Here is a 56,223-nt window from a genome sequence, read left to right as displayed (position 1 = left end):
TAGGTCGGGTTGAGACCGCAGGCATCGATTGTGCCCGACGCGGTCGCCATGCACTGGCTGTAATTGGACAACTGGCAGTTGCCAGGATTCTCCCAACGCCGTTCTTGCAGGCAATAGCGATCCTGGATGCCGGTTACCTGTGGCTGGGCAGGATGGCGGTTCTTGCCGAAGGGGGGAGCCGCCGGTCGCGGGGCCCGACGAGATCACGGCTGCGAACAGGAACGCACCGACCACGCGCAGCGTGACACGTTCCCAGCCTTGTGAGGCATAAGCTAACCGGTGCGTGGGAACGCTTGGCGCAATCCTATCGTCAGGTCGCTGGCGCCGTCGACGAATCCTGCCGAGCCCTGCCCAGCAACCAGGCTTTGATTCTAACGGGCCATCGACGCCCGTTACTGCACGCTGACGGCGCCGCGGCGCAGATCGGCTTCGATCTGCAAGCGGGTGCCGCCGCCGAAACGGGCGCGGTAGACTTGAAGGTTTTCCATGATCCGCTGCACATAGTTGCGCGTCTCGGAGAACGGAATCAGCTCGACCCAGTCGACCGCGTCGACCTTGGGGTCGCGCGGATCGCCGTAACGCTCGACCCACTTCTTCACGCTGCCGCGGCCGGCATTGTAGGCGGCGAACGTCATGATGTAGGAGCCGCGATAATCCTCGAGCAGTCCGCCGAGCTCGGCCGAGCCGAGCGTGGCGTTGTAGACGGAGTCGTTCTTCAGCCGCGCGAGGTCGTAGGTTGCGCCGTGGCGCTTGCAGACGTAGCGGGCGGCATCCGGCGTCACCTGCATCAGCCCGTAGGCCTGCGCCGGCGAGACCACCGACGGGTTGAACGCGCTCTCCTGCCGCGCAATCGCATAGATGATGCTGCGTTCGACCTCGGGGCCGATCGGCGTGAACTGAGGGATGCCGTTGACGGGGTAGGCGTAGAAGTCGAACGGGAGGCCGCGGTTGAGCGCGGCCTTGCCGAGCAGCAGCATGCCGCGCGCGTCGCTGTAGCGCTGGGTGAGCTCGCCGAGGCCCGCGAGCGCCTCGGGATCGCCGTTCTCGCCCATGTCGGCGAGCAGCGGTATCGCGAACTCGCGCTCGTCCAGCTCGTAGAGCAGTTGCGCGGCGCGCACGATCTCGAGCCGCTCGGCGCCGCGACCGCGCGGCTGGCTGTTGAGCTCGATCTGCGGCAGGCCGAGCTTTGCGCGCGCGAGCTGGCCGTAATAGCTGGTCGATTGCTCGGCCGCCCGCGCATAGGCATTGCGTGCCTCCTGCTGGCGGCCCATCGCCTCGGCAGCGCGGCCCTGCCAATAGCCGGCACGCGCCAGCGCGGTGGGATTGACGCTGCCGACGCCGATGCGAGCAAAATGCTGGGCGGCGGTCGCGGGATCGTTGAGGAAGCGCAGCGCGATCCAGCCGGCGGTGAACTCCTGCTCGGTCTTGTAGATGTCGCGCGAGGGCAGGGCGGCGTCGCGCGCGATCAGATAGGCGCTGCGGAATTCCTCGGTGTCGATCATCTTGCGCGCCAGGAGGCGCCGCTCGATCCACCATTCGTCGAGATTGTGGAGGCGACCCGGATCCTTCGGCGCCGACAGCATCAGCTGGGCGGCTTCAGTGAACTTCTCCTCGCGGCGCAGCAGCTGGATCTTGCTGAAGATGAAGCCTGGATCGCCGTGCAGCTCGCGCGGCACGGCATCGAGCAGCGCCCGCGCGTTCGGCGCTTTCTTGACCGCGGCGATGCGGGCCTTGGCGAGCGCGACATAGCCGGCGCCGAGACGCTTGGCGGCGCGTAGCGCGGCCTCGTTCTCGCTGCCGTAGAGCAGGTTGTCCATCCGCGCTTTCTGGTCGCCTGGCGTGAGCAGGGCGCCGAACTGGTCGAGCGCGTTGTTCTCGGTGTCCTCCGACATCGGATCGGCGCGCCAGGCGTCGCGCACCAGCCGCTCGGCATTGGCGCGGTCGCCGCGCGCCAGCATCGCCCTGGCCAGCGTGAAGCGTCCCTTGGCGGAGATCGGCGATTCGTTCTCGAACCACGACCACGCGACCGACTCGTCGCGCCTGTCGTCCCACATCGCGGCCTCGAGGCGCCGGCGCAGGAAGGTCTGCGATGGCCAGCTCGGATTGGCTGAGAGGAAGGCGCGATAGCGTTCCACGGTCGCGCCGTTGTCCTCGCTGCGCAGGATGATCCATTCGGCGAGCTTTCGCGCGACCGGATCGGAGATGCCGGCCGCGGCATTGGTGGCGTCGCCGGCCTTGCGCTTGCGCACGAGCTCGATGACGCTCTCCAGGGTGTCCTTGTCAGCCTGCGACGTCGACGACGTCGCAGCCACGGCGGCCGGGATGACCGGCTTGCGCGGCGCTGCATGCTGGCGCGTTGCAGGCGCCAGTATGGGAGCTGCGGCCGGTCTGGCCGGGGCCGGCGCAGTCGGTTTGACGGTGGCAGTCACGGCCGGGGCGGGGGCTGCCTTGGGCGGCGAGCCGCTCGCAGTCGGCGCTGCCTTAGGTGCAGCTGCAGGGGTCGTGGCAGCAGGAGCGGTGGCCGCAGGCTTGGATTTGTCTTTGGGCTTGTCCTTCGCCGGTTCCTTGCTGGCGTTCTTGCCGGCATCCGGCTTCTTCGCGGCGTCCTTGGCGGGGGTGCCGAGCGTACCCTTTGCGGCCTTCGCGGCGTCCTTGCCGGTTCCCTTGGCTGTATCCTTCGCCGTTTCCTTGGTTGATCCTTTGGCCGGGCCATTCGAGGCGTCCTTGGCTGCTGGCTTGGCGGGATCCTTGGTCTCCGCGGCCGTCTCGTTGGACTTGGCGAACGCGGCGCAGTCCATCGACAGCCCGGCCGTCAGGCACAATGCCATACTCAGGGATCGCCACGCGGCAGATGCAAAGGAGGTCACGGCGTTTCGTCGCCCCGAATCAGTGAAGTGGCTCAAGACCTAGCTGAATTTGCTTGAATATGCGGAGAAAATACCAACAGCCGCTTACCTCGGGCCGATTTGCACCAGCACCGCGGCAAAATCGCGGCCTAAACCCAGCCTGGCACCGACCCCGGGTCTTTTACCGGCCGGATAGACCCGATATGAAGGGGGCTTGCTCAAGAGATCGCCGCGTACGGAGGAAGTCCATGGCAGCCAAGACGAAATTCCGAGGGTCGTTCACCGCCTTGGTCACCCCGTTCAAGAACGGCTCGCTCGACGAGGCGGCATTCCGCTCCCTGGTCAATTGGCAGATCTCCGAGGGCACCAATGGCCTCGTTCCGGTCGGCACCACCGGCGAGAGCCCGACGCTCAGCCATGACGAGCACAAGAAGGTCGTGGAATGGTGCATCGCTGAAGCCAAGGGCCGCGTGCCCGTCATCGCCGGCGCCGGCTCCAACTCGACCAAGGAGGCGATCGAGCTCTCCCAGCACGCCGAAAAGGCGGGCGCGGACGCCGTGCTGATCGTCACGCCCTATTACAACAAGCCGACGCAAGAAGGCATGTACCAGCACTTCAAGGCGATCAACGATGCGATCGGCATTCCGATCATCATCTACAACATCCCACCGCGCTCGGTGATCGACATGTCGGTCGACACCATGAAGCGGCTGTGGGAGCTGAAGAACATCGCCGGGGTCAAGGACGCCACCGCCAGCATGGTCCGCGTGTCGCAGCAGCGCGCGGCGATGGGCGAGGACTTCAACCAGCTCTCGGGCGAGGACGCCACCATCATCGGCTACATGGCCCATGGCGGCCATGGCTGCATCTCGGTGACCTCGAACGTCGCGCCGCGCCTGTGCTCGGAGTTCCACGCCGCCTGGCAGAAGGGCGACACCAAGGCGGCGCTCGCGATCCACGACAAGCTGATGCCGCTGCACAACAACCTCTTCATCGAGAGCAATCCGGCGCCGATCAAGTACGCGATGTCGCTGCTCGGCAAGCTGGACGAGACGCTGCGGCTGCCGATGGTTCCGGTGTCCGAGCCGACGCGGGTTGCCGTGCGCAGCGCGATGGTTCACGCCGGTCTGGTCAACTGACGCATTAGCCGTTCGGGGGAGCCTTTCATGAGCGTGGAGGAAAAGGGCGCGCGGATGCTCAAGGAGTTCCGCGAGTTCGCCATGAAGGGCAACGTCGTCGATCTCGCGGTCGGCGTCATCATCGGCGCGGCCTTCGGCGGCATCGTCACCTCGCTGGTCGGTGACGTCATCATGCCGATCATCGGCGCGGTCACCGGTGGCCTCGACTTCTCGAACTACTTCATCCCCTTGTCGAAGGCGGTCACCGCAACCAACTTGGCGGATGCCAAAAAGCAAGGCGCAGTACTTGCTTACGGCAGCTTCCTGACGCTGACGATCAACTTCATCATCGTCGCCTTCGTGCTGTTCCTGGTGATCCGCGCCATGAACACGCTGAAGCGCAAGGAGGAGGCGGCGCCCGCCGCTCCGCCAAAGCCGTCGGCCGAGGTCGAGCTGCTGACCGAGATCCGCGATCTCCTCAAGAAGTGACGCGCCCACTTCATCCGAACTGTTAGAATCCGAGCGCATCTCGATCAGGTTTGCCCGTCATGGCCGATAAGAACGAACGTCCGATCAAGGTGATGGCGGAAAATCGCAAGGCGCGTTTCAACTACGCCATCGAGGACACGATCGAGGCGGGCATTGCGCTGACCGGCACTGAGGTCAAGTCGATCCGCAACGGCAAGAGCACGATCGCGGAATCCTATGCCGATTCCAAGAACGGCGAGATCTGGCTGATCAACGCCACCATTCCCGAATACCTGCAGGGCAACCGCTTCAACCACGAGCCCAAGCGGCCGCGAAAGCTGCTGCTCCACCGCCGGCAGATCAACAAGCTGATCGGCGCGGTCGACCGCGAGGGCATGACGCTGATCCCGCTCAAGCTTTACTTCAACGAGCGCGGCCGGGCCAAGCTGCAGCTGGCGGTTGCGAAGGGCAAGAAGCTGCACGACAAGCGCGAGTCCGAGAAGAAGCGCGACTGGAGCCGGGAGAAGGGCAGGCTGCTGCGGGCGAGGGGATGACGAGATGAATCAACGGAACCTGCTCGAGGTCGACTGGAGCCAGATTCCCGCGCCTTCCGACGATGGCGCCGCCGCGCATCTCGAAGGCATGACGTTGCCGCCGATTGGCCTGCTCGCGACCGACGACACATCGGTCACCCTGTCGGCTTTGCGCGGCCGCACCGTGGTGTTCGCCTATCCCCGCACCGGCGAGCCCGGCAAGATCGCGCTGGTCGACGATTGGGACATGATCCCCGGAGCGCGCGGCTGCACGCCCCAGACCTGCGCCTTTCGCGATCTCTACGCCGAGCTGAAGGCCGCCGGCGCCGCGCATGTGTTCGGCCTCTCGACCCAGAGCAACGACTATCAGATCGAGATGGCGTCGCGCCTGCATCTGCCGTTCCCGGTGCTTTCGGACGAGAAGCTGGCGCTGACGCGCGCCTTGAACTTGCCGACCATGGAGGTCGCGGGCCTGACGCTGATCAAGCGCCTCGCGCTTGTTATCGACGACGCCAGGATCACGCACGTGTTCTATCCGGTGTTTCCGCCCGACCGGAACGCCGGCGACGTGCTGGCCTGGCTCAAGGCAAATTCCGTCAATAAGGAGCGATGCGATTAGGATGAATCGTCATCGCGCTTTAGCTTATTGTTTGAGCATGATCTTTTCAGAAAACCGCTACGCACTTTTCCGGATCATGCTCTAGCTAATCGAGATCCGCCTTCACCTTCGCGAACACGGATCTGAACATGTCTGGCGTCAGCACGCCGGTGTTCGTGTTGTAGCGGGAGCAGTGATAGCTGTCGTAGAGCCTGAACGCGCCGGCCTGATGCACCGCGCCGTGGCCGAAGGGGGCTTGCGAGGCCTTCAAATTCAGCGGCTTGAGCACGCTGTCGTGCGCAATTCGCCCGAGCGCGACGATCGCGCGCAGCTTCGGCATCGTCGCCAGATTGGCCACGAGAAACTGGCGGCAGGTGTTGATCTCGATCGGCAGCGGCTTGTTCTGCGGCGGCACGCAATGCACGGCATTGGCGATCCGGCAGTCGACGAGTTTCAGGCCGTCGTCGGGACGCGCCTGATAGGTGCCCCTCGCAAAGCCGTATTCGATCAGCGTGGCATAGAGCAGGTCGCCGGCATAATCGCCCGTGAACGGCCGCCCCGTGCGGTTGGCGCCCTGCATTCCCGGGGCGAGGCCCACGATCAGGAGGCGGGCCTTGATGTCGCCGAAGGGCGCAACCGGCGCATTGTGCCACGAGGGCTCGCGCGCGCGGTTCGCCTCGCGGAAGGCGACCAGGCGCGGGCAGAGCGGGCAGTCACGGTCGGGAACGATTGTGAGAGGCTGGCGGCTTGACCGGGCCGCCTCACTCCTCGAAGTCGTCATCGCCCCTCGGCGCCGTCGTGGTCGCGCGCTGGAGGAATTGCGGGGCGTGGTGGCGTTCACCACGCTCGCCGCGGTCACGCGGGGCGGGGCGCTCGGACGGATCGCGGCCGAGCTTGGATTGCAGCTCGACGAGGTCGGTGAAGACGTCGGCCTGGCGGCGCAGCTCGTCGGCGATCATCGGCGGCTGGCTGGCGATGGTGGAGACCACCGTGACCCGCACGCCGCGGCGCTGGACGGCCTCGACCAGGGAGCGGAAGTCGCCGTCACCCGAGAACAGCACCATCTGGTCGATGTGCTCGGCGAGCTCCATGGCGTCGACGGCGAGCTCGATGTCCATGTTGCCCTTCACCTTGCGGCGCCCGGAGGCGTCGATGAATTCCTTGGTCGCCTTGGTGACGACCGTGTAGCCGTTGTAGTCCAGCCAGTCGATCAGCGGGCGGATCGAGGAGTATTCCTGGTCCTCGATGATGGCGGTGTAATAGAACGCCCGCAATAACGTCCCGCGGCTCTGAAACTCCTTCAGCAGGCGCTTGTAGTCGATGTCGAAGCCGAGGGTTTTCGCCGTCGCGTAGAGATTGGCCCCGTCGATGAAGAGCGCGATCTTGTTGGTAGGAGAAGGTGACATTCAGTTTGCTCGCGTAGCGTTCGTGATTGATCGTTTTTTGTTGGCGCGGCGACAACAGGCCGCGCAGTTCTAGAGTGCCGCAGAAACCCGTCGAAACCGCAAATCCGGAGAAGTCGGGGCAATCAAGGTATAGTTATGGCGGACTTGCATACACCCCGGGGCCGCCCCCAACGGCAGCCCGGAAAACCACCCGTCCCAGCCCCAATGTGGGGGTAGCAGAGCGGTTTGGCGAGGCCAAATCACAAAATGGTCTTGCGAAACCGTCCCGGCCCCTATAACTAGCCCTAATCATCCACATATTTCGTCCCACCCACAACGGAGCGACAGTCCATGGCTCGCGTCACCGTAGAAGATTGTATCGACAAGGTCGACAACCGGTTTGACTTGGTCCTGCTGGCCGCCCACCGTGCCCGCATGATTTCATCCGGTTCACAACTAACGGTTGACCGCGATAACGACAAGAACCCTGTTGTGTCTTTGCGTGAAATTGCCGAGACGACGATCTCGCCGGAGGACCTCCGCGAGGAGCTGGTCCACTCGTTGCAGAAGTTCGTCGAGGTGGACGAGCCCGAGCCGGATACAGTGCCGCTGATCGGTTCCGCGGGGGCAAGCGTCGATGCCGACGACACCGAGGTCGCCGTGGAGCGCATGACCGAGGAGGAGCTGCTGAAGGGCCTGGAAGGCCTCGCGCCTCCCGAGGAGCAGCCCGAGGAAGACGAGTAATTCCTCCATCGCGATCATCTTCTTCTTGTGATCATATCAAAGGCCCGAACGATCGTTCGGGCCTTTGCTTTTGTTGGCCTTTTCGTGGTTACCATAGCGCTGCGGTCGGTGCTTGGCCCTGTCACTGAATTGATCGGACACGAGCGCGATCGGAGTTAGGATGTATGCAGCGGGCCGGCTCAAGCCCGTTTGAAGGCAGGACGGCATGGTATATCGGCGCCGCAGATCCACGCAGATGCAGGCCGCAACCGAATCGGTTGCCGTGGCCCCGACTGCGCCGGTCGCGCGCCCCGCCAGGCCTCGCGCCCGGATGATGCGTCAATATGACCTCGTCGAGCGCGTCAGGTCCTACAATCCCAACACCAACGAAGACCTGCTGAACCGTGCCTACGTCTACGCCATGAAGGCCCACGGCTCGCAGACCCGCGCCTCGGGCGATCCGTATTTCTCGCATCCGCTCGAGGTGGCTGCGATTCTCACCGACCTCAAGCTCGACGACGCCACCATCGTGGCCGCGCTGCTGCACGACACGATCGAGGACACCGAGGCGACGCGGGCCGAGATCGATCAGATCTTCGGCTCGGAGATCGGCGCGCTGGTCGATGGCCTGACCAAGCTGAAGCGGCTGGAGCTGGTGTCGCGGGAGGCTAAGCAGGCCGAGAATCTGCGCAAATTGTTGCTGGCCATTGCCGACGACGTCCGCGTGCTTTTGGTCAAGCTCGCCGACCGTCTGCACAACATGCGCACGCTGGACTTCGTGCCGACGGAATCGCGCCGGCGCATCGCCGAGGAGACGCTCGACATCTATGCGCCGCTGGCGGGGCGCATGGGCATGCAGGAAATGCGCGAGGAGCTGGAGGATCTGTCCTTCCGCACCCTCGATCCCGAAGCCTATTCGGTGGTGATGCAGCGGCTCGACGCGCTGGCTGAGCGCAACCGCAACCTGATCGGCGAGATCGAGGACCAGCTCTCCAACAATCTGCGCCACCGGGGCTTAGGGGCGCGGGTCTATGGCCGGCGCAAGAAGCCGTTCTCGATCTGGACCAAGATGGAGCGCAAGTCGGTCGGCTTCGAGCAATTGTCCGACATCTTCGGCTTCCGCCTCGTCGTCAGCGACGTCGAGGCCTGCTATCGCGCGCTCGGGATCGTCCACACCACCTGGCCGGTCGTGCCCGGACGTTTCAAGGACTATATCTCGACGCCGAAGCAGAACGACTACCGCTCGATCCACACCACGGTGATCGGCCCCGGCAACCAGCGCGTCGAGCTGCAGATCCGCACCGAGGCGATGGACCAGATCGCCGAGCGCGGCATCGCCGCGCACGTTTTCTACAAGGAGGGCGTGGGTTCGCCGACCGAATTCCTCAAGCGCGAGTCCAACGCGTTCGCCTGGCTGCGCCACACCATCGGCATCCTCTCGGAAAGCGCGAACCCGGAGGAATTCCTCGAGCACACCAAGCTCGAGCTGTTCCACGACCAGGTGTTCTGCTTCACCCCGAAGGGCAAGCTGATCGCGCTGCCGCGCCATGCCAACGTGATCGACTTCGCCTATGCGGTGCATACCGACGTCGGCAACAGCGCGGTGGGCTGCAAGATCAACGGCAAATTCGCGCCGCTGTCCTCGGAGCTTCAGAACGGCGACGAGGTCGAGGTGCTGACCTCGGAGGCGCAGTCCGCGCCGCCCTCGGCCTGGGAAACGCTCGCCGTCACCGGCAAGGCGCGTGCCGCGATCCGCCGCGCCACGCGCACCGCGGTGCGCGACCAATATGTCGGGCTCGGCCGGCGCATCGTCGAGCGCCTGTTCGAGCGCGCCAAGATCGAATACGCCGATGACAAACTCAAGGGCGCGCTGCCGCGGCTCGCGCGCACCTCGATCGAGGACGTCATGGCGGCGGTCGGGCGCGGCGAGATCAAGGCCTCCCATGTCGCGCGTGCGATGTACCCGGATTACAAGGAGGAGCGCATCGCGCGCTACGGCGTCAAGAAGGGTCTTGCCGCCAAGCTCAAGGAGAAGGGGGTCTCCGAACAGTCGCGCAGCCCGGTCGCGATCCCGATCCGCGGCATCAATTCCGACCTTCCGGTGAAGTTCGCGCCGAACGGCGGCGCCGTCCCCGGCGATCGCATTGTCGGCATCGTCACGCCGGGCGAGGGCATCACGATCTATCCGATCCAGGCGCCGGCCCTGAAGGATTTCGAGGAGGAGCCGGAGCGCTGGCTCGACGTCCGCTGGGACATCGAGGATTCCGCGCCGCAACGCTTCCCGGCCCGCATCAAGGTCGAGAACGTCAATGAGCCCGGCGCGCTGGCGCAGATCGCGACCGTGATCGCCGAGCACGACGGCAACATCGACAACATCAGCATGCAGCGCCGCTCGCCCGATTTCACGGAGACGACGATCGATCTCGAAGTCTACGACTTGAAGCACCTCAGCGCGATCCTGGCCCAGCTGCGCGCGAAGGCGGTCGTCGCCAAAGTCGAACGTGTTAATGGATAGGCGCATCTCGCATGCGCCGTTCCCTCTGATTTCGCGAGTTCTGAAATGCCCGCACCTCCGCTCCGCCTCGGCGTCAATATCGATCACGTCGCAACCGTGCGTAACGCGCGCGGCGGCCGCCATCCCGATCCGGTGCGCGCCGCGCTGCTCGCGATCGAGGCCGGCGCCGACGGCATCACCGCACATTTGCGCGAGGACCGCCGGCACATCCGCGACGAGGACATGGCGCGCCTGAAGGCGGAGATCTCCAAGCCGCTCAATTTCGAGATGGCCGCGACGGACGACATGATGCGGATCTCGCTCGCCACCAAGCCGCACGCGGTGTGCCTGGTGCCGGAGCGGCGCCAGGAGGTAACGACCGAAGGCGGGTTGGACGTGGTCGGCCAGCGCAGCGCGCTCGCGCCCTATATCGCGCGGCTGAGCGAGGCCGGCATCCGCGTCTCGCTGTTCATTGCGGCCGATGCCGCCCAGATCGAGATGGCGGCACGGCTGCGCGCCCCTGTGATCGAGATCCACACCGGTGCCTGGTGCGATGCCGTCGTCGATGGCCACACCGACAAGGCCGAGGCTGAATGGCAGCGGATCGTGGCCGGGGTGAAGCTGGCGAAGGACGCGGGACTCGAGGTTCACGCCGGCCACGGGCTGGACTATGCGACGGCGGAGAAGATCGCGAGCTTGCCCGAAATCATGGAGCTGAACATCGGCTATTACATGATCGGCGAGGCGCTGTTCGTGGGGCTGGCCGAGACCGTGCGCAGCATGCGCGCGGCGATGGATCGTGGCCGGAGCCGGGCATGATCATCGGCATCGGCTCCGACCTGATCGACATCACCCGCGTCGCCAAGGTGATCGAGCGCCACGGCGAGCGTTTTCTCGACCGCATCTTCACCGCGGCCGAGCGGGCCAAGGCGGAACGGCGCGCCAAGAACGAGAAGATGGTGGTGGCGACCTACGCCAAGCGCTTCGCCGCCAAGGAGGCCTGCTCCAAGGCACTCGGCACCGGCATCAGGCGCGGCGTCTGGTGGCGCGACATGGGGGTGGTCAACCTGCCGGGCGGGCGGCCGACTATGCAGCTGACCGGCGGCGCGCTGGCCCGGCTCCAGGCCCTGACACCGGAGGGGTTCGAGGCGCGGATCGACCTTTCGATCACCGACGACTGGCCGCTGGCGCAGGCTTTTGTCGTCATTTCCGCCGTCCCGCTGCCGAAACCTTGATCGCGGCTCGGGCGTTTTGTGATTTTCTTTATAAATCAATATCTTAATCAGTTTTGATGCGATCCTTGATTGCGTGGCCTCCGACAACCGTCTAAAAGTCCGCGAACGCAAATCAGCCTGGGCGAATTCGGCTTTACGCCGGAATTGGCCCTCACTATCAGAATCAGGACAATCTCCTTGCGCCGCGAACCGGTGGGCCGTTCGCGGGAGGAGGGCGCTCTATGATCGCCGGCCGGAATTGAGAGAGCAATGAGCGTGACTTCGGGAACGAAAACTGAGAGCGGCGTCGGCGAAACGATCCGAGTCGTCATTCATGCTCTCCTGATCGCGCTCGTGATCCGCACCTTCCTGTTTCAGCCTTTCAACATCCCGTCCGGCTCGATGAAGGCGACGCTGCTGGTCGGCGACTATCTGTTCGTCTCGAAATATTCCTATGGCTACAGCCATTACTCGATTCCATTCTCGCCGCCACTGTTCTCGGGACGGATCTGGGGCTCGGACCCCGCTCGTGGCGACATCGTCGTGTTTCGCCTGCCGAAGGACGATTCCACCGACTACATCAAGCGCGTGATCGGCCTTCCCGGCGACCGTGTCCAGATGCGGGACGGGCTGCTCTACATCAACGATACGCCCGTCGAGCGGCAGCGCATGAGCGAATATGTCGGCGAGGACCCTTGCGGCTCGGAAGGCGGCGGCATCTCCCGGGTGAAGCGCTGGAAGGAGACGCTGCCGAACGGCGTGTCCTATGAGACGCTGGACTGCGCCGACAACGGCTACATGGACAACACCAACGTCTACACCGTCCCGGCCGGCCACTTCTTCATGATGGGTGACAACCGCGACAACTCCACCGATAGCCGCTTTCTCGGCCAGGTCGGCTACGTCCCGCAGGAGCACTTGATCGGCCGCGCCCAGATGATCTTCTTCTCCATCGCTGAAGGCGAGCACGCCTGGATGCTCTGGCGCTGGCCGTGGGCGGTGCGCTGGAATCGGTTCTTCAAAATCGTCCGATGAAAGACGAAGCCAAGGACATCGCGATCCAACCGACCGAGGTGCAAGCCGCTCCCGAGGGCGAAGCTGCGGCGAAGGCGCCTGCCAAGAAGAAACGGCCGCGGAGCAGCAAGGCCAAGGGCACGAATGCCAACGCGGCGCTCGAGGCGCGGATCGGCCACAGCTTCGCCGATCCAAATATGCTGATGCAGGCGATCACGCATGTCTCGGCCCTGAAGTCCGGGCGCAAGCGAGGCGACAGCTATCAGCGGCTGGAATTCCTCGGCGACCACGTGCTCGGGCTCGTCGTCTCCGACATGCTCTATCACGCCTTCCCGAACGCCGATGAGGGCGAGCTGTCCAAGCGGCTTGCCGAGCTCGTGCGCAAGGAGAGCTGCGCGGACGTCGCCAAGTCGCTCGGTCTCGTCGACGACATCAAGCTGGGCTCGGTCGGCTCCAGTGCCGATGCCCGCCTGCGCAAATCCATCCTCGGCGACATCTGCGAGGCCGTGATCGGCGCCATCTACCTCGACGGCGGCCATGCGGCGGCAGCCGAATTCGTCAAGCGCAACTGGACCGAGCGGATGCACAAGCCGCGCCGGCCCTTGCGCGATCCCAAGACCGTGCTGCAGGAATGGGCGCAAGGCAAGGGACTGCCGACGCCTGTCTATCGCGAGGTCGAGCGCACCGGCCCGCATCACGATCCGCAGTTCCGTGTCGCCGTCGATCTGCCGGGCCTGGCCCCCGCCGAGGGTATCGGCGGCAGCAAGCGCGCGGCAGAGAAAGTGGCAGCCTCAGTGATGATCGAACGCGAAGGCGTCGGCGGCAGCAATGACGGTTGAAGCAAGCGGCGGGGCACCCGGCGCGACGCGCTGCGGCTTCGTCGCGCTGATCGGCGCGCCGAATGTCGGCAAGTCGACGCTGGTCAACGCGCTGGTCGGCGCCAAGGTCACGATCGTCTCGCGCAAGGTGCAAACCACGCGCGCGCTGATCCGCGGTATCGTCATCGAGAACAACGCGCAAATTATCCTTGTCGACACGCCCGGCATCTTCTCGCCCAAGCGCCGGCTCGACCGCGCCATGGTCTCGACCGCCTGGAGCGGGGCGCATGATGCCGATCTGGTCTGCGTGCTGCTCGATGCCAAAACGGGCATCGACGAGGAGGCGGAGGCGATCCTCGCCAAGGCCGCCAGCGTCAATCACGACAAGATCCTCGTCATCAACAAGGTCGACCTGGTCCAACGCGAGAAGCTGCTGGCGCTGGCGCAGGCGGCCAACGAGCGCATGACTTTCGTGCGGACGTTCATGATTTCGGCGATCTCGGGCGATGGCGTCGACGACATCCGCAAGACGCTCGCGGACATGGTGCCGCCGGGTCCGTTCCTCTACCCCGAGGACCAGATGTCGGACGCGCCGATGCGGCAGCTGGCGGCCGAGATCACCCGCGAGAAGATCTATCAGAAGCTGCACCAGGAATTGCCCTACCAGTCCACGGTCGAGACCGACAAGTGGGAGGACCGCAAGGACAAGTCTGTGCGGATCGAGCAGACGATCTACGTCGAGCGCGAAAGCCAGCGCAAGATCGTGCTCGGCAAGGGCGGCGCCACCATCAAGTCGATCGGCGCCGACTCGCGGAAAGAGCTGATGCAGATTCTGGACGTGCCGGTGCACCTGTTCCTGTTCGTCAAGGTGCGCGAGAACTGGGGCGACGATCCCGATCGCTATCGCGAGATGGGCCTGGACTTCCCAAAAGAATAACCAAGAAAAGATCGGCATCCGATGAGCCTACCCACCAACGTCCAGCGCTTCGAAGCGCTGCTCTATGCATCGTTGATGCTGGACGCCGTCTCGGTCGCCGTGCAGGACCGCACGCCCAATGCCGCGGTGACCGAGCAGATGATCATGACCGGGACGCTGCTCGCCGGCGGCATGATCCTCCTGCTGCTCTATTTCGTCCGGCTGGCCGCGCATCATCGCAAGAACTGGCCACGCTGGGTGCTGGCGGCGGCCCTCGTGTTGTCGGTGATCTCGCTCGGCCAGATCATCGGCGAGAAGGGCCTGGAGCTCGACAGCGCCATCGAGATCGTCTCCTGCGCGCTGACGACGATGGGCCTGTATTTCTCCTTCAGCGGCGACGCGCGGGACTGGTTCAACGCGTGAGGCGCCGTAGGGTGGATTAGCGAAGCGTAATCCACCTTTGACGTGCACGGGCGATTGGCGGATTACGCCTTCGGCTAATCCGCCCTACGATTGAACGCCGGAATCCGCTACACTTCCCCTATGGAATGGACCGATGAAGGCATCGTGCTGGGGGTGCGGCGGCATGGCGAATCCAGCGCCATCGTCGAGCTGTTGACGCGCGCGCATGGCCGGCATCTCGGCCTCGTCCGCGGTGGCGCCGGCTCGCGGATGCGGCCGCTGCTGCAGCCGGGGAACAGCGTCAGTGTGGTGTGGCGGGCGCGGCTCGACGAGCACCTGGGCACCTATGCGATCGAGGGATTGAAGCTGCGCGCGGCAACGCTGCTGGCATCGTCCCACGGCGTCTACGGAGTCACCCATCTCGCCTCCGTCGCGCGGCTGTTGCCGGAGCGCGATCCGCATGAGGACATCTTTGCGCTGCTCGAGCATTCGCTCGACGATTTCGACGACATCGGCAGCGCGGCCGTGCACCTGATCCATTTCGAGCTGGCGATGCTCGCCGAGCTGGGCTTTGGGCTGGCGCTGGACAATTGTGCAGTGACCGGCGAGACTACGGACCTGATCTATGTCTCGCCGAAATCAGGCGGCGCGGTATCGCGTAGCGCGGGCGAGCCGTGGCGCGACCGGCTGTTGCGCCTGCCGCCGTTCCTGCGCCAGGGCGAAACCGCGGGCGATCTCACCGAACAGGATCTCCAGGACGGCTTCCGGCTCACCGGCCTGTTCCTGCTCCGCCACGTGCTGGAGCCGCGCGGCCAGGGCCATTCCGATGCGCGGGCCGGCTTCATCAACGCCCTGATGCGGCAGCAGGCGAGGGCGGCGATCCCGGCGCCATGACGTAATGGCTACCCAGCCTTGCCCAGCAGCATTCAGTTCCCTGGAACGAAATCGGCCCACGCGGACTTGGGGCTTGAGGTTCCACATCGGGGGGACAGCCCAAATGTTGATCAAGGGATTCGCTTTGTCCGCGACGCTGCTTGCGCTCGCGCCCGACGCCATGGCTGGCGAGCCGCAGCCCGGGGCGTTTCGCCGGGCCTCGTGCACGGTGGTGCGGTACTATGTGGCGAAATATTCCGCTGCCGCTGCAGAGACATGGGCGCGGTCGCGGGGCGCGACCGACGCCGAGATCGAGGCCGCCCGCCGTTGCCTGACCAATGCGCCGGCGCCTGCGCAAACACCTGGTCCAGCCCCAACCCAGACCGTCACAGCCGGCTGGGCAGGCTAGTACGTCGCCCACAGGGAACCATTCGATCCTTGCCCGATTCGCTTCCACGGTTTAACCGGGCGGCATGGGAAAACGAATCGTTCCGCCTGAAGAACCGGCTGAAATCCACGAGGTGCCGCTGCGTGAGGCGCTGGAAGAGCGCTATCTCGCTTATGCCCTCTCCACCATCATGCACCGTGCGCTGCCGGACGCGCGCGACGGCCTGAAGCCGGTGCACCGGCGCATCCTCTACGGCATGCGCCTGCTCAGGCTCGACCCCGGCACGGCCTTCAAGAAGTCGGCCAAGATCGTCGGCGACGTGATGGGCTCGTTCCATCCGCACGGCGACCAGGCGATCTACGACGCCATGGTCCGCCTCGCGCAGGATTTCTCCTCGCGATATCCGCTGGTCGACGGTCAGGGCAATTTCGGCAATATCGACGGCGATAACCCCGCCGCCTACCGCTACACCGAAGCGCGCATGACCGACGTCGCGCGGCTTCTGCTCGAGGGCATCGACGAGGACGGGGTCGAATTCCGCGCCAACTACGACGGCCAGTCGAAAGAGCCCATCGTGCTGCCGGGCGGCTTCCCGAACCTGCTCGCCAACGGCGCGCAGGGCATCGCGGTCGGCATGGCGACCTCGATCCCGCCGCACAACGCCGCCGAGCTGTGCGATGCCGCGCTGCACCTGATCGAGAAGCCCGACGCAAAGTCGAAGGCACTGCTCAAGTGGGTCAAGGGCCCGGATTTCCCGACCGGCGGCATCATCGTCGATTCCAAGCAGGCGATTGCGGAAGCCTACACCACCGGCCGCGGCTCGTTCCGCGTCCGAGCGCGGTGGACGCAGGAGGAGGGCGCACGCGGCACCTGGGCCGTCGTCGTCACAGAGATTCCGTTCCTGGTGCAGAAGTCGCGTCTGATCGAGAAGGTCGCCGAGCTGCTGGACCAGAAGAAGCTGCCGCTGGTCGGCGACATCAGGGACGAATCGGCCGAAGACGTCCGCATCGTGATCGAGCCGAAGTCGAAGAACGTCGATCCGGCGCTGATGATGGAATCGCTGTTCCGCCTCACCGAGCTCGAAAACAAGATTCCGCTGAACCTCAACGTCCTGATCAAGGGGCGCATCCCCAAGGTCGTGGGGCTCGCGGAGTGCTTGCGCGAATGGCTCGACCATCTGCGCGACGTGCTGATCCGCCGCAGCAACTACCGCAAGGCGCAGATCGAGCACCGGCTGGAAGTGCTCGGCGGCTTCCTGATCGCATACCTGAACATCGACAAGGTGATCAGGATCATCCGCACCGAGGACGAGCCGAAGCCTGAGCTGATGAAGGCGTTCAAGCTCACCGAGGTGCAGGCGGAAGCCATCCTCAACATGCGCCTGCGCTCCTTGCGCAAGCTCGAGGAGATGGAGATCCGCACCGAGGACAAGAACCTCCGCGCCGAGCTCAAGGGCATCAACGCGGTGCTCGCCTCGGAAGCCGAGCAGTGGAAGAAGGTCGGCGAGCAGGTTGGCAAGGTCCGCGACATGTTCGGACCGAAGACACCGCTCGGCAAGCGTCGCACCACCTTCGCGGATGCGCCCGAGCACGACCTCGCCGCGATCGAGGAGGCCTTCGTCGAGCGCGAGCCGGTGACGGTTGTCGTCTCCGACAAGGGCTGGATCCGCACCATGAAGGGGCATGTCGAGGATCTCTCCGGCCTCGCCTTCAAGCAGGACGACAAGCTCGGCTTCGCCTTCTTCGCCGAGACGACCTCGAAGCTGCTGCTGTTCGCCACCAACGGCAAGTTCTACTCGCTCGACGTCGCCAAGCTGCCGGGCGGCCGCGGCCATGGCGAGCCGATCCGATTGTTCATCGACCTCGAGCAGGAGGCCGCGCCCGTCGCGCTGTTCGTCAACAAGGGCGGCCGCAAATTCCTGGTCGCCAGCCACGAGGGCCAGGGTTTTGTGGTCAACGAGGACGATTGCGTTGGCACCACCAAGAAGGGCAAGCAGGTCCTCAACGTGGACATGCCGAACGAGGCCCGCGCGATCACCGAGGTGACGGGCGACACCGTCGCCGTCATCGGCGAGAACCGCAAGATGCTGGTCTTCCCGCTCGACCAGGTGCCGGAAATGGCCCGCGGCCGCGGAGTGCGCCTGCAGAAATACAAGGACGGCGGCCTGTCCGACGTTGCGGTATTCGACGCCAAGGCGGGCCTGACCTGGAAGGATTCCGCAGGACGCGAATTCTCCGCGACCATGAAGGAGCTGGCGGAATGGCAGGGCACCCGCGCCGACGCCGGCCGCCTGCCGCCGAAGGGTTTCCCGAAGTCGAACAAGTTCGGTCGGTGATCGGGTAGGGCACTGGCCCCAACTGTCGCCACAACGACGCTGTCATCCCCCGCCTAGTGCGCAATTGCGCACGGGGGCGGGGCATCCAGTACGCCGCGGCTTCTCCGTATCCATCAGCTGTCTCTGGAATACGGGGTCGCCCGGTCAAGCCGGGCGGCGACAGCGCGTGTTGTGCTCTCTGCTTCTCCACTGTCATTGCGAGCGCAGCGAAGCAATCCAGAATCCCACCGCGGAAAGACTCTGGATTGCTTCGCTGCGCTCGCAATGACGAGCTGCGACAGCCTCGCTCTCCAACTGTAAGTATGTGCATCCTGCAAACGCGTGGCAGCTAGCTATGAGCGCATACGTGTGGGCACGAACATTGCTTTTTCCTGCTGAACGCAAACGGCTGGTCAAAAGGCAAAAACACCCCAATGCTCAAACTGAAGGCTTTCATTCCCGCGCTGGTCGGCCTTGCGCTGGCGGCGGCGCCCGCGCATGCGGCGGGCAATCTCGTCGCGGTGCTCGAGGCGGAGATTGTCACGCTCGATCCGCATTTCTCCACGGCCTATATTTCGCGCACGTTCGGCTACATGGTGTTCGACACGCTGTTTGCGAAGGATGCCAAGGGCGACATCAAGCCGCAAATGGTGCAGGACTGGAAAGTCTCGCCCGATGGCTTGACCTATACGTTCACGCTGCGCGACGGCCTGAAATGGCACGACGGCCAGCCCGTCACGGCAGCCGATTGCGTGGCCTCGCTGCGTCGCTGGGGCACCCGCAGCGCACTCGGCCGCCGCATTTTCGCGATCACGGCTTCGCTCGAGCCGGTCGATGCGAAAACCTTCGTGCTGACGCTGAAGGAGCCGTCCGGCCTCGTCATCGACGCGCTCGGCAATCCCGTCAGCCCGGTCGCTTTCATGATGCCCGAGCGCATCGCGAAGACGCCCGGCGACCAGCGCATCACCGAGATCGTCGGCTCCGGCCCGTTCGTCTACAGCAAGGCCGACCACCGCACCGGCGACCGCATGATCCTGAAGAAGTTCGGCGACTATGTGCCGCGTCCCGAGCCCGCGGACTTCCTGGCTGGCGGCAAGCGCGTCAATGTCGATACGCTCGAGGTGCGCGTCATTCCCGATGGTGCGACTGCCGCCTCTGCGCTGCAGGCCGGCGAAATCGATTTCATGCAGTACGCGCCGTTCGATCTGCTGCCGCAGCTGGAGAAGAACACGCGCGTCAAGCTCGTCAACTTCACCGGCGGCAACATGTTCGCCGGCGCCTACCGTCTCAACGCGGCCTCGAAGCCGTTCGATGATCCGGAAATCCGCCGCGTGCTGTGGAAGCTGGTCGACCAGCGCGAAGTGCTGGATGCGCTCGGGCTCGACGCCAAATACGCCACGCCTTGCGCGACCTACTTCACCTGCGGCACCACATACGAGAGCAAGGCCGGCACGGAAGCCGCCGCAAAGCCTTCGATCGAAGCGGCGAAGGCTGCACTGAAGGCGACCAAATATGCCGGCGAGCCCGTCATCGTGATGCAGGCCAACGATCTCGAAGCCCCGCGCGTTTCGGCGCAGGTGCTCGCCGAGCGGCTGAAGGCGGCCGGCTTCAATGTCGATCTGCAGGTGATGGACTGGGCGAGCGTGCTGGCGCGCCGCGCCAAGAGGGAGGGCTGGAGCGTCTATGGCGTTCACGCCGGCGGCTTTGATCTCGGCTCGCCGCTGACCAATGTCATGGTCGCCTTCAACTGTGCCGACTTCACCGGCTGGCAATGCGATGCGCGTATCACCCCTCTGATGGAAGCCTTCGCCAAGGCGCCGGCCGAGGCGGACCGGAAGAAGATCGCGGGCGAGATCCAGGCGGTCATGTACGATCAGGCGCCCGGAATCCCGTGGGGCCAGTTCGCGCAGCCGGCCGCCTATCGCGCGACTTTGCGCGGTCTGATACCGTCCGCCATCCCGGTGTTCTGGAACGTTGAGAAGTAGCGCGATGCACGATGTCATTGTTGTCGGCGGCGGCTCCGCCGGCGCCGCAGTAGCCGCACGGCTCTCCGAAGATCCCGCACGGCGGGTCCTGCTGCTCGAAGCGGGGCTCGATTGGCGCGCCGACGAGGCGCCCTGGGAGGTGAGGACGCCGAATCCAATCCCGATCATCCACAAGCGCGAGTACCAGGAGAAATGGCAATGGCCCGATCTTCTGACGCGCCGCGTCGCTGGGCAGGAGCCGCGCTTCTACTGGCGCGGCAAGGGGCTCGGCGGCTCGTCGATGATGAACGGCCAGATCGCGATCCGCGGCGTTGCCGATGCGTTCGACGAATGGGCGGCCAATGGCTGCACCGGCTGGTCGGCGAAAGAGGTGATGCCGCTGTTTTCGGTGATCGAGGACGATCTGGAATTCGGCGATGTCGAGGACCACGGCCGCGGCGGGCCACTGCCGGTCTACCGCGCGCCTTTGCAAAAGTGGGGTCCGATCGACCGCGGCTTGCGCGATGCGGCACTTGCGAGCGGCTATCCCTGGTGCGCCGACGTCAATGGTCCGGACGGCGAGGGCGTTGCGTGCTACCCCATCAACAGCCGCGACTTGCGCCGCATCACCACCAATGAGGGCTATCTCGAGCCCGCACGCGGGCGCGCCAACCTGGAGATCCGCGGGCATGCGCTGGTCGATCGCGTGCTGATCAGCGACGGACGGGCGACCGGTGTCCGCGTTCATGTCGAGGGGCAGGGCACCCAGGAGATCAGCGCCCGCCAGATCGTGCTGTGCGCCGGCGCCATCCACAGTCCGGCGATCCTGCTGCGCTCGGGCATCGGGCCGGCCGAGGAGTTGAAGGCAATGGGGATTGCTGTCACGCGCGATCTGCCGGTCGGCCGCCATTTCTTCGACCATCCGCTGTTTCGCGCCACGATCCAGCTCCGGGACGAGCTTCGTCCCACCGATCCGGATACGCGCCACACCAATTGCTGCGTGACCTATTCCTCCGGCCTCGCCAATGGCGGCAAGCGCGACATGATCCTGATCGCCTTCAATCATCGCGGCATCGGGAACCCCGGAGCGATCGGCGCGGGGCTGTTCAACGCCTATTCGCGCGGGACGCTCAAGCTGGCCTCGACCGATCCTGCAATCGATCCGGTCGTCGAGGAGAACATGCTGGCCGATCCGCGCGACATGCTGCGCATGATCGATGCGGTGAAACGCCTCGCGGTCATCACGTCGCAGCCGGCGCTGTCAGGCATCGCCGACTGGATCAGGCTCGCTGACACGGATTTGACGCTGCCGCAGGCCGCCAGCCTGCCCGATCACGAGCTCGACGCGGTGCTGCGCCGCGAGACCGGCGACATCCAGCATGCCGCCGGCAGCTGCCGCATGAGCGGCGGGAACGACCCCGATGGCGTGGTCAACCCCGATGGTACCGTGAAAGGGATCAGCGGCCTTCGCGTCGCCGACGCCTCGATCATGCCGTCCGATTGCCGCGCCAACACGCACTTCACGACGGTGGTGATCGGGGAAGCGATCGCGCGGATGATGATGCGATAGCCAGCGGCCAGGATCTGCCATGTGATGAGTCGTGCGCGCTACGCGGAAGGGTACGTCGAGTGGCCGCGGGACTGGAATCAATTGAACGTTGCGCAACATCGTTCCTAGCGATGTTGAAGGCCTCCGACGAATATCATCAGGAACGTTTGCGCGCGGCTTCGATTGGCATGTCATCGTCAATCGGAGTTTGAACCATGCGAAAGACAATCTTCTCAGTAGCCATGTGTGCGTTGCTTGCCGGCGCCTCGATCGGGTTCGCCCATGCGCAGGCGGGCGGAGGTGCCGGAGGCGGGGCCGGCGCAGGCGGAGCGGGCGGCGCGGGTGCGGGCGCTAGCGCCGGGGCCGGAGGAACCAGCGGCGGAACGAGCGGCGCGGCGGGTGGAACGGGAGCGGGCGATGCAGGTACCGGCAGTTCGACGGGATCCAGCGTAGGCGCCGGCGGCGGCAGTGGCGCGGGTTCCGGCCAGGGCGGTCCTCAGACCATCCGTCCGGGCGGCACAAACGATCCAACCCGACGCTAACAAAGGTCGGCGCTTATTGACGTGAATAAGGGAAGGCTGCGGGATTCAACTCAGCAGCTTTCCCACGCCCTCGCCGCGACAGCGCAAGGCCTAGGGGTGGCACGGGCCCTACGGACTGAACAAACTGCGAAGAAACCGCTCCTTTTCGCCGGGCGCATAACCTTGAGAAGCGCCGAAATAAGGTTCAGTGGCGCGTTCAGTGGCGCCAGGATAAGCTGAGGTTTCCGGCGGCGGCGCGTAGGCGAAGCCCGAAGCTGGACCGGACGGGGCCATACCCTGACCGGAATGGACAATCGCGTGCCGCCGGTGTGGATGACGCGCCTGTGCGGCGTCGGCAGCGCCGACCAAGGTGATCAGAAAACTGAAAACCAGAAGGAAACGCATCGCTGTTTCTCCAAACGCCCCCTGCCTAGGTGGCGTTCGGCCGCGGCGTTCCAACTCATCCTGGACTCACGATTAGTCACGTCCCTGGCATCAGATCACCCCGGCCATCCGCAACGCCACGCCCGCCGCGGAGCTGCCCGCCAGCACCGTCAGCATGCCGAGCTTGAACCGGAAGATCGCGGTGGCCGCCGCGATCGCCAGCACCAGCGCCGGCACGTCGACGCTCCTCAGCACCGGCATGTCGAAGTTCAGCGGAAACGCATGCACCGGCACGGTCTCGCGGAACAGGATGTGCAGCGCGAACCAAATCGACAGGTTGAGGATCACGCCGACCACGGCGGCGGTGATCGCGCTGAGCGCGCCGGCGAGGCCCGCGTTGCCGCGCAGCCGCTCGATGTAGGGCGCGCCGACGAAGATCCAGAGGAAGCAGGGCGTGAAGGTGACCCAGGTCGCGAGCAGGCCGCCGAGCGTGGCCGCGAGCATCGGCGACAGGCCGCTAGGGTCGCGATAGGCCGCCATGAAGCCCACGAATTGCAGCACCATGATCAGCGGGCCCGGCGTGGTCTCGGCCATGCCGAGACCGTCGAGCATCTCATGCGGCTTGAGCCAATGATAATGCTCGACCGCCTGCTGGGCGACATAGGCCAGCACCGCATAGGCGCCGCCGAACGTAACCAGCGCCATCTTCGAGAAGAACAGCGCGATCTGGCTGAACACATTGGCCTGACCCAGGGCCATCAGCAGTGCGATCACCGGCACCAGCCAAAGCGCCAGCCACAGTGCACCGACGCGGATCGCGCGCGCCGTGTTGGGCCGGACGTGATCGGGCACGGCCTCGCCGAGCATGCTGTCGATCGCGGCGCCGCCGCCATGGGCGTGACCGGCCGGCGCGAATTCCGGACGGCCGCTTCGGGCGCCGGCATAACCGATGAGGCCGGCGGCGATGATGATGATCGGGAAGGGGACCGCGAAGAAGAAGATCGCGACGAAGGCCGCGGCCGCGAGCGCGATCATGATGCGGTTCTTCAGCGCGCGCTTGCCGACGCGCACTACCGCCTCGACGACGATGGCGAGCACGGCCGCCTTGAGCCCGAAGAACAGCGCCTCGACGAAGCTGACATTGCCGAAGGCGGCATAGATGTAGCTGAGGCCCATGATGGCGATGATGCCGGGCAGGATGAACAGCCCGCCCGCCATCAGCCCGCCGGCGGTGCGATGCATAAGCCAGCCGACATAGGTCGCGAGCTGCTGCGCCTCAGGTCCCGGCAGCAGCATGCAATAGTTCAGTGCGTGCAGGAAACGGCCTTCGGAGATCCACTTCTTCTCCTCGACCAGGATGCGGTGCATCACCGCGATCTGGCCCGCGGGCCCGCCAAAGCTCAGGCAGGCGACACGGAGCCAGACGCGGAAAGCTTCGTTGAAGCTGATGCCGTGACCGGCACCAGCTCCCGCTTGATCGGCGCGAACGTCCATTACGCCTTCACCTTGTTGGTCGGCCAGTTGTGAGTCTCGGTGGTGGCGTCGCGGCACCAGCGGTAGAAGGCATCATAGAGCAGCATGCCGGCCTCGAGCTGCTCGAGGTCGTCGTCATACATGCGCGACAGCCCGAGCGAGGCCGCGAGCAGGCCGGGCGCCTCCGGCGCGAGGTCGGGTCGCGCGGTGTCGGCGCCGCGCACCAGCGTCGCGAGGCGCAGCAGGGGCGGAGTCGCGATGCCGAACTCCTCGATCATCACGTCGAAGGTGCAGAGCTCGCCGCGGTGGCTCCAGAACACGTTCTCGATGTCGAAGGGCGCTGCGCCGAACCGCTCGCCGACGGCGACCACCTCGGACGGCGCGACATAGAGGAACACTGCGTCCGGATCGACGAAGCGGCGGATCAGCCACGGGCAGGCGATGCGGTCGACCTTCGGCCGCGCCCGCGTCACCCAGACGGTGCGCCCCTTGGCATCCCGCGGCGGCAGCTTGCGGGCGTCGACCAGCGGCAGCTGGGCCGCCTTCCAGCCCTCGAAGCCGCCCTCCAGCGTTTCGGCCTGCGCGCCGAGCTGGCGTAACCAGGCCGCGGTGCCTTGCGCGAGCTTCTCGCCGCGGAGGCAGGAGACTACGGCGCGGCGGCCGGCGAAGGCGCCGCCCCAGTCCGCCACGTTGTCGTGGCCGAGCTTGATGGAGCCGGGAATCAGCCGCCGGTCGGCGGCGAAATCCTGCTCGGTGCGCACATCGATCAGAACAGGCGCATTCGCCGTGCCGATCAGCCGTGCCATTTTGTCGGATGAGATGGTCGTGAATGTAGACATGATGCGTCCTCGAGAACCAAACGGGACGCGATGCTTGGGCCTGTCGCCTCGTGGGGAGATCGCTCAAATCCCCATGGCGCAGATTACAGCGAAACTAAGAAGCACTGTCAATCCGCGGGACGATTGGTCCTTAGAAAATTGGTGCCTGCCGTCTATATTGGAGGCCAACAGAGCTGAATCTTCTGGAGAATTCGATGCATTCCCATTCCATCGAACAATGGACCCATGACCACGCCTTCCTGGGCGAGAAGCACGACGACAACGAGCGCCGCACCTGGTTCGTGGTCGTGCTGACGCTGGTCATGATGGTCGGCGAGATCGTCGCCGGCTCGCTGTTCGGTTCGATGGCGCTGCTCGCCGACGGCTGGCACATGGGCACCCATGCGGCGGCGCTCGGCATTGCCGCCTTCGCCTATCGCTTCGCGCGGCGGCATCTGGGGAATGCGCATTTCACCTTCGGCACCGGCAAGTTCGGCGATCTTGCCGCCTTCGCCAGCGCGATCATCCTCGGCCTGATCGCGGTCGAGATCGCCTATGAGAGCGTGCTGCGCTTGATCAATCCGGTGCCGATCGTCTACGGCGAGGCCATGGCCGTGGCTGCTCTCGGCTTGGGCGTCAATCTCGCCAGCGTGTGGCTGCTGCGCGACAGCCACGATCATCACCACGGCCATGGCCATGCGCATGATGACCACGCCGAGCATGACCACGAGCGCGATCATCACCACCATCAGCACGACAACAACCTCCGCGCGGCCTATGTCCATGTCATGACCGATGCCGCAACCTCGGTGCTGGCGATCGCAGCGCTCGGCCTGGCCATGTATTCCGGCTGGGTCTGGGCCGACCCGGCGGTGGGTCTGATCGGCAGCGCCGTGATCGCGAGCTGGGCATTCGGCCTGATCAAATCATCGGGTGCGGTGCTGCTCGACGTGCGCGCCGACGAGAAGCTGGAGCGGGTGATCCGCGCCCGCATGGAGGTCGGTGAGGATCGCGTCACCGACCTGCATCTCTGGCAGGTCGGCCCCGGCCATTGTGCCGTGCTGCTCTCGGTGGTGTCGGACAAGCCGAAGCAGCCGGCCGTCTACAAGCGGCGGCTCGCCGGGCTGAAGGGCCTCAGCCACGTCACGGTCGAGGTCGAGACCTGCCCGCATTAGCGGTGAGTGAACGTGACTTCGCGCAGGACGAGAAGAAGTTTGCGTTTTCATTTTGAGTTGTCGCGATTGCGACCCACCCGGGCGTTTCGCAAATCGTGATCTGGTTCATAACCGAGCGGCCAGCTGCGCAGTATGGATTGACGTGCGCTCGATGAGGACGTGCGTGCGCTGAGTTCGCAACTGCCGGGCAAGGTCCGGTCAACATCAAGGTAGTGAAGCAGTACCGGCCTTAAGGGCCATTCACCTGAGAGCCCGGTCAGCGGAGGCCGGGCTTCGGAGAGACGAGCAATGGGCCTCGTGCAGCAGGACACCGTGGTCCTCTTGGTCGACCTCGTCGAGTCCGTGCGTCTGATGCGGGAGCATGAGGCGTCCGCGGTGCGTCGATGGACCGACTTCGTCCAACTTGCCACCGGCCAAATTCTGCCGCGTTATCGCGGCGGCCTCGTGAAGAGCCTCGGAGACGGGCTCATGGCCCGCTTCGAATCCGTGCGTGATGCCGTCAATGCCGCCGCCGAAATGCACCGGAGTATCGCCGTTCAGAACACCGGGCGGCCTGAAGATCAACACTTCCAGCTTCGTGCGGGGATCAACTCCTCCACCGCCTGGAGTGACGGCACTGACATCTATGGCACCGGCATCAACCTCGCAGCCCGGCTCGCAACTCTTGCCGGTCCCGGTGAAACCATCGCCAGCGAGGCCGCGCATGAGCAACTGGCGACAGCTCTTGCCAGCTTGGCCAGTCCGGGGGAGACGATTGGCAGCGCTGCGGCGCGCGACGAGCTGACGCACGGAGTGGATGCGCTGTGCGAAGATTTGGGCGACTGTATCCTCAAGCACTTTGACAAGCCGGTTCGCGCCTACCGCGTTGGTCCGGCCAGTCCACACCCAAGCCTCGCAGCTCGGCGAGACTATGGAACTCCCATGGAGCCGACGATCGCCGTCATCCCCTTCGACGCGCGCAAGGACGCGGAGGAGCATCTCGACGTTGGTAACCTGATCGCGGACAGCGTGATCTGGTGCCTCTCCAGATCGGCGAACCTCAAGGTGATCTCGCGTCTGTCGACCAACATATTTCGCGGCAGGGTCAGCGATGTGGCGGAAGTATCGGCGCATCTCGGTGCCACCTACATTCTCAGCGGCAGCTATGTGGTCGATGCGGACCGGATTCTGGTGACGGCGGAGCTGTCCGCGGCGCGAACCAATCAAGTCGTCTGGACCGACCGCCTGAGCGGCAATATCGGCGATCTGCTGCAGCCGGAGAGCGAACTGGCTCACCGCATCGCCGCTGCAGTGCATCTGTCGGTCTTCGATGCCGAGGTCGAGCATATCCTGACCCAGCCGTTACCGACGCTAGAAAGCTACTCGCTGCTGCTTGGCAGCATCCGCCTGATGCACCGGTCGAGCAGGGAGGAGTTTCTCCAGACCCGGACGGTGCTGGAGGAACTGATCAATCGCCACGGCCGAATAGCTGCCCCGCGCGCCTGGCTCGCCAACTGGTACATCCTGCGCATGACGCGCGGCTGGTCCGAGGACCGCAAACGCGAGGCCGCCGAGGCCTTGAGCGCCACTCGCGCGGCGCTCGACCGTGACCCGTCCGACGCGCTTGCGCTTGCGACCGAAGGCTTCGTCTATTGTCACATGTTGAAGGACCTGGACGCTGCCCGAAAGCGGTGCGAGCAGGCCGTCGATGCCAACCCCAGCCACGCGTTGGGCTGGCTCTACCGGGGCACCGTCGACGCCTTCAAAGGCGACGGCGAGGCAGCCGTGGACGCAACGCGGCGCGCTCTGAAACTCTCCCCGCTCGATCCGCAGCGGTATTATTTCGAGTCCCTGGGCGCCACGGCGCTTCTATCGGCGCATCGATACGACGAGGCGGAAGAGCTCGCGCGCTCATCTCTCATTCTCAATCGCATGCATCCGTCTACGTGGCGGGTCCTCGCTATCGCACTCGTTTCGCAAGGACGGGTCGTGGAGGCCCGCGAAGCCTTGGGCAAGATGCGCGAGCTCGAGCCGCATTTGACCCTAGATCGATACATCGGGCGCCTCCCCAATGCGAATCTCGAAACAGGCAGGCACTGGGCTCGCTGCCTCGAAGTGGCAGGACTACCGACGACAGGCTGACTAACCTCATACCGACTTGTTTTCATAAGGAGGCAGGCAATGGCTCAACTAGGCGGGGCGGGAGGAGCAGGCGGTGCAGGTGGTGCTGGCGGAGCCGGCGGCGCAGGGGGGGCAGGAGGTGCAGGCGGAGCGGGCGGCGCTGGAGGGGCCGGTGGGGCGATAATTGGCACGCTCGGCGACGTCTGGGCCAATCCCATCATGGTGGATGCACTCATCCACGCTCGCGAAGGGACAATCGTTGTTCCGGAGCGACCGACCTCTCCGTATTTTTACTACTACGCGCCGGCCTTGCCGGCGATCGAAGACCCAGCCCAATTGGATCGCTGGGAGCCGTGGGTGCGCGCCTACACAGCGGTCGGGGAGATGCTGCAGGGCATCACCCTTCAGGTGTCGGGCGCCGATCCGAACGCATTCCTGGTTCGCTCGCCCGCATACGTGATTGCGGAGTTAGGGCGTCCGGTCCAATCGACGTTTCAAGACCAGATTGAGATGGTCGTGAGCTGGGCCGAGCTGCGCAACGAACGCGCCACAGAAATCATGGCGCAGATCGATCCCCAGTATGCCTTCTGGTCCTCGATCGTCTACCTGCATCCCGAGAGGACCAGGCGGACATTCGAGCTCATCAACATGGTCCTGCAATTCTGCGTTTACGTGGAAATGCGCTTCAAGCATGCGCTGGGGTGCTCGCGTCCCGTGGAATACAACGCCCAGGTTCAGCCGATGATCACGACGCCGGGACACGGAAGTTTCCCGAGCGGACATGCGACGCAGGCTTACGCGGTAGCCTACGTGCTGAAACGGCTATTGAGCCTGCACAAGACGACATCCGGATTCCCGGAGATCGTCGAGCAGCTCGACCGGCAGGCCGCACGAATCGCAACCAATCGGGTCGTGGCCGGAGTCCATTTTCCAGTCGACAGCATGGCAGGGCGGATGCTGGGTATCGCCTTGGGCGAGTACTTCGTCGGCCGTTGTCTCGGGAGCACGGCAACCAAGAGCCGCAAATTCAACGCCAGCCACGCCGACAGTAACTCTCGCACGGATTTCAATCCCTTCCATGCTGACCAGGCGCTCAATGCCAACAAGTTCTATTCGGAAACCACAGGAGGGACTGTTACGCAGTCCCTCCTGATGAAGGAACTATGGGACAAGGCCTACTACGAAGTTTCGACAAGATTTCCGTAGGAAACACGTCCCTGCAACCGAAGTGGAGAGCATTCCATGGCCGAGGAATTGCCGAGATGCTTCGACCCGTACCTCCGGTACGCAATCGCGAGCGAATTTAAGAACTTCGATTTTTTCGACAAGCAGGAGTCCAAGCTATTCCTGTTCGTGGAGCTTAAGCACGTCGGGCTGGCCGATAATTTTGTGAGAGCCATGAGTCCTAGTGACTTCGGCGCCGAATTCGGGCTGACCAGCCCGAACTCGCGATATCTGACCATGCGGGCTTACATAAGGGCTGTCGAGAAGGACAGTTTCCGGGCGTGGGACGACAACGTATCCCGGGTCGAGCTGTCCCTCCCGTTGAAGCCGACGGCCATACAAAAGGGTGCGCAGCGCAACAGGTCCGCGAGCGAACAACCACCGACACCTCTCCTCATCGGCGTGATCGACGATGGCTGTCCGTTCGCGGCCGCTCAGTTTGTCAAAAGGATCGCGGGTGTCGCATCCGGGACACGCGTGCGCGGTGTCTGGGATCAGAACGAGCACGCAGGCCGAGTCCCGATCCCGGTAGGTGCCGACGTCTTTGGCGAGAAGCCGTTCGATTTCAATTACGGCCTCGAGTTCCTTCGAGACTCCATATCCGGCGTGGTTGGGCTCAACGACTGGATCCAGTTGCACAAGAGGGCAAACACGATCGACGAGGATGGCTGCTACGCGCGTGGAGGTTTCAAGACCCTCAACCATCAGGCCTCGCATGGTGCACATGTAATGGATGTCCTCGCCGGACGCATTCCGCTCTCGGCACGCATCGCGCGCCGCGATCCGCCAAGTTGGCAGCCCGGAGATCCCCTGACCGATCCCGCTTGCGAAGCAGATATCGTGTTCGTGCAGTTTCCCGAGAGCTGCCTTCGTGACGCGACCGGCGTCTGGCTGAAGGGTTACGTCGCCGATGCAGTCGATTACATCATGTCATTTGTCGATTCTGGCACAACGAACGTGGTGATCAATGTCAGCTACGGGCCGACAACCGGACCTCACAACGGCACGTCGGAGCTCGAGGGCAAGCTGAGGGAGCTTGTCACCCACTATGACGGCGTTTCCGTAAGTCCAAAGCTCGACGTCTTCCTGCCTGCCGGCAACAACTATCTGAGCGATGGGCACATCCATTTCGTCAGGCAAACCATGGCAGAGCCCGACCATGTCGAATGGACGTGGCGCCTTCCCCCCGACAATACCGTGCTCTGCTTTGCCGAAGTCTGGATGAAGAAGAACTGCACGGACAATGTCATTGTTACGCTCACCTCGCCCGGCGGTCGTAGCTCCTCGTCGACTGCCGGTCCAGCGCCTCCCGGTCCCCCACCCCCGCCGCCCGCTGCACCGGCGCTTCCGCCCTATACCGGTGCGTATGCCCCCGTTGACTGGGGTGACAACAGGGTGTGGCTGATTGCGGTCGAGCCCACCATCGCGGGAGCCGGCATGGTGCCCGAGCATGGGAATTGGAAGATCAAGGTGGAGGGCATCGAGTTGGGGAGCGAGGTTCATGCCTATGTGGCACGTACCGATCCAAACATGAACATGCGCACGGGTGCGAAGCGTTCGTACTTCATCGACGCCGGATGGGAGGCGGGCCGCGCGGCCGAGGCCGGCTGCACGTATGCCGGTGGGGAATTTGACAAGACCGGCTCGCTTGTTTCTCGCCTGGGCACCCTCAACGGGATCGGTACGGACAGCGTCGCGGGTGTGCACGTGGCCGGCGGCTACATTCTGTCGGCGCCGAAACGCAAGTCGCCTTATTCGTCGGCGGGCCCCGCACGAACCGGGCCGCTCCCACGGCGAGTTGGTCCCGACTATGCGCTGTTCTGCGACGAGTCAGATGCTCTGCAGGGTGTACGTGCCGGGGGCAATCGAAGCGGCGTGGTGTTTCGGCTCATCGGTACCAGCGCCGCCGCGCCGCAGCTGGCGCGATTGGTTGCGGATCGGCGACCGTTGACGGTGCACGATGCTCCAGCCAGCCCTCCGGACGAGAAGCGAGGTGATGGCGATCTCTATCCGCCGTGATGTGGGCGAAGAGCGCGCCAGCTGGAAGGGCATCCGGTCGGGGCAAGCTTCCGGCCGCCGCCGGCCTCGATGCAGAAGATCGCAGACACGCTCGCCAAGGAGAAGGCGCAGCTCTGGATCAACCACGACAACCGCCCAGCGCGACAGCCAGAGGATGGCGCCGGAGTTTTACCGACTGACCTTTCCCTGAGGCCGCTGCCACAAGGGTGGCAACAGCATCATGCTAGGGCCCGCGAAAGCTCCGTGACAGGAGAAGGTCGTGGGCGAGTGGGGCGGAGTTACGATCGCGCTTGTCTCGAGCAGCTTCGGCGGGACTGCCGCGGCCGTCACCCGCTACCTCGTCGGCGGCGCCGATCCCGTCCTGCTCGCGGCCCTGCGTTGGGGGATCGGCTTTCTCTGCCTGTTGCCTTGCGCGTTTCTGCTCGGCGTGTCGGCGGCGCTGGCGGCTGGCCTCGCGCAAAGCCCACCGGGCGCATGGCGCGGCGAGTGATCATGACCGGTGCGGTGTTCTGCATGGCGTTCTACAACGTGCTGTCGCGACCGCTGATGCAGCGCTCGAGCGCGCTCGGTTTTCTCACCGTCGGCATGGGCGCGGGCGCCGTCGTACTGGTGCTGGCGGGGTTGGCGAAAGGCAGCTTTGCAGCGCTCGAGCACTTCACGGCGGCGCAATGGATTGCCGGCGTGCTGGTCAATCCGGCCGCCGGCCGGCGCGGATCAGGAACAGCGCGGCCAGCGCCGAGAGGCTGAGCGCGGATGAGACGATCAGCACCTTGGCGCCCATGAGGTCGATGAGCAGGCCAAAGGCGAGCGGCGCCACCGCCTGCGCCATCCGTGCCGGCGCGCCGATGATGCCGAGGCGATAGCCGAAATCCTTCGGGCCGAAGATCGACAGCGGCAGGGTGCCGCGGGCGATCGTCAGGATGCCGTTGCCGGAGCCGTGGAACAACGCGAACGCGCTCGCCGCAGCGCCGCCAAAGATTGCGACGGTCACGGCGCCGAGCGGGTGGGTGAGGCTGGCGAGCCGCGTCGACCACAGCGGATGGAAGCGGCTGAGGAAGCCGGCCTCCAGCATGCGGGCACCAACTTGCGCCGGCCCGATCAATGCGCCGGCCGCGATCGCCTCGGCTGGCGTTGCCCCCATCGTTTCCAGGATGCGCGGGAAATGCGCGGCCATCGCGCCGGTGACAGTCCAGACCGCCGCGAAGATGAAGGCCAGCAACATCATGGTGCGGTCGAGCGGCACATGCGGCTTCGCGGCCGCGGCTGCCGCCTGCTTGGCGCCCTTGATGACCGGCAGCATGAAGAAATTGAGCGGCAGGCCGATCAGGATATTGGCGGCGGCCCAGGCAAAACAGGTTTCGCGCCAGCCGATATGCGACAGGCCCCAGGCGGTGAGCGGCCAGCCGACGGTGGAGGCGAAGCCCGCCATCAGCGTGATGCCGGTGATCGGCCTGCGCGCCTCGGTGCCGTAGATGCGCCCCAAAGCGGCGAAGGCGGCATCGTAGAGCCCCATTGCCATGCCGATGCCGAGCACCAGCCAGGCGATCGCCATCACCATCACCGACTGCGAGATGCCAAGCAGCACGAGGCCGGCGGCAATGGTCACGTTGGACGCCGACAGCACCTGACGGCCGCCGACGAGATCGATCTGCCGTCCAATGCGCGGGCCCAGCATTGCGGAGATCACCAGCGCGGCCGAAAACGCACCGAAGATCCAGTTGGAGGAGACACCGAGCTCGCGTCCCATTGGGTCGGCGAGCAGCGCCGGCAGATAATAACTGGAGGCCCAGGCGAGGGTCTGCGTGGTGCCGAGCGCCAGGATGATCGGGAGCTGGCGCTGGGTCATGTCCTCGTATTTCTGATCGGCCGTGTCATCGGCGCATTTGCAGCTCGCGGCGAGAGCGCGTCAACCGCGTCTGCGGCATATTCGACCTGCTGCCGGCGGGGAGCCTTTGGGTTGTATGCAGACATCCGCCTTCCGCTCGTCACGAATGCACGCCATAATGGCGCATGCAATTGACCTCGCGCCTTACGCTGATGAACTGGCTGACCGGCCAGGGGCTCACGGGCCTGCCTGAAATTGAACTGCTCCGCGGCTTCTGCGAGCGTTGCTGCGCCGAGGGGCTGGAACTGTCGCGTGGCCTCGTCGTCATCGACACGCTGCATCCGATCTATGAAGGCCGCGGCTTCCGCTGGAGCGATCGTCCCAGCAACGAGAGCGATGCCTTCGAATACGGCTCGACCGCCGACGGCGACGCCGCCAAGAGCTGGCGCCGCTCGGTGTTCTTCCACATGCTCGAGAATGGCCACGACGAGATGGTGATCGATCTCGCCGATGCGCCGTCGATGGATTTCTCGCAGATCGGCGAACTCGCCGAGAAGGGCCACAAGCACTATCTCGCATTCGTCCACCGCTTCGGCGAGAACGGGGCGCTCGGCCTGATGGATTGCCTCTATTCCTGCTGGACCACCCGCCGCGCGAGCGGGTTCTCCGGACTGGAGCTGGAAGCGCTGCGCGATCTGGTTCCGGTGTTGGGGCTCGCGATCAAGTCGGCGCAGCAGGTCGACATCGCGCGCACGCTCGGCCGGGTCTATCTCGGCCGCGACGCCTCCGAGCAGGTGCTGCGCGGGCGCATCTCGCGCGGCGTCACCGAGCGCATCAATGCCGTGCTTTGGTATTCGGACCTGCGCGGCTCGACCGGCATCAGCGAGAGCATCGGTCCCGACGAGATCATCCCGTTCCTCAACGACTATGCGCAGGCCGTGATCGATCCGATCCACGAAGCCGGCGGCGACGTACTGAAGCTGATCGGCGACGGCGTGCTCGCGATGTTCTGGGGCGAGGACATGGCGGATGCGCGGCGGGCCGCGCTCCGCGCCGAGCACCTGTTCCGCAAGAATGTCGCTGCGCTGAACGAACGGCGGGCGGCGGAGGGCCGTCCGACCACGTCAGCCTATATCGGCCTGCATGTCGGCGAGGTCTTCTACGGCAATATCGGCAGCGAGGACCGGCTTGATTTCACCGTGGTCGGCCCGACCGTCAACGAGGTCAGCCGCATCGCCTCGATGAGCCGCTCGGTGGATCGCGAGCTCTTGGCCTCGTCCGAATTCTACAAGGGCCTAGATGCCGCCGGCCGCCGCTACCTCGTCTCCACCGGCCGCTACGCGCTGCGCGGCATCGGCCGCGCGCAGGATCTCTACACGCTCGATCCGGAAGTCGACGCGAGCGAGCCGGTCAGGGGCAGCTACGAGCGCTATCTGGCGGGTTAGTCTCCGCGGCCTCAACAGGCGCCGTCATTGCGAGCGCAGCGAAGCAATCCAGAGTCCCTCAACGGAGGGACCCTGGATTGCGTCGTCGCTACGCTCCTCGCAATGCACTTGTGGTCAGCACCGCGCCGCCACCTCATCTCCCACCATGTCCGGCTGCCGGTCCAGTCCCACTGCCGGTGACAGCAGGATCACCAGCGCCTGCACGCCGAATATCGCCGCGGCGAGATAGAGGCATGCCTCCGCGCTCCAGAGGCCGCCGACGAGCGCGCCCAGCACTGAACCGAGCGGGCGGGCGCCGTAGCTCATGATGTTGATGGCGGAGACGCGCCCGAGCAGTCTCGGCGGCGTCACGGACTGACGCAGCGTCGTGGTCGAGATCACCCACAGGATCGGGCCGACGCCGAGCAGGAAGAAGCTCAAGCCCGCGAGCCAGGGCGAGGGGACCAGCACCGTCAGCGCCATCACCAAGGCGGCGACGAAGCCCGTGACCGGGCCGAGCCCCACCACGGTGCCAAAGGCGATGCGCTTCATCACGCGCGTGGCGAGGAGCGCGCCGATCACCATGCCGACGCCGTACATCGTCAGCACCGTGCCGACACCGGCGGCGCTCAGACCGAGATGGCGCACGGCGTAAGGCACGAACACCGCAATTTGCAGGAACCAGCCGGTGTTGAAGATGAACTGGGTGATGAAGACCGGCCGCAGCAGCGGATGGTGAAACACGAAGGCCGCGCCCTCGCGGATCTCTTGGAGCGGATGCCGCCGGGGCGCTGGCGCACGTGCGGGCTCGTAGATGCCGGAGAGCAGCACGACCGCGATGGCGGAGAGCGCCGCGGCAAAGCCGAACGCCGGGCTCGCGCCCCACCACCCAACCAGCGCACCGCCGAGTGCAGGCCCGCTGGCGAAGGCGATGGTGCGCGCCAGCTCGATGCGCGCATTCGCCGCCGGCAACAGGTTGGAACTCACCAGCGAGGGCACCAGCGCCGGCGCGGCCACGCTGTAAACCACGGTGCCGCACACGGCGGCGAAGCCGAGCAGGGCCAGCAGCGGCAGGTTGAGGGCTCCCAGCGCGAGCAGCAGCACGACGGCCGCGAGCGCCACCGCCCGCAGCGCCTCGGCGCTCGCCATCAGCCTGCGGCGGGAAATGCGGTCTGCAAGCACGCCGGCGGGGATGGCGAACAGGACGAAGGGCAGGGTGAGCGCGGTCTGCAGCAGGCCGGTCTGGCCTTCGGCCACCCCCAGCGTCAGCACGGCGACGATGGGCGCTGCCGCGAGCGCAATCTGCTCGGCCGATTGCGCCGCGAGATTGGACCAGGCGAGGCGGTTGAAGGTGTCCGGGAGGCGAGACGGCGTTGACATAGCGCATATCCTGCTGAGGCGAATTCGCGCCAATGTTCGGCCTCGATGATCACGAAACCCACCCGCTTCCCGACAAGAGGCGATCTCCGCGGTCGGCGGCGGGAATGCCCGCCGCTAGATGCAGTTGCAAATGAGTTGCAATAAGAATGAACTTGGGTATTCTGCCGATATGGATGCCCGATCACCCCACATGACTCCCGACCTCGCCGGCTGGCGCGCCGACGCCCCCATCACCAAGAGCCTCGCTGAGGTCAATTCCACAGTCGCCATTCCGGCCGCCGGCCGGTGGTGGCGGCGGTTGCTGGCCTTCGTGGGGCCGGGCTACCTCGTCTCGGTCGGCTATATGGACCCCGGCAATTGGGCGACCGATCTCGCCGGCGGGTCGAAGTTCGGCTACACGCTGCTCTCCGTCATCCTGATCTCGAACTTGATGGCGATCCTGCTCCAGTCGCTGGCGGCTCGGCTCGGCATCGTCACCGACCGCGATCTCGCGCAGGCCTGCCGCGCCTCCTATCCCCGGGTGGTGAACTTCCTGCTCTGGCTCGCCTGCGAGGCGGCCATCATCGCCTGCGATCTCGCCGAGGTGATCGGCACGGCGATCGCGCTGAAGCTGCTGTTCGGCATTCCCCTGATTGGCGGCGCATTGATTGCAGCCCTCGACGCCTTCCTGCTGCTGCTGCTGATGAACCGGGGCTTCCGCTTCCTGGAGGCTTTCGTCATCGCGCTGCTGGTGGTGATCGCCGTTTGCTTCGCGGTGCAGATCGCGGCGGCGGCTCCGCCGGTGGCAGAGGTCTTGCGGGGCTTCGTGCCCAAGAGCGAGATCTTCACCAATTCCGACATGCTCTACATCGCGATCGGCATCATCGGCGCCACCGTGATGCCGCACAATCTCTACCTGCACTCCTCGATCGTGCAGACGCGCGCTTATGAACGCAACGACACCGGCCGGCGCGAAGCGATCAAATGGGCGACGACGGACTCGACCATCGCGCTGATGCTGGCGCTGTTCATCAACGCCGCGATCCTTGTCGTCGCTGCTGCGACCTTCCACAAGAGCGGCCACTCCGACGTGGCCGGGATTGAGCAGGCGTTCGAACTGCTGTCGCCGCTGCTCGGCCTCGGCATCGCCTCGACGCTGTTCGCGGTGGCGCTGCTCGCCTCGGGCCTCAACTCGACGGTCACCGCGACGCTCGCTGGCCAGATCGTGATGGAGGGCTTTCTCGACCTGCGCCTGCCGAGCTGGGCGCGCCGCCTCTTGACCCGCGGCATCGCCATCATTCCCGTGATCATCGTCACCGCGATCTACGGTGAGCGCGGCACCGCGGATTTGCTTGTGTTCAGCCAGGTCGTGCTGTCGATGCAGCTGCCTTTCGCGGTGATCCCGCTGGTGCGCTTCGTCTCGGATCGGCGCAAGATGGGCAAGTTCGCGATCCCGATGTCGGTTGCCGCGGTCGCCTGGATCGTCGCGGGCATCATCGTGATTTTGAATCTGAAGTTGCTGGCAGATACGTTCTTTGGGTGAGTGGCGAATGGCGAGTAGCGAGTGGGGGCGTTCTCCTATTCGCTACTCGCCATTCACTAATCCTGCGGCTCGGACGCCGTGTCGCCCTGCGCGTCGATGCGCAGCCAGCCTGAGGGGGCGAGGCGCTGCTGCGGCAGGAAGCGGGCCTTGTAGTCCATCTTCTTGGAGCCTTCGATCCAGTAGCCGAGATAGACGTAAGGCAGCCCTTGCCGTCGCGCACGGGCGATATGGTCGAGGATCATGAAGGTGCCCATCGAGCGGCTGACCTGGCCAGGCTCGAAGAACGAATAGACCATCGACAGGCCGTCGCTGAGAACGTCGGTGAGCGCCACTGCGATCAGCTCCTCGCCGCGGCCGGTGATGCCGCTGTCGGGGCCGCGCTTGCGGTATTCGATGATGCGGGTCTCGACGTGGCTGTCCTCGACCATCATGGCGTAGTCGAGCACGGTCATGTCGGCCATCCCGCCGTGGCGGTGGCGGGCGTCGAGATAGGCGCGGAACACCGAATATTGCTCGGAGGTCGGCACCGCGCTGCGCTGCTCGCCGATGATGTCGGCGTTGCGGGCCATCACCTTGCGGAAGTTGCGCGAGGGGCGGAACTCGTTGGCGATGACCCGGACCGAGACGCAGGCCCGGCACTGGTCGCAGGCGGGACGGTAGGCGATCGACTGGCTGCGGCGGAAACCGCCATGGGTGAGCAGGTCGTTGAGGTCACCGGCGCGGTCCCCGACCAGATGCGTGAACACCTTGCGCTCATGTCGGCCCGGCAAATACGGGCAGGGCGAGGGCGCCGTGAGGTAAAACTGGGGGGTGTCGCGCGAGTGCTGGGTCAAGGGACGTCGTGGGCCTCCGAAACAGGCATCAGCATCGCGCTCCAAAAGCCCCCGGTCAATCGATTAGCTCACCACGTCCGCGCCGCCTGCGGAGTGGGTATGCGAACCGAATTGTTGATCACGACCGTTCCCAGCACGAAATCGTGCAGCAGGCGACGGCGGCCGTTGAACAGGCCGACCAGCACCACGAACGGCGACAGGAACGAGACCGTCACCCAGAACAGCACGGCATGGGTGGCGCCGAGCACGAAGTAGCCGGGCGCGCCGTACCAGGTGCGCAGCTCCAGGTCCATCAGGCGCATGCCGACCGTGGCGGAGGACGCACCGCCGATGCTGGCGCCGTAATAGACGATAGCCCAGATCACGGAGGCCGGCCAGGCGATCCAGAACAGCGCCCAGCCGATGCCGAGGGTGACCACGCCGAACAAGGCGATGAAGATGTAGCCGAGGATCACCGGCACCGAGATCACGACCATGTCGATAAGGAAGGCGAACACCCGCCGCGTCGCGACGCCCCGGAACAGTTCCGGATGCAGGTCAGGGTCGTAGGCATGCGGTTGCATGGCGCCGTCATCGCGCCAGCCTCCTGAATTGCCCGAGTTGTACGACATGGACCGTTCTCCCAGCGAAGCCCCCCCGCAGGACATGGGAACAGGCCATGCCCGTGCCAAGGGCGCGCGGGCGGCAGCAAGCCGAAATATTCCGGCGATTCGGGGGCGGCGGATCGGGCGGTCCTCTAGGGTGGGCCAAGGCGCGCTTGCGCCGTGCCCACCATTGCCCGCCGACTTACACGATGGATGAATCGGTGGGCCCGCTTCGCTTGGCCCACCCTACGACAGCTTACGTCTGGCCCCGCAGCTTCTCCGCTGCCTTCGGCGCAAAATAGCTCAACACACCGTCGGCGCCGGCGCGTTTGAAGGCGAGCAGGCTTTCCATCATGGCACGGTCGCCGTCGAGCCAGCCGTTGTTTGCGGCTGCGGCGATCATCGCGTATTCGCCGGAGACCTGATAGGCGAAGGTCGGCATCGCAAACGTGTCCTTCACGCGGCGGACCACGTCGAGATAGGGCATGCCGGGCTTCACCATCACCATGTCGGCGCCCTCGGCGATGTCGAGCTCGACCTCGCGCAGCGCTTCATCGGTGTTGGCGCTATCCATCTGATAGGTGCGCTTGTCGCCGGTGAGCGTCTTGGCCGAGCCGATGGCGTCGCGGAACGGGCCATAGAAGGCGGAGGCGTATTTCGCGGCATAGGCCATGATCTGCACGTCGAGCAGGCCGGCGCGGTCCAGCCCCTCGCGGATCGCGGCGACGCGGCCGTCCATCATGTCGGAGGGCGCGATGATGTCGCAGCCGGCTTCGGCCTGCACCAAGGCCTGACGCACCAGCACGGCGACCGTCTCGTCATTCAGGATCTTGCCGTCGGAGATCAGGCCGTCATGGCCGTGGCTGGTGAAGGGATCGAGCGCGACGTCGCAGAGGATACCGATCTCCGGAAACTCCTTCTTGATCGCGCGCACGGCCTGGCAGACCAGGTTGTTCGGGTTGGTGGCTTCCGAGCCTTCCTCGTCGCGCAGGGACGGATCGGTGTAGGGAAACAGCGCGATGCAGGGGATGGTCAGCTTCATCGCGCGCTCGGCCTCGCGCACGGCCTGGTCGACGCTGAGGCGGTCGACGCCGGGCATCGAGGCGACCTGCTCGCGCTTGTTGGTGCCGTCGATCAGGAACAGCGGCCAGATCAGGTCGTCGGTGGTGAGGACGTTCTCGCGCACCATGCGCCGGGCCCACTCGGCCTTGCGGTTGCGGCGCGGACGGACGGTCAGATCGAGGGCATGCGGCACTGCCGTGCTGTCCCGGCGCGAAACGTCGCGCAATTCGATCGGACGTCCGTATTTGATCGCCATCACTCTTCCTCCGGCTGGAATTATTCTTATACCAGCTCGCATGGTTCCCGTCACCGCGGCTTGACCTGCCGCAAGGCAGATCTGAACCTGACTTGGGCAGCCGATTGATTTTGCGGGCCGAAGCAGCCAGAAGGGGCCATGTCCGAGATCTCCACCCGCGATGCGGCCCAAGGCGGCGCCAATGCCAGGGACGCTGCCCGTGACACTGCCCGAGAGAGCGCGCTCTCAGTGGCGGCGATCTCCTCGGAGCGCTCGGAGTCCGACGACAATGTCTGGACCCGACGGCTGGTGCTGTTCCTGCGGGTGATGGCGCTGCTCTCGATCCTGAAAGGCCTCTATCACTGGGCGCAGGTCACGGGCTTCGTCGGCGGCGAGGACGAGGCGTTCGAGAACCAGTCGATGGCCTGGCAGGCCGCGACGGTCTACTTCGCGGTGATCGAGCTCGTCGCCGCCGTCGGCCTCTGGCTGGCGACGCCCTGGGGCGCGGTGGTGTGGCTGACGACCGTGGTGTCGATGGCCGTGATCGAGCTGATGTTCCCGGGAATCTACGGCGGCAGCCTCGTCGTGGTCGGCGTCGAGGTCTTCATGCTGGCCGCTTATCTTGCGCTCGCCTGGATGGCCGCGCGCGAGCGGCCGCCGTAGCGCGCAGAGATTCACGCTCACGCTCTCGTGCCCCGGACGCAATGCAGCACGCCGAAGTTTGCGGCGTGATGCGTTGCAGAGCCGGGGCCCATCTTTCCGATATCTCGCTTTTGGCTTCTGGGATCCCGGGTCGGCGCGCCGCTTGCTGCGCTTGTCCGGGACAGGAGAATGTTGCGTTTGGTTGACCGCTGGTTGCCTAAAATTCGCGGTAAGTTTTCATTGACCAGCCGGTTCCGCCACAGCTCTTACGCGTGCGTTTCGAAACGGGGCGGGGCTGTTCTGGAATGCGACAACAGCGGCGGACGGAGGGTGAACAGGACCTTGCGAAGGTCAACAGAGGCTTTCAAAAAGTACTTGTGGCACAGGCTTAATGCGCAATTCACTGTCTTAAATTCATGATCTCTTTATTCTCTTATTTAAGCCGATCTTCAAACGCCCCTCTTAAGTTGCACCTATCAGACGGGACACAAGTTTCGTCGAATAAGTGTCGATAAAAACGACAACAGGGGAAGTGTCATGATGAAAGCCGTCGCAACTGCGGCAGATACCGCAGAGCGCGTCTCCGGCCAGCAGGGTTCGGTGCAGTCGCTCTATCTGGAAGCTTTGACTCTGGTGGAGCGGCTGCATCGCCGGCTCCTCGACGTGATCAAGGACGAATTCGATCGCCGCGGCCGCGCGGACATCAACTCGGTCCAGGCGCTCTTGCTCTACAACATCGGCGACAAGGAGCTGACCGCGGGCGAATTGCGCACGCGCGGTTACTATCTCGGCTCCAACGTCTCCTACAATCTGAAGAAGCTCGTCGAGCTCGGCTTCCTCGATCATCAGCGCTCGCGCGTCGATCGCCGCTCGGTGCGCATCCGCCTGACCCCGCAGGGCCAGGAAGTCCGCCGCATCGTCGATGCGCTCTACCAGAAGCACGTCAAGACGGTGGAGCAGGTCGGCGGCATCTCCGGCGACGAGTTTGCGACCCTCAACAAGTCGCTGCACCGCCTGGAGCGGTTCTGGACCGACCAGATCCTCTATCGCCTCTGAGTTCTAAAGGGATCTGGGCGAAGCCGGCCCGCAACAAGACCGGCAGCCCTCCCGAACGTGCCTGACTTCCCCAAGCGCGCTGGTCCGGAGTTGCCCCGGACCGGTGCGTTGATATTTTTTTGCACCTGCGAAAAAATCCCCCCGGCAGCCAGGAACCAGTTCCGGGCTCGGCGCTTATCTTCTTCGGATCGGAGAAACGGCGATGCTGGTCGAGCGCGGGCTTCGGGTGATGAACGTGGAACTCGTCAGCGAGGCCTACGCCATCGCCGCGAACTACCTTCGCCGCTCCGGCGCAATCCCGGACACTCTCGTCACCGACGACCGCCTGCTTCACCTGATCGTCAAGCTGCTCCAGCAGGGCGAATTCAACAAGATCAGGCTGGCCAACAGGGCGATCGCCCGGTTCCAGGCGCAGACCGAGGCCAGAGCGGTTGCCTGATCAAAACCCCCAAGATCCCGACCAACCAGAGGATGCCATGGAAGCTGCCATCGACCGCATCATGCAGACCTACGACCTGCTCGCCAACCGCACCGCGGCGGCCAGCGCCGAGGCGCGTGAAAAGGTCACGAACTACCTCAACATCCTGATGGAAGCCGGCGAGACCGACACCCATAGGTTGACGGTCTGCGGCCTGACCTATCTGCGCCAGCTCGACGGCAGCGTCGACCCCGTGAAGGCGGGGTATACCGGGCTGTAAAACGACGCCGGCTGCCCCGGCGGCAGCTGGCAAGAAATAAGGCCCAAAGCGGCCCCACCCGGATATTGGCGGGGAGCGGATCTCGCAAGACCGCTCCCGGGCTGAAAACCTCCAATCCCACCATATCTTGCATAAATATCAGGCCCGACCCGCAAATGCTTGGCCGCGGTCGGCCGATGTGGTAGATCGCGCGTGCTTCCGACCGCCACACCAGACCCGCCCGTAGCCCGCCAAAAGGCTGCGGCGGTGGAGATATTCGCAAGATGACCGCACCCAAGTCCGCCTCCGCGCCCGATTCGTTTTTCACCGCCTCGCTCGAGCAGGCCGATCCGGAAATCGCTGCCGCCATCAAGGGTGAGCTCGGTCGGCAGCGCCACGAGGTCGAGCTGATCGCCTCCGAGAACATCGTCAGCCGGGCCGTGCTGGAAGCGCAGGGTTCGGTCATGACCAACAAATACGCGGAAGGTTATCCGGGCGCGCGCTATTACGGCGGTTGTGAGTGGGTCGACGTCGCCGAGAACCTTGCGATCGATCGTGCCAAGAAGCTGTTCGGCGCCAGTTTTGCCAACGTGCAGCCGAACTCCGGCAGCCAAATGAACCAGGCGGTGTTCCTGGCGCTGCTGCAGCCGGGCGACACCTTCATGGGTCTCGATCTCGCCGCCGGCGGCCATCTCACCCACGGCTCGCCCGTGAACATGAGCGGCAAGTGGTTCAAGGCCGCGCATTACACCGTGCGCCGCGAGGACCAGATCATCGACATGGATGCCGTGGCCAAGCAGGCCGAAGAGGTCAAGCCGAAGCTGATCATCGCCGGCGGCTCGGCCTATTCGCGCGCCTGGGACTTCAAGCGTTTCCGCGAGATCGCCGACAGCGTCGGCGCTTACCTGCTGGTCGACATGGCGCATTTCGCTGGGCTCGTCGCCGGCGGCGTGCATGCTTCCCCGGTGCCGTATGCGCACGTCACCACCACCACGACGCACAAGTCGCTGCGTGGTCCGCGCGGCGGCCTGATGCTGTGGAATGACGAGACGCTGACCAAGAAGCTCAACTCGGCGATCTTCCCGGGCCTGCAGGGCGGTCCTTTGATGCACGTGATTGCAGCCAAGGCGGTCGCCTTCGGCGAGGCGCTGCGTCCGGATTTCAAGGTCTACGCCAAGAACATCGTCGAGAACGCCAAGGCCTTGGCCGAGACGTTGAAGGGCCATGGTCTCGATATCGTCTCCGGCGGCACCGACAATCATCTGATGCTGGTCGATCTCCGGCCGAAGGGCCTGAAGGGCAACGTCTCGGAGAAGGCGCTGGTTCGCGCCGCCATCACCTGCAACAAGAACGGCATTCCGTTCGACCCGGAATCGCCCTTTGTGACCTCGGGCATTCGGCTCGGCACGCCGGCTGCGACCAGCCGCGGCTTCGGCGTGGCCGAATTCCAGCAGGTCGGCGGCATGATCGCCGAGGTCCTCAATGCGATCGCGCAATCCTCCGACGGCAAGGCGCCGCTGGTGGAGGCTGCGATCAAGGAACGGGTCAAGGCGCTCACCGACCGGTTCCCGATCTACCAGTAAGGCGCCGCATGATCCGGAAAAGTGGGTACCGGTTTTCCGAAGAGATCATGCGAAAATAAAGGTCACACGGATGCGCTGCCCGAACTGCAACAGTCTCGATACGCAGGTGAAGGACTCGCGTCCGACCGAGGACTCGTCCGTGATCCGCAGGCGGCGCGTGTGCGTCGCCTGCAATTTCCGCTTCACCACCTTCGAGCGCGTACAGCTGCGCGAGCTCACGGTGATCAAACGCAACGGCCGCCGCGTGCCGTTCGATCGCGACAAGCTGATGCGCTCGGTGCAGATCTCACTTCGCAAGCGGCAGGTCGAGCCGGAGCGCGTCGAGAAGATGGTCTCCACCATCGTGCGCGAGCTCGAGACCGGAGGCGAGGCCGAGATCTCCTCAGAGGTGATCGGCGAGACCGTGATGGAGCATCTGCGCACGCTCGACGACGTCGCCTATGTGCGCTTTGCCTCGGTCTACCGCAATTTCCGCGAGGCCAAGGATTTCGCCGACGTGCTCGGCGAGCTCTCCGGCGAGGAGGAAGCGCGGCTCGCCGCGATCCGCAAATGATCTTCCGCATCCTGGAAGACCAGTTCGCGCAGAAGGCCCGCGAGGCCAAGGATGCTGATCGCCGTTTCATGGAGCTGGCGCTTGCGCTCGGTCGGCGCGGGCAGGGCCGGACCTGGCCCAATCCGGCCGTGGGCGCCGTCATCGTCAAGGACGGCGTCATCGTCGGCCGCGGCTGGACGCAAGCAGGCGGACGTCCGCACGGTGAGCCCGAGGCGTTGCGGCGGGCGGGCGAAGCAGCGCGGGGTGCCACGCTCTACGTCACGCTGGAGCCGTGCTCTCATTTCGGCAAGTCGCCGCCTTGCGCCGATGCTGTGATCGCCGCCGGCATCAAGCGCGTGGTGGCGGCGATCGAGGACCCCAATCCGGAAGTTGCGGGGCAGGGCCATGCGCGCCTGCGCGCCGCCGGCATCAATGTGGACGTCGGTCTGTGCGCGGCGGAGGCCGCGTTCGACCATGCCGGCCATTTCCGCCGCATCCGGGACCAGCGTCCTCATGTGATCCTGAAGCTCGCGGTCTCGCCTGACGGCAAGATCGGTGCGGCCGGCGGCAAGCCGCTTGCGATCACGGGGGAGGCGGCACGCAACCGCGTGCATCTGCTCCGCGCGCAAAGCGATGCCATCCTGGTCGGCATCGGCACGGTGCTGGCGGATGATCCGCAGCTCAACTGCCGCCTGCCGGGCATGGCGGCGCGCTCGCCGGTGCGTGTGGTGCTCGACCGGAGCCTGCGCATTCCCGCATCGAGCCAGCTGGTTCGATCCGCGCGCGAGACGCCGCTTTGGGTGATCGCTTCCGAGCTTGCGGAAGCGGCCGCCGCGACGCGCCTTGGCGCGGCCGGTGCGCAAATCATGCGCATGCCTCCGGGGAGTGCATCCGGGCTCGATCTTTCGGCCGTGCTGCATGCGCTGGCGGAGAAGGGCATCACGCGGCTGATGGTCGAGGGCGGCAGCCGTGTTGCGGCGTCCTGCGTCGCGGCCGATCTCGTCGACGAGGTCTGGCTGTTCCGCGGAGCGGAAGCGGTCGGCGAAGGCGGCGTCGATGCGCTCGATGCATTGCCCCTGTCGAAAATCACGCAGTCGCCGGCCTACAAGGTTCATGCTAGCGAGACCTGCGGCAAGGATAACCTCACCATCTACGAGCGCGCGTAATGTTCACCGGCATTGTCACCGATATCGGCGAGATCGTCAGCTTCACGCCAACGGCGCCGGGGCAGCTGCACCGGCTGCGGATCGCCTGCCGCTACGATCAGAGCACGATTGCGGACGGCGCCTCGATCGCCTGCAACGGTGTGTGCCTGACCGTGGTTGCCTCGGGCGTTGCGGATGGCAGGGACTCCAAGCAAAGGACCTGGTTCGACGTCGACACCGCGGCCGAGACGCTGGCGCTGACGACGGCCAAGCACTGGAAGGTCGGCACCAGGCTCAACCTCGAGCGCGCGCTGAAGATCGGCGATGAGCTCGGCGGCCATATCGTCGCCGGCCACGCCGATGGGATTGCAACCATCGTCAGCCGCGAGGACTTGCCGGATATGGCGCGTTTCGTGCTCTCGACGACGCGGGAGCTGGCCCGGTTCATCGCCACCAAGGGCTCGATCACGCTCGACGGCGTCTCGCTGACGATCAATACGGTTGCAGACGTGACCTTTTCGGTGCTGATCATTCCGCACACGCTTGATGTTACGACGATCGGCAGCTGGAAGGCGGGGGATGAGGTTAATATCGAGGTCGACCTGATGGCCCGCTACGCGGCGCGGCTGACGGAAATGACGGTCTCTTAGAACTTGGCTTACATGCTTCCGGCGACTACATAGCGCCGACCCCTTTCGAAACGGATTGAACGATGGCAGACGCGCGGCGCGCACCCCTGAAGGACCAGACCGACATTTCCGGCGCGCGCGCGCTGATTGTCGAGGCGCGGTTCTATGACGATCTCCAGGATGCGCTGCTGGACGGCGCGGTGGCCGAGTTGAAGGCGGCCGGCCTGACCCACGACGTCATTACGGTTCCCGGTGCGCTGGAGATCCCCGCGGCAGTCGCCATCGCGGTCGATGCCGCGGCGGCGAACGGCAGGCCCTATGATGCGGTGATCGCGCTCGGCTGCGTGATCCGCGGCGACACCATTCATTTCGAGATCGTCTCGCAGGAATCCTCGCGCGCGCTGATGGACCTCGCCGTGGCGCGGAAGCTGCCGCTCGGCAACGGCATCCTCACCGTCAACACCGAGGCGCAGGCCTGGGCGCGGGCGCGTGCCAGCGAGCTCAACAAGGGCGGCGATGCCGCGCGCGCCGCGCTTGCGATGCTGCGCATTAAACGCCGCCTGGCGCAGGCCTGAAGCCATGGCCGATAACACCAAGAAGCCGACAGGCGTTGTCGAGAAGAAGGCGAACCGGCGCGGTGCGGCACGGCTCGCAGCCGTGCAGGCACTGTACCAGATGGACATCGCCGGTGCGGGCATCAACGACATCTTTGCCGAATTCGAAAGCCATTGGCTCGGCAACGAGGTCGAGGGCGAGACGTATCTGCCGGCGGAAGCCGCCTTTTTCCGCGACGTCGTCTCCGGCGTCGTGCGCGACCAGAAGAAGCTCGATCCACTGATCGACGAGGCGCTGTCGAAGGGCTGGCCGCTCAAGCGGATCGAGGCGATCCTGCGGGCAGTGCTGCGGGCAGGAGCCTATGAGCTCCAGCATCGCAAGGACGTGCCGGGCCGGGTGGTGGTCTCCGAATATGTCGACGTCGCCAATGCTTTCGTCGACCGCGAGGAGACCGGCATGGTCAACGCCGTGCTCGACCAGATCGGCCGGCAGTTTCGCGGCGACGAGTTCGGGCGGGGGTAGTTTCCCGCGAGGGCGGTGAAGTGATGCGAGACGACTGCCCCATTCTCCGTCGTCATCACCCGCGAAGGCGGGTGATCCAGTACGCCGCGGCCTATCGGGCTAACACGACTGTCTCTCGAATACTGGATCGCCCGGTCAAGCCGGGCGATGACAGCGGTGGATGGGGCTGACGCCGATGGAAACCACACAAAATCCCTCCGGCGAAGACTCCCTCATCGCGCGCTATTTCAAACCGCTGGCGACCGATCCCGGCGCGTTCGGGTTGGTCGACGACGCGGCGGTGCTGTCCTCGTCCGGCGAGGACATCGTCGTCACCACCGACGCGGTGGTGGAGGGCGTGCATTATCTTGCCGGCGATCCGCCTGACAACATCGCGCGCAAGGCGCTGCGGGTGAACCTGTCCGATCTCGCGGCGAAAGGAGCGACGCCGGCAGGCTTCGTGCTGACGCTGGCGCTGCGCAGCAAGGAGGATGCCTGGCTGCGTCCCTTTGCGGACGCGCTGGGCGAGGATGCGAAGACCTTCGCTTGTCCTCTGCTCGGTGGCGACACGGTGTCGACGCCGGGCCCGCAGATGATCTCGATCACCGCCTTCGGCCGTGTGCCTCAGGGGCGGATGATCGGCCGCACCGGCGCAAGGCCGGGCGACCGCGTCCTGGTCACGGGCACGATCGGCGATGCCGCGCTCGGCCTCGACGTGCTCAAAGGCGGGGCTGCCGCCAGCGCGCTGACCTCCGATCCCGCGGCACGGGATTTTCTGGTCTCGCGCTATCGGGTGCCGCAGCCACGCAACGTGCTGGCGCCGGCCCTGCGCGATCATGCCACCGCGGCGATGGACGTCTCCGACGGGCTCGCCGGCGATCTGACCAAGCTCTGCGCCGCCTCCGGGGTCTCGGCCTCGGTCGACGTGACGAGCCTGCCACTCTCTGCCGCGGCAGCCGGCCTTCGCGCCCGCAACGTCGCGTCTGTCGAGACGCTGCTTGCCGGGGGCGACGACTACGAGGTGCTCTGCACCGTTCCGCCGGCACAATGCGAGACGCTGATTGCCGCGGGGCAGTCCCTCGGCGTTGCCGTGACTGCAATCGGTACCATCACGGAGGGGCAGAAGCCGCTGCGCTTCCTGGACGGGCAGGGCCAGGATCTGCTTTTGACGCGGCTGTCCTACAGCCACTTCTAGGAATTGCTCCAAACCGGCATCTGAGTTCTCAGCGCTTGGTCCTAAATACCTGCCAAGATCGGCCTTTTCGGGCTGATCCGGCGTTGCACCCTCAATGTGATTTTGGCAAGCTCGCGGCCGACTGGAGCCGTCCCTTAAGGGCAAGGGGGCGGCTTTGTTCAAAATCAAGGCGCTGCACCGCACGACGGACAACAAAAGGCGCCGGGGGTACATCAAGGATCTGAGGCAAACATCACATGACAGCATTATGGTTGATAGTGCTCTGCGGAGCGCTTTCCGTCGCCTACGCGATTTGGGCGACGTCTTCGGTCTTGGGCGCGGATGCGGGGTCGCCGCGCATGCAGGAGATCGCAGGGGCGGTGCGCGAAGGCGCACAAGCCTATCTCCGGCGGCAATACACCACGATCGGTATCGTCGGCATCGTCATCTTCGTGCTGCTTGCCTATTTCCTCGGGCTCTATGTCGCGATCGGTTTCGCCATCGGCGCGATCCTGTCCGGCGCTGCGGGCTTCATCGGCATGAACGTCTCGGTCCGCGCCAATGTGCGCACCGCCCAGGCCGCGACGACGTCGCTGGCCGGCGGCCTGGAGCTCGCCTTCAAGGCGGGCGCCATCACCGGCCTTCTGGTGGCGGGTCTGGCGCTGCTCGGCGTGACGCTCTATTTCGGCTTCCTGGTCCATTCGCTGAAGCTCGCGCCGGATAGCCGCGTCGTCGTCGATGCCCTGGTGGCGCTCGGCTTCGGCGCCTCGCTGATCTCGATCTTCGCCCGTCTCGGCGGCGGCATCTTCACCAAGGGTGCGGACGTCGGCGGCGACCTCGTCGGCAAGGTCGAGGCCGGCATTCCCGAGGATGACCCGCGCAACCCTGCGACCATCGCCGACAACGTCGGCGACAACGTCGGCGACTGCGCCGGCATGGCCGCCGACCTGTTCGAGACCTATGCGGTGACCGCGGTCGCCACCATGGTCCTGGCGGCGATCTTCTTCGCCAAGACGCCGATCCTCGCCAACATGATGACGCTGCCGCTCGCGATCGGCGGCATCTGCATCATCACCTCGATCATCGGCACCTTCTTCGTCAAGCTCGGGCCGAGCCAGTCGATCATGGGCGCGCTTTACAAGGGCCTGATCGCAACGGGCATCCTGTCGCTGATCGGCATCGCCCTGGTGATCTACTACCTGATCGGCTTCGGCAAGCTCGAGGGCGTCAACTACACCGGCCTGGCGCTGTTCGAGTGCGGCGTGGTCGGTCTCATCGTCACCGCCCTGATCATCTGGATCACCGAATACTACACCGGGACCGACTATCGTCCGGTGAAGTCGATCGCCCAGTCCTCGGTCACCGGCCACGGCACCAACGTGATCCAGGGCCTCGCCATCTCGATGGAAGCGACCGCGTTGCCTGCGATCGTCATCATCGCCGGCATCCTGGTCACCTACAGCCTCGCCGGGCTGTTCGGCATCGCGATCGCGACCGCCACCATGCTGGCGCTGGCCGGCATGATCGTCGCCCTCGACGCCTTCGGCCCCGTCACCGACAATGCCGGCGGCATTGCCGAAATGGCGGGACTGCCGAAGGAGGTGCGCAAGTCGACCGACGCGCTCGACGCGGTCGGCAACACCACCAAGGCGGTCACCAAAGGCTACGCGATCGGCTCCGCTGGTCTCGGCGCCCTGGTGCTGTTCGCGGCCTACAACGAGGACCTCAAGTTCTTCGTGGCCCGCTCCGCGCAGCATCCCTACTTCGCCGGCGTCAATCCGGACTTCTCACTGAACAATCCCTACGTCGTGGTGGGCCTGCTGTTCGGTGGTCTGTTGCCGTACCTGTTCGGCGCGATGGGCATGACCGCGGTCGGCCGTGCGGCCGGTGCGATCGTCGAGGAGGTCCGTCGCCAATTCCGCGAGAAGCCGGGCATCATGCAGGGCACCGACAAGCCTGATTACGGCAAGGCGGTGGACTTGCTCACGCGCGCGGCAATCAAGGAGATGATCATCCCCTCGCTGCTGCCGGTGCTGTCGCCGATCGTCGTCTACTTCCTGATCTATGCGATCGCGGGCGGCGGCGCGGCGGGCAAGTCGGCGGCATTCTCGGCCGTCGGCGCCATGCTGCTCGGCGTCATCGTGACGGGCCTGTTCGTCGCGATCTCCATGACCTCAGGCGGCGGCGCCTGGGACAACGCCAAGAAGTACATCGAGGACGGTCATTTCGGCGGCAAGGGCTCTGATGCCCACAAGTCCGCGGTGACCGGCGATACCGTCGGCGATCCCTACAAGGACACGGCGGGACCTGCGGTGAACCCGATGATCAAGATCACCAATATCGTGGCCCTGCTGCTGCTCGCGATCCTGGCGCACTGAGCGGCGCTGACGCGACAAGAGAAAACCCCGCGGCGTGAGCCGCGGGGTTTTTGATTTGGCGATCCGACGCTCTCCCGACGTCATTGCGAGGAGCTCTTGCGACGAAGCAATCCAGCATCGTTCCGCAGAGACAGCCTGGATTGCTTCGCTTCTCTCGCAATGACGTGAGAGAGACCTACTGCACGTCCATCTGCAGGCCTTCCTTCTGGATGATGCCGGCGAACTTCTTCGTCTCGGCGTCCACGAAGGCGGCGAACTGCTCGGGCGTGCCGTAGTCGGCGCGGGCGCCCATGGCGGCGATCTGCTTCTTGACGTCCTCGCGCTCCAGCATCGCCTTGACCTGGAGATTGAGCGCGCCCAGCACCTCGGGCGAAGCGCCCTTCGGCAGGAAGACCGCGAACCAGGAGGACACGTCGAAATTCGCCAGCTCCGGCGCGCTCTCGCGCATGGTCGGCAGGTCTTTGGCGAGGTCGCTGCGCTCGGGCGTGGTGACGCAGAGACCGTTGAGCGTGCCGCTCTGCACCTGAGGCAGGGTCGGATAGAGATTGTCGAACAGGATCTGTATGTCGCCGGCAAGGGCGGCCTGGAGCGCGGGGCCGGCGCCGCGGAACGGGATGTGCGTCATCTTCAGGCCGGTGAGCTGGAGAAACCAGGCGCCGGTGAGGTGGGGGCTCTGGCCGACGCCGGAGGAGGCGTAGCTGAGCTTGTCCGGATTGGCCTTCAGATACGCGATCAGCTCGGGAATCGTTTTGATGCCGGTCTTCGGATGCGCCGAGACGATGTTCGGAATCCGGATCATGTTCGAGACCGGCTGAAGCTGGTCCGGCTTGTAGCTGAGGTTCTTGAAGATGCTGTAGGCGATCGCGTTCGGGCCGGGGTTGCCGACCAGGATGGTGTGACCATCCGGCTTGGCGCGCACGGCCTCGGCGGTGCCGATCGTGCCGCCGCCGCCGGAGCGGTTTTCCACCACAGTCGACTGACCCCAGGCGGTTTGCAGATGCGCGGCCAGGAGGCGGCCCATCACGTCCGTCGAGCCGCCGGCCGCGGCCGGCACGATGAGACGAACGTTTTCAGTGGGCTTCCAGTCGGCAAGGCTCGATCGCGGTAGAATCGCTGCGGCCGAAAGGCCGGCAGCACCGGCGAGCACACGACGGCGGGACAACAAAGGCTTATGCACGAATCCACTCCTGCTTTTTGCTTTGCGGGAACCGTAGGGAACGGCACGTGCGACCGCAAGTCGCGCGCGACGACAAGTGCCGCGCAGAGAGCGGCACGACGACGCAGGCGTAAGCCCATATACCTTGCGATGGAATTAAGCGGCTTCAGGAGCCTCGTTCGACGCGCATTTTCGACGCGAAGCGACAAGCCGCTTCGATCGAATCCTTCGACGGCCTCAGTTGAAGCTGAGCAGCTTGAACAGCGGGGTAAGGTAGCTCATCTCCTGACCCGACGTCGGCGTGGTGCGGCTGATGAAGTCGAAGATCTTGCCGTCCTGGAGACCGTAATTCGCAAGCCGGCGCACGCGCCGGGTCTTGTCGAAATAGACTGCGATGACACGCTGATCGACCACCTTCTGGTTCATGAAGGCGACCGGGCGCTCCGAGCGCTGCGAGATGTAGTAGAACACTTCACCGTCGAGGGTCGCGACCGTCGAAGGCGTGCCCATCACGATCAGCACCTGATCCTGGCTCGCGCCGATCGGAATCTGCTCGAGCGCGCCGGGCGGCAGGATGTAGCCTTTCTGGAACTGCTCGCCGGTGCAAGCTGCAAGGGCCACGCCGATCACGGCGGTGGCCGCGAGCATGCGCAGGCCGCGCCAACAGGCATGAAGGCCGCGCCGCATGTCCGCGCGCAGGCTGATCTGGTTCGTTGTCGTCATAGCGGAACTGATTCCGTCCCCTTGCGTCGCGCGAGGCGCTGAAGTACCGGGCTGGGCGTCTGAATGCAACTCGCGCGCGCCCGCTTGCGGAAACCACAATGCTTTGGCCGTTCAATCACTTCAGGAAACCCCGGCGAACCCCGCCTGGCACCATTGAGGCCATCTATGGCATGATCGTGACGCAGGCGCGAGAACCCCTGTTTTACCGGGTCTTGGGTGTGCCCGATACGGTTAACGGGCGTTTCGACCTGTTGCTGCTGCATCTCTGGCTGCTGCTGCGCCGTCTGCGCGCGGTTCAGGGCGCCGCGGAGCTGTCGCAGGCGCTGTTCGACCGCTTCTGCGAGGACATGGACGACAATCTGCGCGAGATGGGGGTGGGCGACCAGACCGTGCCGAAGCGGATGCGGGCCTTCGGCGAGGCATTCTACGGCCGCGTCCAGGCCTACGACCAGGCGATGGAAGCCGGCGGCGAGGCGCTGGCAGCGGCGATCTGCAAGAATATCTTGAATGGGACCGGCTTCGACCAGGCGGAGCGGCTCGCGGCCTATGCGAGGGCCAGCGAGGCCGATCTTGGCCGGACCGACGAGGCCGCGCTGCTGCGCGCGTCCTTCAAGTTTCCCCGGGCGCTGTCACAGGATGTCACGCCATGAGCCGACCAGATACCGAGCGCGATCCCTGGCGGGCGCCCGTCATCGTTGCGCAAATCCCGGACGGCGGGTTGCATCGCGAGCTCGAGGCCTCAGTGGCCGAGCGGCAGGCGATGGCGGAGGTCGCGGGCTTGCGCGAGATCCTGTCCGCCCATGCCAGCTTCGATGTCGTGCCGAAAAGCGGCGGGCGGGTCCAGGTCACGGGCCTGGTTCGAGGCCGGATCGGCCAGACCTGCGTCGTCACGCTGGATCCGATCGAGAGCGAGATCGAGGAGGAGGTGGACCTGATGTTCGCCCCCGAGGCCGAGGCGCGCCGCCTGGCCGATCTGATCGAGGAGGGGCAGGACGACGAGGCGCCGCCCGAGGTTGCCGACCCGCCCGAGCCGATCACGGGCGGCATCATCGACCTCGGCCGGCTCGCCACCGACGTCCTGTTCCTGGCGATCGATCCCTATCCACGCAAGGAGGGGGCCGTGTTCGAGGCGGAGGTCACCGCTCCCGACCCCGAAGACCATCCCTTCGCCGTGCTGAAGGCATTGCAGGACAAGAAGAAGGGCCAATGAGGGGCATTTTGGCTCGCGGGCTGCCTTGCCAGGGGACGCGAGCCATTTGCCCTGATGGTTTGAGACAGCTGTTTATCTCTCTGATTTCAATGGATTTCTCGCGAAATCCGCGCCCGGCGGCCGGATTGCCCCGAATGCAAAAGGCTGGGGGCAAGAGGTTGTTTCGGGGGTACAAAACGCTATTGTCGCGCCCCGGTCCGGGTGCGGCGTGGCGCTTGGCCGGCCGCCGTACCGGTGGCGAACCCATTTTGCGGCCCCGCTGATCCCAAGACCGCACCAGACCAGGTTTCCAGGACTTACATGCCAAGCAAGGTTCGCATCGCGCTGGACGCCATGGGGGGCGATGTCGGCCCCGCCGTGGTCATTCCGGGCGCCGCCATCTCGCTTGGCCGGCATCGCGACACCGAGTTCCTGCTGGTCGGCGACCGCGCCAGGATCGAGCCCGAGCTCGACCAGCACCCGAAGCTGAAGGCCGCCTCCAAGATCATCCATACCGACGTCGCCGTCAGCATGAAGGACAAGCCGAGCCAGGCGCTGCGGCGCGGCCGCAAGACCTCCTCGATGTGGCTCGCGATCGACGCGGTCAAGAAGGGCGAGGCGGACGTCGCGATCTCCGCCGGCAATACCGGCGCGCTGATGGCGATGGCGCGCTTCCATCTGCGCACCCTGCCGGGGATCGACCGGCCGGCGATCTCGGCGATCTGGCCGACCCTGCGCGGGGAGTCCGTCGTGCTCGACCTCGGCGCCACCCTCGGCGGCGATGCCCACCATCTGGTGTCGATGGCGGTGATGGGCGCGGCCAAGGCGAGCGTGCTGTTCAACAAGACCCGGCCCACAGTCGGGCTGCTCAATATCGGCGCCGAGGAGATCAAGGGGCACGAGGAGATCCGCGAGGCCAGCGAGATCCTGCGGGCGCGGAACCTGCCGGAGCTCGACTATATCGGCTTCGTCGAGGGCGACGGCATCGGCAAGGGGCTCGCCGACGTGATCGTCACCGAAGGCTTTAGCGGCAACATAGCGCTGAAGGCGGCCGAGGGAACCGCACGGCAGATGGCGGAATTGCTTCGTCACGAGATGCAGCGGAGCTGGATGTCCAAGCTCGGCTACCTCTTCGCGCGCAGCGCCTTCCAGGCCCTGCGCGACAAAATGGACCCCAACAAGTCCAATGGTGGCGTGCTGCTGGGACTGAACGGGGTGGTGGTCAAGAGCCACGGCGGAACCAACGCCGAAGGCTTTGCCTATGCGATCGATGTTGGCTATGAGATGGCTCACTACGATCTCCTGAACAAGATCAATCAGATGCTCAACCGCGAGGGTGGTGCACTCAAATTCGTGCAGCCCGCGCCGGAGGATGTTTCGTGACTCAGATTCGTTCGGTCGTGCTCGGCTGCGGCTCTTACTTGCCGGAGCAGGTGGTGACCAACGCCCAATTGGCGGCGCGCATCGATACCTCCGACGAGTGGATCGTGCAGCGCACCGGCATTCGCGAGCGGCACATCGCGGCCGAGGGCGAGTTCACCTCGCACCTCGCCATCAAGGCGGCACAGGCGGCGCTCCGCGATGCCGGCGTTGACGCGCAATCGATCGAGCTGATCGTGCTGGCGACCTCGACGCCCGACAACACCTTCCCCGCGACCGCCGTCGCCGTGCAGCACGGCCTCGGCATCAATCATGGCGCGGCCTTCGATCTGCAGGCAGTGTGCTCGGGCTTCGTGTTCGCGCTCGCCACCGCCGACAATTTCCTGCGCACCGGGGCCTACAAGCGCGCGCTGGTGATCGGCGCGGAGACCTTCTCGCGCATCCTCGACTGGAACGATCGCGGCACCTGCGTGCTGTTCGGCGACGGCGCCGGCGCCGTGGTGCTGGAGGCGCAGGAGCAGCCCGGCAATGCCGCGACCGACCGCGGCATCGTGACCACGCATCTGCGCTCCGACGGCCGCCACAAGGCAAAGCTGTTCGTCGACGGCGGGCCGTCCTCAACCCAGACCGTCGGCCATCTGCGCATGGAGGGCCGCGAGGTCTTCAAGCACGCGGTCGGTATGATCACCGACGTGATCGTCGATGCT

Annotated in this window: 55 protein-coding genes (2 of these 55 cut by a window edge); 41 read left to right on the top strand and 14 right to left on the bottom strand. The window is 65.2% G+C overall.

Annotation, left to right across the window (positions count from 1 at the left end; translation table 11 throughout):
• A protein-coding gene (locus I6F36_RS02175) for a DUF3551 domain-containing protein (protein ID WP_311735305.1) crosses the window boundary here: on the bottom strand, window positions 1-71 show its 5' portion. Its footprint begins 34 nt before the window's first position; only the first 71 of its 105 coding nucleotides appear in the window; its start codon is at window positions 69-71; its stop codon lies beyond the left edge, outside the window.
• A 321-nt stretch (window positions 72-392) separates the two neighbouring features.
• Window positions 393-2,828 (bottom strand): lytic transglycosylase domain-containing protein, encoded by a 2,436-nt coding sequence (locus tag I6F36_RS02170; RefSeq protein WP_225170959.1) that lies wholly within the window; start codon window positions 2,826-2,828, stop codon window positions 393-395.
• Between the two features lie 266 nt (window positions 2,829-3,094).
• On the opposite strand from I6F36_RS02170, the gene dapA reads away from it, so the two are divergent.
• The 4 genes from dapA to I6F36_RS02150 are packed head-to-tail and all read left to right on the top strand — an operon-like array spanning window position 3,095 to window position 5,584.
• The gene (dapA, locus tag I6F36_RS02165; protein ID WP_036015047.1) at window positions 3,095-3,985 is read left to right on the top strand and encodes a 4-hydroxy-tetrahydrodipicolinate synthase; all 891 of its coding nucleotides are present in this window, start codon (window positions 3,095-3,097) and stop codon (window positions 3,983-3,985) included.
• Window positions 3,986-4,039: 54 nt separating this feature from the next.
• The gene (mscL, locus tag I6F36_RS02160) at window positions 4,040-4,453 is read left to right on the top strand and encodes a large conductance mechanosensitive channel protein MscL (protein WP_036039223.1); all 414 of its coding nucleotides are present in this window, start codon (window positions 4,040-4,042) and stop codon (window positions 4,451-4,453) included.
• 59 nt (window positions 4,454-4,512) lie between these two features.
• Window positions 4,513-4,986, top strand: a complete 474-nt coding sequence (gene smpB, locus I6F36_RS02155; RefSeq protein WP_025036727.1) for an SsrA-binding protein SmpB — start codon at window positions 4,513-4,515, stop codon at window positions 4,984-4,986.
• 4 nt (window positions 4,987-4,990) lie between these two features.
• Entirely contained in the window at window positions 4,991-5,584 is a 594-nt protein-coding gene (locus I6F36_RS02150; RefSeq protein ID WP_225170958.1) for a peroxiredoxin, read from the top strand.
• 85 nt (window positions 5,585-5,669) lie between these two features.
• Here the strand turns inward: I6F36_RS02150 and I6F36_RS02145 are convergent, their stop codons facing one another.
• Together I6F36_RS02145 and I6F36_RS02140 are read right to left on the bottom strand one after the other, a co-directional pair.
• On the bottom strand, window positions 5,670-6,344 hold the full coding sequence (locus tag I6F36_RS02145) for a uracil-DNA glycosylase (protein WP_036025518.1): 675 nt from the start codon (window positions 6,342-6,344) through the stop codon (window positions 5,670-5,672).
• The gene (locus I6F36_RS02140; protein ID WP_036015038.1) at window positions 6,325-6,969 is read right to left on the bottom strand and encodes an NYN domain-containing protein; all 645 of its coding nucleotides are present in this window, start codon (window positions 6,967-6,969) and stop codon (window positions 6,325-6,327) included. Before I6F36_RS02140 ends, I6F36_RS02145 begins: the two co-directional genes overlap by 20 nt.
• 330 nt (window positions 6,970-7,299) lie before the next feature.
• Between I6F36_RS02140 and rpoZ the strand changes: the two genes are divergently transcribed.
• From rpoZ to I6F36_RS02075, 13 genes are all read left to right on the top strand, one after another.
• Window positions 7,300-7,692, top strand: a complete 393-nt coding sequence (gene rpoZ / locus I6F36_RS02135; protein ID WP_007603391.1) for a DNA-directed RNA polymerase subunit omega — start codon at window positions 7,300-7,302, stop codon at window positions 7,690-7,692.
• 205 nt (window positions 7,693-7,897) lie between these two features.
• Window positions 7,898-10,186, top strand: coding sequence for a bifunctional (p)ppGpp synthetase/guanosine-3',5'-bis(diphosphate) 3'-pyrophosphohydrolase (locus I6F36_RS02130; protein ID WP_036015037.1), 2,289 nt, complete (start codon window positions 7,898-7,900; stop codon window positions 10,184-10,186).
• A 45-nt stretch (window positions 10,187-10,231) separates the two neighbouring features.
• Window positions 10,232-10,984: a pyridoxine 5'-phosphate synthase gene (locus I6F36_RS02125; protein WP_225156968.1), complete on the top strand. Its 753-nt coding sequence runs from the start codon at window positions 10,232-10,234 to the stop codon at window positions 10,982-10,984.
• A complete protein-coding gene (acpS, locus tag I6F36_RS02120; RefSeq protein ID WP_025036721.1) occupies window positions 10,981-11,400 on the top strand; it encodes a holo-ACP synthase in 420 nt (139 codons plus the stop codon). The genes I6F36_RS02125 and acpS overlap by 4 nt, the downstream gene beginning before the upstream one ends.
• 249 nt (window positions 11,401-11,649) lie before the next feature.
• The gene (gene lepB, locus I6F36_RS02115; RefSeq protein WP_036015031.1) at window positions 11,650-12,414 is read left to right on the top strand and encodes a signal peptidase I; all 765 of its coding nucleotides are present in this window, start codon (window positions 11,650-11,652) and stop codon (window positions 12,412-12,414) included.
• Window positions 12,411-13,232, top strand: a complete 822-nt coding sequence (gene rnc, locus I6F36_RS02110; RefSeq protein ID WP_036015029.1) for a ribonuclease III — start codon at window positions 12,411-12,413, stop codon at window positions 13,230-13,232. The genes lepB and rnc overlap by 4 nt, the downstream gene beginning before the upstream one ends.
• Entirely contained in the window at window positions 13,222-14,148 is a 927-nt protein-coding gene (gene era, locus I6F36_RS02105) for a GTPase Era (protein ID WP_225156967.1), read from the top strand. Before rnc ends, era begins: the two co-directional genes overlap by 11 nt.
• Window positions 14,149-14,169: 21 nt before the next feature.
• Window positions 14,170-14,550 (top strand): hypothetical protein, encoded by a 381-nt coding sequence (locus I6F36_RS02100; protein WP_036039208.1) that lies wholly within the window; start codon window positions 14,170-14,172, stop codon window positions 14,548-14,550.
• A 120-nt stretch (window positions 14,551-14,670) separates the two neighbouring features.
• Window positions 14,671-15,423 carry a DNA repair protein RecO gene (gene recO / locus I6F36_RS02095; protein WP_225156966.1) on the top strand — a complete coding sequence of 251 codons (753 nt, stop codon included), beginning with the start codon at window positions 14,671-14,673 and terminating at the stop codon, window positions 15,421-15,423.
• 103 nt (window positions 15,424-15,526) lie between these two features.
• The gene (locus I6F36_RS02090) at window positions 15,527-15,811 is read left to right on the top strand and encodes a hypothetical protein (RefSeq protein WP_225144649.1); all 285 of its coding nucleotides are present in this window, start codon (window positions 15,527-15,529) and stop codon (window positions 15,809-15,811) included.
• Between the two features lie 64 nt (window positions 15,812-15,875).
• Window positions 15,876-18,125 (top strand): DNA topoisomerase IV subunit A, encoded by a 2,250-nt coding sequence (gene parC, locus I6F36_RS02085; protein WP_225170957.1) that lies wholly within the window; start codon window positions 15,876-15,878, stop codon window positions 18,123-18,125.
• Between the two features lie 413 nt (window positions 18,126-18,538).
• On the top strand, window positions 18,539-20,089 hold the full coding sequence (locus tag I6F36_RS02080; RefSeq protein ID WP_225170956.1) for an ABC transporter substrate-binding protein: 1,551 nt from the start codon (window positions 18,539-18,541) through the stop codon (window positions 20,087-20,089).
• A 4-nt stretch (window positions 20,090-20,093) separates the two neighbouring features.
• Window positions 20,094-21,638: a GMC family oxidoreductase gene (locus I6F36_RS02075; RefSeq protein ID WP_225125112.1), complete on the top strand. Its 1,545-nt coding sequence runs from the start codon at window positions 20,094-20,096 to the stop codon at window positions 21,636-21,638.
• Window positions 21,639-22,267: 629 nt separating this feature from the next.
• On the opposite strand, the gene I6F36_RS02070 is transcribed toward I6F36_RS02075, so the two are convergent.
• From I6F36_RS02070 to I6F36_RS02060, 3 genes are all read right to left on the bottom strand, one after another.
• Window positions 22,268-22,543, bottom strand: a complete 276-nt coding sequence (locus I6F36_RS02070; RefSeq protein WP_225170955.1) for a hypothetical protein — start codon at window positions 22,541-22,543, stop codon at window positions 22,268-22,270.
• Between the two features lie 90 nt (window positions 22,544-22,633).
• Window positions 22,634-24,016 carry a chromate efflux transporter gene (chrA, locus tag I6F36_RS02065; RefSeq protein WP_225125114.1) on the bottom strand — a complete coding sequence of 461 codons (1,383 nt, stop codon included), beginning with the start codon at window positions 24,014-24,016 and terminating at the stop codon, window positions 22,634-22,636.
• Complete coding sequence (locus I6F36_RS02060) at window positions 24,016-24,834, bottom strand: chromate resistance protein ChrB domain-containing protein (protein ID WP_036025495.1); 819 nt, start codon at window positions 24,832-24,834, stop codon at window positions 24,016-24,018. Before I6F36_RS02060 ends, chrA begins: the two co-directional genes overlap by 1 nt.
• 194 nt (window positions 24,835-25,028) lie before the next feature.
• Between I6F36_RS02060 and dmeF the strand changes: the two genes are divergently transcribed.
• From dmeF to I6F36_RS02030, 6 genes are all read left to right on the top strand, one after another.
• Complete coding sequence (dmeF, locus tag I6F36_RS02055) at window positions 25,029-25,988, top strand: CDF family Co(II)/Ni(II) efflux transporter DmeF (RefSeq protein ID WP_036014991.1); 960 nt, start codon at window positions 25,029-25,031, stop codon at window positions 25,986-25,988.
• 288 nt (window positions 25,989-26,276) lie between these two features.
• Entirely contained in the window at window positions 26,277-28,109 is a 1,833-nt protein-coding gene (locus I6F36_RS02050) for an adenylate/guanylate cyclase domain-containing protein (RefSeq protein WP_225170954.1), read from the top strand.
• A gap of 39 nt (window positions 28,110-28,148) precedes the next feature.
• A complete protein-coding gene (locus I6F36_RS02045; protein WP_225140101.1) occupies window positions 28,149-29,294 on the top strand; it encodes a phosphatase PAP2 family protein in 1,146 nt (381 codons plus the stop codon).
• A 36-nt stretch (window positions 29,295-29,330) separates the two neighbouring features.
• A complete protein-coding gene (locus I6F36_RS02040; protein ID WP_225170953.1) occupies window positions 29,331-31,331 on the top strand; it encodes a hypothetical protein in 2,001 nt (666 codons plus the stop codon).
• A 259-nt stretch (window positions 31,332-31,590) separates the two neighbouring features.
• On the top strand, window positions 31,591-31,821 hold the full coding sequence (locus I6F36_RS02035; RefSeq protein ID WP_225147205.1) for a hypothetical protein: 231 nt from the start codon (window positions 31,591-31,593) through the stop codon (window positions 31,819-31,821).
• Window positions 31,822-31,823: 2 nt separating this feature from the next.
• Window positions 31,824-32,078, top strand: a complete 255-nt coding sequence (locus I6F36_RS02030) for a hypothetical protein (RefSeq protein WP_225140098.1) — start codon at window positions 31,824-31,826, stop codon at window positions 32,076-32,078.
• Here I6F36_RS02030 and I6F36_RS02025 read toward each other — a convergent pair.
• Window positions 32,020-33,177, bottom strand: coding sequence for an MFS transporter (locus tag I6F36_RS02025; RefSeq protein ID WP_225156958.1), 1,158 nt, complete (start codon window positions 33,175-33,177; stop codon window positions 32,020-32,022). The genes I6F36_RS02030 and I6F36_RS02025 overlap by 59 nt on opposite strands.
• A 164-nt stretch (window positions 33,178-33,341) precedes the next feature.
• Here I6F36_RS02025 and I6F36_RS02020 point away from each other — a divergent pair, with 164 nt between their 5' ends.
• Window positions 33,342-34,601, top strand: coding sequence for an adenylate/guanylate cyclase domain-containing protein (locus I6F36_RS02020; protein WP_036014983.1), 1,260 nt, complete (start codon window positions 33,342-33,344; stop codon window positions 34,599-34,601).
• Between the two features lie 114 nt (window positions 34,602-34,715).
• On the opposite strand, the gene I6F36_RS02015 is transcribed toward I6F36_RS02020, so the two are convergent.
• Window positions 34,716-35,960, bottom strand: coding sequence for an MFS transporter (locus tag I6F36_RS02015; protein WP_225170952.1), 1,245 nt, complete (start codon window positions 35,958-35,960; stop codon window positions 34,716-34,718).
• A 169-nt stretch (window positions 35,961-36,129) separates the two neighbouring features.
• Here I6F36_RS02015 and I6F36_RS02010 point away from each other — a divergent pair, with 169 nt between their 5' ends.
• Window positions 36,130-37,482: an Nramp family divalent metal transporter gene (locus tag I6F36_RS02010; RefSeq protein WP_225113061.1), complete on the top strand. Its 1,353-nt coding sequence runs from the start codon at window positions 36,130-36,132 to the stop codon at window positions 37,480-37,482.
• A gap of 56 nt (window positions 37,483-37,538) precedes the next feature.
• On the opposite strand, the gene I6F36_RS02005 is transcribed toward I6F36_RS02010, so the two are convergent.
• The 3 genes from I6F36_RS02005 to hemB all read right to left on the bottom strand — a co-directional run bounded on the left by I6F36_RS02005 (window position 37,539) and on the right by hemB (window position 40,217).
• Window positions 37,539-38,315, bottom strand: coding sequence for an arginyltransferase (locus tag I6F36_RS02005; protein WP_036014979.1), 777 nt, complete (start codon window positions 38,313-38,315; stop codon window positions 37,539-37,541).
• A gap of 68 nt (window positions 38,316-38,383) precedes the next feature.
• Window positions 38,384-38,926, bottom strand: a complete 543-nt coding sequence (locus I6F36_RS02000; RefSeq protein WP_074448003.1) for an RDD family protein — start codon at window positions 38,924-38,926, stop codon at window positions 38,384-38,386.
• 229 nt (window positions 38,927-39,155) lie between these two features.
• Window positions 39,156-40,217, bottom strand: coding sequence for a porphobilinogen synthase (gene hemB, locus I6F36_RS01995; RefSeq protein WP_036025484.1), 1,062 nt, complete (start codon window positions 40,215-40,217; stop codon window positions 39,156-39,158).
• Between the two features lie 138 nt (window positions 40,218-40,355).
• Here hemB and I6F36_RS01990 point away from each other — a divergent pair, with 138 nt between their 5' ends.
• From I6F36_RS01990 to I6F36_RS01935, 12 genes are all read left to right on the top strand, one after another.
• Window positions 40,356-40,859 (top strand): DUF6163 family protein, encoded by a 504-nt coding sequence (locus tag I6F36_RS01990; protein ID WP_025036697.1) that lies wholly within the window; start codon window positions 40,356-40,358, stop codon window positions 40,857-40,859.
• A gap of 516 nt (window positions 40,860-41,375) precedes the next feature.
• A complete protein-coding gene (locus I6F36_RS01985) occupies window positions 41,376-41,894 on the top strand; it encodes a transcriptional regulator LdtR (protein ID WP_025036696.1) in 519 nt (172 codons plus the stop codon).
• 202 nt (window positions 41,895-42,096) lie between these two features.
• Window positions 42,097-42,333, top strand: a complete 237-nt coding sequence (locus tag I6F36_RS01980) for a hypothetical protein (protein ID WP_036010478.1) — start codon at window positions 42,097-42,099, stop codon at window positions 42,331-42,333.
• A gap of 37 nt (window positions 42,334-42,370) precedes the next feature.
• Window positions 42,371-42,592 (top strand): hypothetical protein, encoded by a 222-nt coding sequence (locus I6F36_RS01975; RefSeq protein WP_025036694.1) that lies wholly within the window; start codon window positions 42,371-42,373, stop codon window positions 42,590-42,592.
• Between the two features lie 263 nt (window positions 42,593-42,855).
• Entirely contained in the window at window positions 42,856-44,154 is a 1,299-nt protein-coding gene (glyA, locus tag I6F36_RS01970; protein ID WP_036010474.1) for a serine hydroxymethyltransferase, read from the top strand.
• A gap of 70 nt (window positions 44,155-44,224) precedes the next feature.
• On the top strand, window positions 44,225-44,707 hold the full coding sequence (gene nrdR / locus I6F36_RS01965) for a transcriptional regulator NrdR (RefSeq protein ID WP_011087793.1): 483 nt from the start codon (window positions 44,225-44,227) through the stop codon (window positions 44,705-44,707).
• Window positions 44,704-45,852: a bifunctional diaminohydroxyphosphoribosylaminopyrimidine deaminase/5-amino-6-(5-phosphoribosylamino)uracil reductase RibD gene (ribD, locus tag I6F36_RS01960; protein ID WP_225170951.1), complete on the top strand. Its 1,149-nt coding sequence runs from the start codon at window positions 44,704-44,706 to the stop codon at window positions 45,850-45,852. Before nrdR ends, ribD begins: the two co-directional genes overlap by 4 nt.
• Window positions 45,852-46,481, top strand: coding sequence for a riboflavin synthase (locus tag I6F36_RS01955; RefSeq protein ID WP_057029743.1), 630 nt, complete (start codon window positions 45,852-45,854; stop codon window positions 46,479-46,481). Before ribD ends, I6F36_RS01955 begins: the two co-directional genes overlap by 1 nt.
• Window positions 46,482-46,543: 62 nt before the next feature.
• Window positions 46,544-47,035 (top strand): 6,7-dimethyl-8-ribityllumazine synthase, encoded by a 492-nt coding sequence (gene ribH, locus I6F36_RS01950; protein WP_057029742.1) that lies wholly within the window; start codon window positions 46,544-46,546, stop codon window positions 47,033-47,035.
• Between the two features lie 4 nt (window positions 47,036-47,039).
• Window positions 47,040-47,537 carry a transcription antitermination factor NusB gene (nusB, locus tag I6F36_RS01945; protein WP_036010453.1) on the top strand — a complete coding sequence of 166 codons (498 nt, stop codon included), beginning with the start codon at window positions 47,040-47,042 and terminating at the stop codon, window positions 47,535-47,537.
• A gap of 175 nt (window positions 47,538-47,712) precedes the next feature.
• On the top strand, window positions 47,713-48,711 hold the full coding sequence (thiL, locus tag I6F36_RS01940) for a thiamine-phosphate kinase (protein WP_225125129.1): 999 nt from the start codon (window positions 47,713-47,715) through the stop codon (window positions 48,709-48,711).
• A 236-nt stretch (window positions 48,712-48,947) separates the two neighbouring features.
• Window positions 48,948-51,068, top strand: coding sequence for a sodium-translocating pyrophosphatase (locus I6F36_RS01935; protein ID WP_036010450.1), 2,121 nt, complete (start codon window positions 48,948-48,950; stop codon window positions 51,066-51,068).
• A 175-nt stretch (window positions 51,069-51,243) separates the two neighbouring features.
• Here I6F36_RS01935 and I6F36_RS01930 read toward each other — a convergent pair whose 3' ends face one another.
• Entirely contained in the window at window positions 51,244-52,245 is a 1,002-nt protein-coding gene (locus tag I6F36_RS01930; protein ID WP_036010447.1) for a tripartite tricarboxylate transporter substrate binding protein, read from the bottom strand.
• Between the two features lie 216 nt (window positions 52,246-52,461).
• Window positions 52,462-52,947 (bottom strand): outer membrane protein assembly factor BamE, encoded by a 486-nt coding sequence (locus I6F36_RS01925; protein ID WP_036010444.1) that lies wholly within the window; start codon window positions 52,945-52,947, stop codon window positions 52,462-52,464.
• 98 nt (window positions 52,948-53,045) lie between these two features.
• On the opposite strand from I6F36_RS01925, the gene I6F36_RS01920 reads away from it, so the two are divergent.
• From I6F36_RS01920 to I6F36_RS01905, 4 genes are all read left to right on the top strand, one after another.
• Window positions 53,046-53,597 (top strand): ubiquinol-cytochrome C chaperone family protein, encoded by a 552-nt coding sequence (locus I6F36_RS01920; protein WP_109143544.1) that lies wholly within the window; start codon window positions 53,046-53,048, stop codon window positions 53,595-53,597.
• Window positions 53,594-54,157: a DUF177 domain-containing protein gene (locus tag I6F36_RS01915; RefSeq protein WP_036025465.1), complete on the top strand. Its 564-nt coding sequence runs from the start codon at window positions 53,594-53,596 to the stop codon at window positions 54,155-54,157. Before I6F36_RS01920 ends, I6F36_RS01915 begins: the two co-directional genes overlap by 4 nt.
• Before the next feature lie 300 nt (window positions 54,158-54,457).
• Complete coding sequence (plsX, locus tag I6F36_RS01910) at window positions 54,458-55,519, top strand: phosphate acyltransferase PlsX (protein WP_036010436.1); 1,062 nt, start codon at window positions 54,458-54,460, stop codon at window positions 55,517-55,519.
• Window positions 55,516-56,223: the 5' portion of a beta-ketoacyl-ACP synthase III gene (locus I6F36_RS01905; protein WP_036010434.1), read on the top strand. The gene runs 273 nt beyond the window's last position; 708 of the gene's 981 nt are visible here — the first part of the coding sequence; its start codon is at window positions 55,516-55,518; its stop codon lies beyond the right edge, outside the window. The genes plsX and I6F36_RS01905 overlap by 4 nt, the downstream gene beginning before the upstream one ends.

The sequence above is a fragment of the Bradyrhizobium sp. BRP19 genome (assembly GCF_020194195.1).
In the GTDB taxonomy this organism is placed as follows: domain Bacteria; phylum Pseudomonadota; class Alphaproteobacteria; order Rhizobiales; family Xanthobacteraceae; genus Bradyrhizobium; species Bradyrhizobium yuanmingense.
The sequence above is the reverse complement of the archived record's forward strand: the minus strand, read 5'-3'. Positions and strand labels throughout refer to the sequence as shown.

Coding starts and splice junctions, on each gene's coding strand:
- I6F36_RS02130 (WP_036015037.1), top strand. CDS start 7,898: ATGGTATATCGGCGCCGCAGATCCACGCAGATGCAGGCCGCAACCGAA.
- ribD (WP_225170951.1), top strand. CDS start 44,704: ATGATCTTCCGCATCCTGGAAGACCAGTTCGCGCAGAAGGCCCGCGAG.
- mscL (WP_036039223.1), top strand. CDS start 4,040: ATGCTCAAGGAGTTCCGCGAGTTCGCCATGAAGGGCAACGTCGTCGAT.
- nusB (WP_036010453.1), top strand. CDS start 47,040: ATGGCCGATAACACCAAGAAGCCGACAGGCGTTGTCGAGAAGAAGGCG.
- lepB (WP_036015031.1), top strand. CDS start 11,650: ATGAGCGTGACTTCGGGAACGAAAACTGAGAGCGGCGTCGGCGAAACG.
- I6F36_RS01985 (WP_025036696.1), top strand. CDS start 41,376: ATGATGAAAGCCGTCGCAACTGCGGCAGATACCGCAGAGCGCGTCTCC.
- glyA (WP_036010474.1), top strand. CDS start 42,856: ATGACCGCACCCAAGTCCGCCTCCGCGCCCGATTCGTTTTTCACCGCC.
- chrA (WP_225125114.1), bottom strand. CDS start 24,016: ATGGACGTTCGCGCCGATCAAGCGGGAGCTGGTGCCGGTCACGGCATC.
- recO (WP_225156966.1), top strand. CDS start 14,671: ATGGAATGGACCGATGAAGGCATCGTGCTGGGGGTGCGGCGGCATGGC.
- era (WP_225156967.1), top strand. CDS start 13,222: ATGACGGTTGAAGCAAGCGGCGGGGCACCCGGCGCGACGCGCTGCGGC.
- I6F36_RS01925 (WP_036010444.1), bottom strand. CDS start 52,947: ATGACGACAACGAACCAGATCAGCCTGCGCGCGGACATGCGGCGCGGC.
- rnc (WP_036015029.1), top strand. CDS start 12,411: ATGAAAGACGAAGCCAAGGACATCGCGATCCAACCGACCGAGGTGCAA.
- I6F36_RS02010 (WP_225113061.1), top strand. CDS start 36,130: ATGGATGCCCGATCACCCCACATGACTCCCGACCTCGCCGGCTGGCGC.
- I6F36_RS02170 (WP_225170959.1), bottom strand. CDS start 2,828: ATGGCATTGTGCCTGACGGCCGGGCTGTCGATGGACTGCGCCGCGTTC.
- I6F36_RS01980 (WP_036010478.1), top strand. CDS start 42,097: ATGCTGGTCGAGCGCGGGCTTCGGGTGATGAACGTGGAACTCGTCAGC.
- I6F36_RS01955 (WP_057029743.1), top strand. CDS start 45,852: ATGTTCACCGGCATTGTCACCGATATCGGCGAGATCGTCAGCTTCACG.
- I6F36_RS02060 (WP_036025495.1), bottom strand. CDS start 24,834: ATGTCTACATTCACGACCATCTCATCCGACAAAATGGCACGGCTGATC.
- I6F36_RS02030 (WP_225140098.1), top strand. CDS start 31,824: ATGACCGGTGCGGTGTTCTGCATGGCGTTCTACAACGTGCTGTCGCGA.
- I6F36_RS02075 (WP_225125112.1), top strand. CDS start 20,094: ATGCACGATGTCATTGTTGTCGGCGGCGGCTCCGCCGGCGCCGCAGTA.
- nrdR (WP_011087793.1), top strand. CDS start 44,225: ATGCGCTGCCCGAACTGCAACAGTCTCGATACGCAGGTGAAGGACTCG.
- I6F36_RS02125 (WP_225156968.1), top strand. CDS start 10,232: ATGCCCGCACCTCCGCTCCGCCTCGGCGTCAATATCGATCACGTCGCA.
- I6F36_RS01915 (WP_036025465.1), top strand. CDS start 53,594: ATGAGCCGACCAGATACCGAGCGCGATCCCTGGCGGGCGCCCGTCATC.
- I6F36_RS02050 (WP_225170954.1), top strand. CDS start 26,277: ATGGGCCTCGTGCAGCAGGACACCGTGGTCCTCTTGGTCGACCTCGTC.
- I6F36_RS02025 (WP_225156958.1), bottom strand. CDS start 33,177: ATGACCCAGCGCCAGCTCCCGATCATCCTGGCGCTCGGCACCACGCAG.
- rpoZ (WP_007603391.1), top strand. CDS start 7,300: ATGGCTCGCGTCACCGTAGAAGATTGTATCGACAAGGTCGACAACCGG.
- I6F36_RS02145 (WP_036025518.1), bottom strand. CDS start 6,344: ATGACGACTTCGAGGAGTGAGGCGGCCCGGTCAAGCCGCCAGCCTCTC.
- I6F36_RS01935 (WP_036010450.1), top strand. CDS start 48,948: ATGACAGCATTATGGTTGATAGTGCTCTGCGGAGCGCTTTCCGTCGCC.
- thiL (WP_225125129.1), top strand. CDS start 47,713: ATGGAAACCACACAAAATCCCTCCGGCGAAGACTCCCTCATCGCGCGC.
- I6F36_RS02020 (WP_036014983.1), top strand. CDS start 33,342: ATGCAATTGACCTCGCGCCTTACGCTGATGAACTGGCTGACCGGCCAG.
- I6F36_RS02040 (WP_225170953.1), top strand. CDS start 29,331: ATGGCCGAGGAATTGCCGAGATGCTTCGACCCGTACCTCCGGTACGCA.
- I6F36_RS01920 (WP_109143544.1), top strand. CDS start 53,046: ATGCTTTGGCCGTTCAATCACTTCAGGAAACCCCGGCGAACCCCGCCT.
- ribH (WP_057029742.1), top strand. CDS start 46,544: ATGGCAGACGCGCGGCGCGCACCCCTGAAGGACCAGACCGACATTTCC.
- dmeF (WP_036014991.1), top strand. CDS start 25,029: ATGCATTCCCATTCCATCGAACAATGGACCCATGACCACGCCTTCCTG.
- I6F36_RS02150 (WP_225170958.1), top strand. CDS start 4,991: ATGAATCAACGGAACCTGCTCGAGGTCGACTGGAGCCAGATTCCCGCG.
- I6F36_RS02090 (WP_225144649.1), top strand. CDS start 15,527: ATGTTGATCAAGGGATTCGCTTTGTCCGCGACGCTGCTTGCGCTCGCG.
- I6F36_RS02100 (WP_036039208.1), top strand. CDS start 14,170: ATGAGCCTACCCACCAACGTCCAGCGCTTCGAAGCGCTGCTCTATGCA.
- I6F36_RS02140 (WP_036015038.1), bottom strand. CDS start 6,969: ATGTCACCTTCTCCTACCAACAAGATCGCGCTCTTCATCGACGGGGCC.
- dapA (WP_036015047.1), top strand. CDS start 3,095: ATGGCAGCCAAGACGAAATTCCGAGGGTCGTTCACCGCCTTGGTCACC.
- I6F36_RS02000 (WP_074448003.1), bottom strand. CDS start 38,926: ATGTCGTACAACTCGGGCAATTCAGGAGGCTGGCGCGATGACGGCGCC.
- hemB (WP_036025484.1), bottom strand. CDS start 40,217: ATGGCGATCAAATACGGACGTCCGATCGAATTGCGCGACGTTTCGCGC.
- I6F36_RS02015 (WP_225170952.1), bottom strand. CDS start 35,960: ATGTCAACGCCGTCTCGCCTCCCGGACACCTTCAACCGCCTCGCCTGG.
- I6F36_RS01975 (WP_025036694.1), top strand. CDS start 42,371: ATGGAAGCTGCCATCGACCGCATCATGCAGACCTACGACCTGCTCGCC.
- I6F36_RS02045 (WP_225140101.1), top strand. CDS start 28,149: ATGGCTCAACTAGGCGGGGCGGGAGGAGCAGGCGGTGCAGGTGGTGCT.
- I6F36_RS02070 (WP_225170955.1), bottom strand. CDS start 22,543: ATGCGTTTCCTTCTGGTTTTCAGTTTTCTGATCACCTTGGTCGGCGCT.
- smpB (WP_025036727.1), top strand. CDS start 4,513: ATGGCCGATAAGAACGAACGTCCGATCAAGGTGATGGCGGAAAATCGC.
- I6F36_RS01990 (WP_025036697.1), top strand. CDS start 40,356: ATGTCCGAGATCTCCACCCGCGATGCGGCCCAAGGCGGCGCCAATGCC.
- parC (WP_225170957.1), top strand. CDS start 15,876: ATGGGAAAACGAATCGTTCCGCCTGAAGAACCGGCTGAAATCCACGAG.
- I6F36_RS02080 (WP_225170956.1), top strand. CDS start 18,539: ATGCTCAAACTGAAGGCTTTCATTCCCGCGCTGGTCGGCCTTGCGCTG.
- plsX (WP_036010436.1), top strand. CDS start 54,458: ATGCCAAGCAAGGTTCGCATCGCGCTGGACGCCATGGGGGGCGATGTC.
- acpS (WP_025036721.1), top strand. CDS start 10,981: ATGATCATCGGCATCGGCTCCGACCTGATCGACATCACCCGCGTCGCC.